54 protein-coding genes and 1 pseudogene (2 of these 55 only partly in view) are annotated in these 57,671 nt (G+C 34.0%); 17 read left to right on the top strand and 38 right to left on the bottom strand.

The features are described 5' to 3' along the window. Positions 1–1,647: the 3' portion of a DNA gyrase/topoisomerase IV subunit A gene (locus P8625_RS05885; RefSeq protein WP_279652550.1), read on the top strand. It extends 1,062 nt beyond the left edge of the window; only the last 1,647 of its 2,709 coding nucleotides appear in the window; its start codon lies beyond the left edge, outside the window; the stop codon is at positions 1,645–1,647. Beyond that, complete coding sequence (locus tag P8625_RS05880) at positions 1,647–2,507, top strand: mechanosensitive ion channel family protein (RefSeq protein WP_279652549.1); 861 nt, start codon at positions 1,647–1,649, stop codon at positions 2,505–2,507. Before P8625_RS05885 ends, P8625_RS05880 begins: the two co-directional genes overlap by 1 nt. Before the next feature lie 60 nt (positions 2,508–2,567). Here the strand turns inward: P8625_RS05880 and P8625_RS05875 are convergent, their stop codons facing one another. Further along, entirely contained in the window at positions 2,568–2,837 is a 270-nt protein-coding gene (locus P8625_RS05875; RefSeq protein WP_279652548.1) for a DUF6787 family protein, read from the bottom strand. Positions 2,838–3,591: 754 nt separating this feature from the next. On the opposite strand from P8625_RS05875, the gene P8625_RS05870 reads away from it, so the two are divergent. Continuing rightward, positions 3,592–3,813 carry a hypothetical protein gene (locus P8625_RS05870; protein WP_279652547.1) on the top strand — a complete coding sequence of 74 codons (222 nt, stop codon included), beginning with the start codon at positions 3,592–3,594 and terminating at the stop codon, positions 3,811–3,813. 17 nt (positions 3,814–3,830) lie between these two features. On the opposite strand, the gene P8625_RS05865 is transcribed toward P8625_RS05870, so the two are convergent. Both P8625_RS05865 and P8625_RS05860 read right to left on the bottom strand, forming a co-directional pair. After that, a complete protein-coding gene (locus P8625_RS05865) occupies positions 3,831–4,571 on the bottom strand; it encodes a helix-turn-helix domain-containing protein (RefSeq protein WP_279652546.1) in 741 nt (246 codons plus the stop codon). A 50-nt stretch (positions 4,572–4,621) separates the two neighbouring features. Further along, positions 4,622–5,392 carry a hypothetical protein gene (locus P8625_RS05860; RefSeq protein WP_279652545.1) on the bottom strand — a complete coding sequence of 257 codons (771 nt, stop codon included), beginning with the start codon at positions 5,390–5,392 and terminating at the stop codon, positions 4,622–4,624. A gap of 423 nt (positions 5,393–5,815) precedes the next feature. Here P8625_RS05860 and P8625_RS05855 point away from each other — a divergent pair, with 423 nt between their 5' ends. Next, a complete protein-coding gene (locus P8625_RS05855) occupies positions 5,816–6,250 on the top strand; it encodes a hypothetical protein (protein ID WP_279652544.1) in 435 nt (144 codons plus the stop codon). Between the two features lie 77 nt (positions 6,251–6,327). On the opposite strand, the gene P8625_RS05850 is transcribed toward P8625_RS05855, so the two are convergent. The 6 genes from P8625_RS05850 to P8625_RS05825 form a co-directional block, all read right to left on the bottom strand. Beyond that, positions 6,328–8,556 (bottom strand): M1 family metallopeptidase, encoded by a 2,229-nt coding sequence (locus P8625_RS05850; RefSeq protein WP_279652543.1) that lies wholly within the window; start codon positions 8,554–8,556, stop codon positions 6,328–6,330. Positions 8,557–8,628: 72 nt separating this feature from the next. Next, positions 8,629–9,120 carry a DUF6702 family protein gene (locus tag P8625_RS05845; RefSeq protein WP_279652542.1) on the bottom strand — a complete coding sequence of 164 codons (492 nt, stop codon included), beginning with the start codon at positions 9,118–9,120 and terminating at the stop codon, positions 8,629–8,631. Between the two features lie 33 nt (positions 9,121–9,153). After that, positions 9,154–9,948, bottom strand: coding sequence for a hypothetical protein (locus P8625_RS05840; protein ID WP_279652541.1), 795 nt, complete (start codon positions 9,946–9,948; stop codon positions 9,154–9,156). 84 nt (positions 9,949–10,032) lie between these two features. Next, positions 10,033–10,809: a carboxypeptidase-like regulatory domain-containing protein gene (locus P8625_RS05835; protein WP_279652540.1), complete on the bottom strand. Its 777-nt coding sequence runs from the start codon at positions 10,807–10,809 to the stop codon at positions 10,033–10,035. Then, positions 10,806–11,630 carry a carboxypeptidase-like regulatory domain-containing protein gene (locus P8625_RS05830; protein ID WP_279652539.1) on the bottom strand — a complete coding sequence of 275 codons (825 nt, stop codon included), beginning with the start codon at positions 11,628–11,630 and terminating at the stop codon, positions 10,806–10,808. Before P8625_RS05830 ends, P8625_RS05835 begins: the two co-directional genes overlap by 4 nt. After that, the gene (locus tag P8625_RS05825) at positions 11,627–12,448 is read right to left on the bottom strand and encodes a carboxypeptidase-like regulatory domain-containing protein (protein ID WP_279652538.1); all 822 of its coding nucleotides are present in this window, start codon (positions 12,446–12,448) and stop codon (positions 11,627–11,629) included. Before P8625_RS05825 ends, P8625_RS05830 begins: the two co-directional genes overlap by 4 nt. Positions 12,449–12,890: 442 nt before the next feature. Here P8625_RS05825 and pepE point away from each other — a divergent pair, with 442 nt between their 5' ends. Both pepE and P8625_RS05815 read left to right on the top strand, forming a co-directional pair. After that, positions 12,891–13,598: a dipeptidase PepE gene (gene pepE, locus P8625_RS05820; protein ID WP_279652537.1), complete on the top strand. Its 708-nt coding sequence runs from the start codon at positions 12,891–12,893 to the stop codon at positions 13,596–13,598. A gap of 687 nt (positions 13,599–14,285) precedes the next feature. Then, complete coding sequence (locus P8625_RS05815; RefSeq protein ID WP_279652536.1) at positions 14,286–14,990, top strand: HU family DNA-binding protein; 705 nt, start codon at positions 14,286–14,288, stop codon at positions 14,988–14,990. A 499-nt stretch (positions 14,991–15,489) separates the two neighbouring features. Here the strand turns inward: P8625_RS05815 and P8625_RS05810 are convergent, their stop codons facing one another. From P8625_RS05810 to P8625_RS05760, 10 genes are all read right to left on the bottom strand, one after another. Then, positions 15,490–15,765 carry a hypothetical protein gene (locus P8625_RS05810; protein ID WP_279652535.1) on the bottom strand — a complete coding sequence of 92 codons (276 nt, stop codon included), beginning with the start codon at positions 15,763–15,765 and terminating at the stop codon, positions 15,490–15,492. A gap of 65 nt (positions 15,766–15,830) precedes the next feature. Beyond that, positions 15,831–16,316 carry a hypothetical protein gene (locus P8625_RS05805; protein WP_279652534.1) on the bottom strand — a complete coding sequence of 162 codons (486 nt, stop codon included), beginning with the start codon at positions 16,314–16,316 and terminating at the stop codon, positions 15,831–15,833. Continuing rightward, a complete protein-coding gene (locus tag P8625_RS05800; protein ID WP_279652533.1) occupies positions 16,309–17,727 on the bottom strand; it encodes a restriction endonuclease subunit S in 1,419 nt (472 codons plus the stop codon). Before P8625_RS05800 ends, P8625_RS05805 begins: the two co-directional genes overlap by 8 nt. A 32-nt stretch (positions 17,728–17,759) precedes the next feature. Next, positions 17,760–19,712, bottom strand: a complete 1,953-nt coding sequence (locus P8625_RS05795; protein WP_279652532.1) for an N-6 DNA methylase — start codon at positions 19,710–19,712, stop codon at positions 17,760–17,762. A gap of 471 nt (positions 19,713–20,183) precedes the next feature. Beyond that, positions 20,184–21,068: a bifunctional methylenetetrahydrofolate dehydrogenase/methenyltetrahydrofolate cyclohydrolase FolD gene (folD, locus tag P8625_RS05790; RefSeq protein WP_279652531.1), complete on the bottom strand. Its 885-nt coding sequence runs from the start codon at positions 21,066–21,068 to the stop codon at positions 20,184–20,186. Positions 21,069–21,538: 470 nt separating this feature from the next. Continuing rightward, the gene (gene ffh, locus P8625_RS05780) at positions 21,539–22,867 is read right to left on the bottom strand and encodes a signal recognition particle protein (protein WP_279652530.1); all 1,329 of its coding nucleotides are present in this window, start codon (positions 22,865–22,867) and stop codon (positions 21,539–21,541) included. Between the two features lie 75 nt (positions 22,868–22,942). Next, on the bottom strand, positions 22,943–23,431 hold the full coding sequence (locus tag P8625_RS05775) for a hypothetical protein (RefSeq protein WP_279652529.1): 489 nt from the start codon (positions 23,429–23,431) through the stop codon (positions 22,943–22,945). Beyond that, positions 23,421–23,975, bottom strand: coding sequence for a DUF1572 family protein (locus P8625_RS05770; protein ID WP_279652528.1), 555 nt, complete (start codon positions 23,973–23,975; stop codon positions 23,421–23,423). The genes P8625_RS05775 and P8625_RS05770 overlap by 11 nt, the downstream gene beginning before the upstream one ends. 45 nt (positions 23,976–24,020) lie before the next feature. After that, entirely contained in the window at positions 24,021–24,443 is a 423-nt protein-coding gene (gene msrB / locus P8625_RS05765) for a peptide-methionine (R)-S-oxide reductase MsrB (protein ID WP_407704773.1), read from the bottom strand. Positions 24,444–24,484: 41 nt separating this feature from the next. Further along, positions 24,485–25,357, bottom strand: coding sequence for an alpha/beta hydrolase (locus P8625_RS05760; protein WP_279652526.1), 873 nt, complete (start codon positions 25,355–25,357; stop codon positions 24,485–24,487). Between the two features lie 135 nt (positions 25,358–25,492). On the opposite strand from P8625_RS05760, the gene P8625_RS05755 reads away from it, so the two are divergent. Beyond that, entirely contained in the window at positions 25,493–26,305 is an 813-nt protein-coding gene (locus P8625_RS05755; RefSeq protein WP_279652525.1) for a M48 family metallopeptidase, read from the top strand. A 67-nt stretch (positions 26,306–26,372) separates the two neighbouring features. Next, on the top strand, positions 26,373–27,668 hold the full coding sequence (locus tag P8625_RS05750) for an MFS transporter (protein WP_279652916.1): 1,296 nt from the start codon (positions 26,373–26,375) through the stop codon (positions 27,666–27,668). Here the strand turns inward: P8625_RS05750 and P8625_RS05745 are convergent, their stop codons facing one another. The 7 genes from P8625_RS05745 to thrA form a co-directional block, all read right to left on the bottom strand. After that, positions 27,669–29,291: an RluA family pseudouridine synthase gene (locus tag P8625_RS05745; protein ID WP_279652524.1), complete on the bottom strand. Its 1,623-nt coding sequence runs from the start codon at positions 29,289–29,291 to the stop codon at positions 27,669–27,671. A 75-nt stretch (positions 29,292–29,366) separates the two neighbouring features. Then, on the bottom strand, positions 29,367–31,139 hold the full coding sequence (locus P8625_RS05740; protein WP_279652523.1) for an AMP-dependent synthetase/ligase: 1,773 nt from the start codon (positions 31,137–31,139) through the stop codon (positions 29,367–29,369). 72 nt (positions 31,140–31,211) lie between these two features. Further along, complete coding sequence (locus tag P8625_RS05735) at positions 31,212–32,984, bottom strand: AMP-dependent synthetase/ligase (protein ID WP_279652522.1); 1,773 nt, start codon at positions 32,982–32,984, stop codon at positions 31,212–31,214. A 93-nt stretch (positions 32,985–33,077) separates the two neighbouring features. Beyond that, the gene (thrC, locus tag P8625_RS05730; RefSeq protein ID WP_279652521.1) at positions 33,078–34,358 is read right to left on the bottom strand and encodes a threonine synthase; all 1,281 of its coding nucleotides are present in this window, start codon (positions 34,356–34,358) and stop codon (positions 33,078–33,080) included. Between the two features lie 10 nt (positions 34,359–34,368). After that, a complete protein-coding gene (locus P8625_RS05725) occupies positions 34,369–35,298 on the bottom strand; it encodes a homoserine kinase (RefSeq protein WP_279652520.1) in 930 nt (309 codons plus the stop codon). Next, a complete protein-coding gene (locus tag P8625_RS05720) occupies positions 35,295–35,429 on the bottom strand; it encodes a hypothetical protein (protein WP_279652519.1) in 135 nt (44 codons plus the stop codon). Before P8625_RS05720 ends, P8625_RS05725 begins: the two co-directional genes overlap by 4 nt. Positions 35,430–35,472: 43 nt before the next feature. After that, positions 35,473–37,914 (bottom strand): bifunctional aspartate kinase/homoserine dehydrogenase I, encoded by a 2,442-nt coding sequence (thrA, locus tag P8625_RS05715; protein ID WP_279652518.1) that lies wholly within the window; start codon positions 37,912–37,914, stop codon positions 35,473–35,475. A gap of 482 nt (positions 37,915–38,396) precedes the next feature. Here thrA and P8625_RS05710 point away from each other — a divergent pair, with 482 nt between their 5' ends. The 5 genes from P8625_RS05710 to P8625_RS05690 all read left to right on the top strand — a co-directional run bounded on the left by P8625_RS05710 (position 38,397) and on the right by P8625_RS05690 (position 43,616). Continuing rightward, positions 38,397–39,059 (top strand): hypothetical protein, encoded by a 663-nt coding sequence (locus P8625_RS05710; protein ID WP_279652517.1) that lies wholly within the window; start codon positions 38,397–38,399, stop codon positions 39,057–39,059. Positions 39,060–39,217: 158 nt separating this feature from the next. Further along, positions 39,218–40,075 (top strand): tetratricopeptide repeat protein, encoded by an 858-nt coding sequence (locus P8625_RS05705; RefSeq protein WP_279652516.1) that lies wholly within the window; start codon positions 39,218–39,220, stop codon positions 40,073–40,075. Between the two features lie 150 nt (positions 40,076–40,225). Further along, entirely contained in the window at positions 40,226–41,377 is a 1,152-nt protein-coding gene (locus P8625_RS05700) for an HNH endonuclease (protein WP_279652515.1), read from the top strand. 455 nt (positions 41,378–41,832) lie between these two features. Beyond that, positions 41,833–42,306, top strand: coding sequence for a DUF6155 family protein (locus P8625_RS05695; protein ID WP_279652514.1), 474 nt, complete (start codon positions 41,833–41,835; stop codon positions 42,304–42,306). A gap of 134 nt (positions 42,307–42,440) precedes the next feature. Further along, on the top strand, positions 42,441–43,616 hold the full coding sequence (locus tag P8625_RS05690) for a DmpA family aminopeptidase (RefSeq protein ID WP_279652513.1): 1,176 nt from the start codon (positions 42,441–42,443) through the stop codon (positions 43,614–43,616). 125 nt (positions 43,617–43,741) lie between these two features. On the opposite strand, the gene P8625_RS05685 is transcribed toward P8625_RS05690, so the two are convergent. Next, on the bottom strand, positions 43,742–44,374 hold the full coding sequence (locus tag P8625_RS05685) for a 7-carboxy-7-deazaguanine synthase QueE (protein ID WP_279652512.1): 633 nt from the start codon (positions 44,372–44,374) through the stop codon (positions 43,742–43,744). Positions 44,375–44,460: 86 nt separating this feature from the next. On the opposite strand from P8625_RS05685, the pseudogene P8625_RS05680 reads away from it, so the two are divergent. The 3 genes and pseudogenes from P8625_RS05680 to P8625_RS05670 all read left to right on the top strand — a co-directional run bounded on the left by P8625_RS05680 (position 44,461) and on the right by P8625_RS05670 (position 47,098). Next, positions 44,461–45,974, top strand: a pseudogene (locus P8625_RS05680) (helicase HerA-like domain-containing protein). A gap of 41 nt (positions 45,975–46,015) precedes the next feature. Then, positions 46,016–46,576 carry a hypothetical protein gene (locus tag P8625_RS05675; protein WP_279652511.1) on the top strand — a complete coding sequence of 187 codons (561 nt, stop codon included), beginning with the start codon at positions 46,016–46,018 and terminating at the stop codon, positions 46,574–46,576. A 147-nt stretch (positions 46,577–46,723) separates the two neighbouring features. Next, positions 46,724–47,098 (top strand): cupin domain-containing protein, encoded by a 375-nt coding sequence (locus P8625_RS05670; RefSeq protein WP_279652510.1) that lies wholly within the window; start codon positions 46,724–46,726, stop codon positions 47,096–47,098. On the opposite strand, the gene P8625_RS05665 is transcribed toward P8625_RS05670, so the two are convergent. From P8625_RS05665 to P8625_RS05640, 6 genes are all read right to left on the bottom strand, one after another. Continuing rightward, on the bottom strand, positions 47,095–47,901 hold the full coding sequence (locus P8625_RS05665) for a hypothetical protein (RefSeq protein WP_279652509.1): 807 nt from the start codon (positions 47,899–47,901) through the stop codon (positions 47,095–47,097). The two genes, P8625_RS05670 and P8625_RS05665, sit on opposite strands and share 4 nt — an antisense overlap. A gap of 865 nt (positions 47,902–48,766) precedes the next feature. Then, positions 48,767–49,408, bottom strand: coding sequence for a response regulator transcription factor (locus P8625_RS05660; RefSeq protein WP_279652508.1), 642 nt, complete (start codon positions 49,406–49,408; stop codon positions 48,767–48,769). Between the two features lie 67 nt (positions 49,409–49,475). Further along, on the bottom strand, positions 49,476–51,110 hold the full coding sequence (locus P8625_RS05655) for a tetratricopeptide repeat-containing sensor histidine kinase (RefSeq protein WP_279652507.1): 1,635 nt from the start codon (positions 51,108–51,110) through the stop codon (positions 49,476–49,478). 68 nt (positions 51,111–51,178) lie between these two features. Continuing rightward, the gene (locus P8625_RS05650; protein WP_279652506.1) at positions 51,179–51,826 is read right to left on the bottom strand and encodes a hypothetical protein; all 648 of its coding nucleotides are present in this window, start codon (positions 51,824–51,826) and stop codon (positions 51,179–51,181) included. Positions 51,827–51,931: 105 nt separating this feature from the next. Then, the gene (locus P8625_RS05645) at positions 51,932–52,609 is read right to left on the bottom strand and encodes a ZIP family metal transporter (RefSeq protein ID WP_279652505.1); all 678 of its coding nucleotides are present in this window, start codon (positions 52,607–52,609) and stop codon (positions 51,932–51,934) included. Continuing rightward, entirely contained in the window at positions 52,606–53,331 is a 726-nt protein-coding gene (locus P8625_RS05640; protein ID WP_279652504.1) for a class I SAM-dependent methyltransferase, read from the bottom strand. The genes P8625_RS05645 and P8625_RS05640 overlap by 4 nt, the downstream gene beginning before the upstream one ends. A gap of 112 nt (positions 53,332–53,443) precedes the next feature. Here P8625_RS05640 and P8625_RS05635 point away from each other — a divergent pair, with 112 nt between their 5' ends. Continuing rightward, positions 53,444–54,613 (top strand): THUMP domain-containing class I SAM-dependent RNA methyltransferase, encoded by a 1,170-nt coding sequence (locus P8625_RS05635; RefSeq protein WP_279652503.1) that lies wholly within the window; start codon positions 53,444–53,446, stop codon positions 54,611–54,613. Between the two features lie 63 nt (positions 54,614–54,676). Here P8625_RS05635 and P8625_RS05630 read toward each other — a convergent pair whose 3' ends face one another. From P8625_RS05630 to P8625_RS05610, 5 genes are all read right to left on the bottom strand, one after another. After that, a complete protein-coding gene (locus tag P8625_RS05630) occupies positions 54,677–55,450 on the bottom strand; it encodes a pentapeptide repeat-containing protein (RefSeq protein WP_279652502.1) in 774 nt (257 codons plus the stop codon). Positions 55,451–55,569: 119 nt separating this feature from the next. Continuing rightward, positions 55,570–55,842 carry an HU family DNA-binding protein gene (locus P8625_RS05625; RefSeq protein WP_099216100.1) on the bottom strand — a complete coding sequence of 91 codons (273 nt, stop codon included), beginning with the start codon at positions 55,840–55,842 and terminating at the stop codon, positions 55,570–55,572. 184 nt (positions 55,843–56,026) lie between these two features. After that, positions 56,027–56,971 (bottom strand): methionyl-tRNA formyltransferase, encoded by a 945-nt coding sequence (fmt, locus tag P8625_RS05620; protein ID WP_279652501.1) that lies wholly within the window; start codon positions 56,969–56,971, stop codon positions 56,027–56,029. Next, the gene (locus tag P8625_RS05615) at positions 56,972–57,253 is read right to left on the bottom strand and encodes a RecQ family zinc-binding domain-containing protein (protein ID WP_279652915.1); all 282 of its coding nucleotides are present in this window, start codon (positions 57,251–57,253) and stop codon (positions 56,972–56,974) included. Beyond that, positions 57,250–57,671 carry the final stretch of a RecQ family ATP-dependent DNA helicase gene (locus tag P8625_RS05610; protein WP_279652500.1) on the bottom strand. 1,186 nt of this gene lie beyond the right edge of the window, so only the last 422 of its 1,608 coding nucleotides appear in the window; its start codon lies beyond the right edge, outside the window — the gene reads right to left on this strand; the stop codon is at positions 57,250–57,252. The genes P8625_RS05615 and P8625_RS05610 overlap by 4 nt, the downstream gene beginning before the upstream one ends.

The following is a 57,671-nucleotide window of genomic DNA, read 5'->3' as shown; positions in this document are numbered from 1 at the left end:
ATTCAATTACACGAATTAGAAGAACAATGGCATTTTGCTTCTTTAGAACGTATTTTTATTGAAAACAGAATTTACCGCGACATTGAAGAAGTAGAAACTTGGGAAGGAGTCATTGAAGCTATTGATAAAGGATTAAAACCCTATACAAAACATTTAAAAAGAGAGGTAACCGAAGAAGATATCGTTCGCTTAACAGAAATAAGAATTAAGAAAATTTCAAAGTTCGATATTGATAAAGCAAAACAATTTATTGAAAGTTTAGAAGAAAAAATAACAGAGGTTAAAAACCATTTAGACAATCTAATTGATTTTGCCATAGACTATTTTAAAGAACTAAAAGCAAAATACGGAAAAGGAAAAGAACGCAAAACAGAAATCCGCATTTTTGATGATATCGTTGCGACCAAAGTAGTCATGCGAAACTCAAAACTGTACGTAAATAGAGAAGAAGGATTTATAGGAACCTCGCTACGAAAAGACGAGTATGTTACCGATTGTGCCGATATCGACGATATTATTGTGTTTAGAGACAACGGCACCATGATGGTCACCAAAGTAGACGCTAAAACCTTTGTAGGAAAAGGGATTATTCATGTCGCAGTCTTCAAGAAAAAAGACAAGCGTACCGTGTATAACATGATTTATCGTGATGGAGCAAAAGGCGCTACGTACATGAAGCGATTTAACGTAACGTCGGTAACAAGAGATAAGGAATACAATTTAGGAAACGATAATCCAAAATCGAAGGTGCTCTATTTTACCGCCAATTCTAATGGAGAAGCTGAGGTAGTCACTATTTTATTGCGAGCAGTAGGCAGTGTTAAAAAACTAAAGTGGGATATAGATTTTGCCGATTTAGCGGTAAAAGGTCGCGGAGTTCGAGGTAATTTAGTAACCAAGTACTCGGTTAAAAAAGTAGAGTTTAAAGAAGCGGGAGTATCGACACTAAAACCAAGAAAAATTTGGTTTGACGATACCGTACAGCGTTTGAACGTAGACGGTAGAGGAGAGTTGTTAGGAGAGTTCAAAGCAGAAGATAAAATTTTAATAGCTACACAATCAGGAAAAATCAAAGCCGTATCACCAGATTTAGCGATGCACTTTGAAAATGATATGATTGTGCTAGAAAAGTGGAAACCCAATAAACCGATTTCTGCAATTTATTTCGACGGAATTAAAGAACGTTATTTTGTAAAGCGATTTTTAGTGGAAACCCCAGATAAAGAGGAACTATTTATATCTGAAGATGAAAAATCAAAATTAGAAATTATAGCTACAGATTATCGTCCAGTAGCGGAGGTTATTTTTTCTAAAAGAAGTTTAGAGAACATAGAGGTAAATTTTGAAGACTTTATCGCAATTAAAGGAATTAAAGCACAAGGAAACCAATTAACAACCGAAAAGATAAGAACCGTTAATTTGTTAGAATCGCTACCCTATGATGAACCCGAAGAAGCTAAAGTTGAAGATATTGAAGTTAATGATGAAGAGGAAATAAAAGAAGAAGTATTGCCTTTGGAAGTAGAAGAAACAAAACCTAAAGAGTTTGTGGAGTCTAAAGAAGATAAGGCAAAAAAAGCTTTAGAAAAAGCACTTCGAAAGAAGAAAAAAGACATAGATGACGAAAGTCAAACAGCATTATTTTAATGAGTGAGCTATCAACATATCGTTTTAACCTCGATACCTTTTTCGGTATTTTAGGATATATTTTAGTAGTTATATTGGTAGCTTGGGTTGTGTCAAGAATTGTAAGAGCGGTAGTTTGGCAACTAATTAAACATAAAAAAGAAGATCGTTTTGGCAGAACGAGTATTCAATTTTTTCGCAATTCAGTAACCTTTATAGTCGGACTTTTAAGCATCATTTATATAATTATGACCGTGCCTGCTTTTCGAAGTAAAGCTACTTTTATTTTTTCAGGAGCAGGTATTATAGCAGCAATTATAGGTTTTGCTGCCCAAGCTGCCCTATCGAATTTAATTGCAGGGGCATTTATTGTTATATTTAAACCCTTTAGAGTAGGAGATTATATAAAGTTAGACGACACCCGTGTAGGAATTGTAGAAGATATTACGTTAAGACATACAGTAATAAACAATTTTGAAAACAAACGTTTAATCATCCCAAATTCTGTTATTAGTACCGATTCTGTATTAAATCATACCATTGAAGATTCTCATGTGTTGAGTTTTAATAATTTTAAAATTGGGTTACAGGCAAATATTGATTTAGTACGAAAAATTATACAAGAAGAAGCTGTAAAATTACCATCAGTTATAGACAATCGTACACCAGACCAAGTTATAAGAGATATACATCAGATAGATGTTCGTGTTATTGATGTATATCCAGAGTATATTCACATTCGTGCTTATGTGTGGCTAAATGAACCTTTTCAGGAATTTAAGATTAAATGTGCTTTAAAAGAAGCCGTGCACAAGCGCTTTTTAGAAGAAGGAATTTCATTACCAATACCGATTCACAAAATAATTACAATGACTTCCTAAGAATTAGAAAATAAGAATATTAATTTTCTTTTTTAAATAGAAAGCCTAACCCCAAGCGACTTAAGAATTTTTTTCAAACTCCCAGAAGAATTTGAATTGCCCAAAAAGCCATCCAACAATAGGTAAGGTAGCCTGATAAATAGGAAAAATAAGCAAGATTCTTAAAGGGTAATATACCCATGGGTTCATGGTCTCTGCAGACAAGCCTAATAGATTGGTAACAGGTTTTGCAACCCAAGCAGCAAATGAGCCATTGATAGCAAAGACAATTAGAATAGCGACCAAAGCCCAATTATTTTCTATTCCCCAACGTTGTTTTAATTTTTCCATAATTAATAATATGGCAGCAAAAGTAACTAAAAGAAAAAAGGCAAACAAATGTTTACCTCCTAAGATATTTAATAGAAAAGTATTGTAGCCGTCTACAAAACAAAAAAGGGCTTCTTTTTTTGTTCTCTATCAGATTTTTTTATTGAAGTTTTTTTATAATGTGTTCGTTTTCAAATTATAAAGTTTGTTTACAAGAAACGTTTTTACATTAAAAAAGCTCAGAGAAACTATGTGTGAATACAACTTTTGTGTATTAAACGTGAGGGATAAAAATTACTTTAACGTGAGTATTCGATGCAAAATATCAAATTAAGTTCCTTCAAAATCAAAAGCATGTCATGTCGATTGAATGAAATATGAGTGATGATACATCTCAATAACATGAGTTACTTGTCTGCATGAGATTCCTTCCTCTGGTCGGAATGACATTTTTAAATAGGCTTTAGAGATAAAATCTTAAAATCAACATAATGATATCCCGAACTCATGTTATTTTAAGTTTTCCTTACGCTTTTCAGGTTCTGCGTTTAAGAATTAATTGTCTCAAATATTAGAAAAATAGAGATGCTAAAGAAACATATTCAGTAACTATTTAAGAAAAGAGCAGGTACTATTTAAAAAAAATAGCAGGTTAAAAAAAGGGTTAATTATTTGTTTATCAATGTTTTGATGTTGTTATAAGGTGGCTAATGTCGTAAAATTAAACCCTGTAGGTAAAAAAATTAACTTTACTAAAAACTAAAACTAAAAACTTATGAAGCGTTTATCAATTCAATCGTTAGTGAAATACGAATTAACATCAGAAGAAAAATCTAAAGTTTTTGCAGGTGATCCAATAGAATTGCCATCGGACTTTAGTTCGAACGGTTATGGAGATCCTGATACAGATGGGGAAGAGGAATGTTTTAAGCTGCCTCCTGGTGGTACAAGAGATGAATGTTATGAGAAAAATAACAAGAAGAGTCTAGGATTATAAGTCAAAGAACCAATTTGCTACAACTCCGTATCAATTTTTTCAATAAATTGATACGGAGTTATTCCTGTATATTTCTTAAATATTCGTGTAAACGATTTTGCATTTTTATATCCAGCTATTTCTCCTATGGCTTGTGTTGTATATGACCTAACTTTCTTATCGCTACTAAGTAGTTCAATAATGTAATTAATTCTTAACTCGTTCGTATAATCATTAAAACTCATTTTTTTATGTTCTTTAATGATTTTTGATAAGTAAGTGGTATTCGTTCCAATTTTTTTGGCTGCATTGTATAAATTGAACTCTTCTTTTAAGAAGTATTTTTTTTCTTCTAGCTTTAAGAGTCCCTCAATAATCTGTTGATGATGTTTGTCTTTTATTTTAAAGTTATTAGATAAAGAGAATGATTTTTCGTTTAAGTCTTCTTTTTTTGAAATTTTAGCCAATAACTCATTTAGTTTTTCATTTGCTTTCTTTTTTTCTTTAGCGTTTTTTATTACCAAGAAGCTAATAAACAGTAAAATGGCAACCAAACTACTAAAAATAGTAGTGTAGTAAGAATCTTTGTTGGCAATATATTCTTTCAACTCTTTCAATTCTTTTATTTTTTCATCAAGATCAACTTTATAGGCTCCTTTAATTTGTTGCTCATTCCTTGAAGTTATTTTGTGGTAGTCGGTAATAAATGTGTTTAAATAATAGTTAGCAGAATCCTTTTTATTTTGTTTGGAGTATATCTTAGAAAGGTAGTTGTGCATGCTCATATAGTTATAATCTAAAACAGTATCCTTTTTAATGCTTAAAGCAGTTAAAAAGTTTTTTTAGCCTTTTCTATATCGTTTAGCATATAATAATTATACCCATTATTATAATACCCTTTGTATAAGTATGATTGAGACTTGCTTTTTCGAAATAATTCTAAACTCTTTTCAAGAAAAAAACTAGCTTTGATGAGCTGCCTCTTTAAGCTATAAATTGTTCCTATACCATAATATACTTTACCAAGATAGTAGTCATTGAAGTTAAAATCTTTACTTCTTAAAATAGTATTGTAATAATGTAAAGAAGAGTCGGCGGCATATTTGTTTTTTAAAGTATCATTTTTATATAAAGTAGCATAAATGGCGGCAACATTAGACATTTTTTTGTATTTACTACTATAATATTTTTCAGCAAGCTTATTCTTATTTTTTTCTATTAGCTCAAGTGTTTGTTTTCCCTTATCTAAGGCTTTGTCAAACTCTTCCATATCCTGATAAATAAGGGCTATATTCCCTTTTATCTTAATAATTCGTTCTATATCATTGGCTAGTAAAGCAAAATCTTCGGCGATAACATAATTTTGCAGCGCAGGCTCAATTAACTCTCTTCTTTTATTAGAGTTACCTAATAGTATGTGTATGTCAAAAAGAATGGGATAGTTTTCACGTGTTTTTGGAATTTTAGAGAGGTATTTATGAATGCTATCATTGTAAAAAGAAACATCAACTGCTTGTTTTTCTCTTGTTTTTAAATATTCTATTGCTGCATAAGCAAAAGTTTTATAAGAAGCATTGTTCGTTTGTCGTAGCTTACTCATGTAATAAAGAGAGCTATCAACCCCAATCTCTCTATATTGGTAAAACTTTTTTTAAAATTTTCTAATTCACTTTTACTGTATGGGTAAGGTATTTGAGAAAAGCATTGAGTAGAATAAAAAATCAATACAAATAAAAACGATAGTTTTTTGAACATGCTTTTTTAGGTTAGAAAATTAATATGACTGCAAAATAAAAAATATTTAGTGAGTACAATTCATAAAAGCTAAGTAACTTGGGTGAATAGTTTATTCATTTTTACATAGATACATGCGTTATAGTACTATTTAGAAATGATATGTTTTTTGCAAATCAAATATGTATTATAAAATAAATTAATTGATAAAAATACGATATAAAAGTAAAATACGTTTTGGTTTTAGTTATATTTAGACATTAAAAACAATATAAAAACCTTAGATTTTATGAAAAAACTTCTCCTTTTAGCAGTTATTTTATCCTCATTAGCCTCTTATTCACAAATTGAATTTATCGAAACTACTAAAACAGAAATAGTAGGAAAAATAGAATATGTTTATTTAGAGAAAATAGGGGATAAGGCCTATAATTTTTATTATAAAAATATTAATGATCCCATACACGAGTATGTTCATTTTTCATTTAAAAACTTAGATAATGATGTAGAAAAATTGCATCAAATAATTATGCGTGGATTTGAAGAAAATCCTAGAGATCCATACAAAATCAAAGCCAATGGCGAGGTTGTTTGGTTAAAATATTCTAAAGAAGAAGGGGTCGTATTGCTACAAATTCAACAGTATGTAAGTAGAGATCCAGATATTATGACGGTTTCTAAGTTACTTACGTATGAAGACGTTAACAAATTATTTAAAAAATAAAATACGTTAACTTAAAAAAAGTAAAAAGCAGCTTATAAAATTTTATAAGCTGCTTTTTTATGGTTGCATATTATATCTTAGTTTTTAGCTTTGTTTTTAAAAGCATCAAACTTATTTGTTGTTTGTTTTGGCCAGCTGTTATTGGAAGTATCAATATCAGCAGTTTCTAAATCAGGATCTACAACAATACTTTTAATTTCTTGCGATGAAGTAAATACACGAGATACCTCATGCTCATTTTTTCTCCATATTTGAGCGGGGAAAGTTTCACGTTTTTTGCTACCATCGGCATACGTTAATTCTACAATAATAGGCATTACCAAACCGCCTGGTTTTTCAAACTCAACTTGGTATATATAATTAGGAATATCTTTTAAGTTCGCTTTTTCCTCGGCAGATAAGCTGTTAATATATGTTTTAACAGCAGAGTTATCAGCATCATCTTTGTTGGTTGTTAAATACACTAGCTTACCCATACGAGTAAAGTAGTGTGGATATTGTTCTTGTAACTTTTTTGTTTCTTCGTTAGGTTTATTGGTTACGTATAAAGGTTTTACGTCTTTAATGCCAATATCAGTATAATCGGTTGTGTAAAACCAACCTCTCCAAAACCAATCTAAATCCATACCAGATGCATCTTCCATAGTTCTAAAGAAATCAGCAGGAGTAGGGTGTTTGAACATCCATCTTTTAGAATAGGTTCTAAAAGCGTAATCAAATAATTCTGGTCCCATAATTGTTTGGCGTAACATATATAAACCAGCAGCCGGCTTTGTATAGGCGTTAGGACCAAAATTATGTACATAATCACCTTGAGACATGATTGGACTTAATTTATCTTGGTCTAAGCTCATATAACGAACGATGTCTTTCGGTAAGTTACGGGTATTAAAATTTGGATCGTAATCTAGTTCGGCTAAAATTTCTACAAAAGAATTTAAACCTTCGTCCATCCAAGTCCACTGACGTTCGTCAGAGTTTACAATCATAGGAAAAAAGTTGTGTCCTACCTCATGGGTAATCACGCCAATCATTCCATTTTTTACTCTATCAGAATAAGTTCCGTCAGGATTTGGTCGTCCGAAATTAAAACAAATCATTGGGTATTCCATTCCTTGACGCTTCGCATGTACCGATATAGCTTTGGAATAAGGATAATCGAAGGTCATTTTCGAATACTCTTCTAAAGTATTGGCAACCACACGAGTTGAGTGTTCTTCCCATAAGGGGTTTCCTTCTTTAGGATATAACGATATAGCCATTACGGTTTTACCATTAATGTTTACTGCCATAGCATCCCAAATATATTTTCTTGATGAAGCGAAAGCAAAGTCACGAACATTTTTAGCTTTAAAATGCCATGTTTTCGTTTTAGTTGTTCCTTCCTTTTCATTTTCTTCAGCTTCTTTTTGAGATACAATAAATACAGGATTGTTAAACGATTTTCTAGCCAATTCAAAACGCTGACGTTGTTCTTTCGTTAACACTTCTTTTTCGTTTTGTAATTCGCCAGTAGCTTCTAAAATATGATCGGCAGGAACGTTAATTTTTACATCATAATCACCAAATTCTAATGCCCATTCACTGCGACCCCAAAATTGCATATTTTGCCAACCTTCTACATTGTTATACACACATAATCTTGGAAAAAACTGAGCAATCACATAGTTTTTATTTCCGTCAGGAAATAATTCAAAACCTGAGCGCCCTCCATCTTCAACATGATTGTTAATTAAATAATTCCATTTAATTTTAAATTTAAAAACTTCGCCTGGAGCCAGTGGCTTGGGTAAGTTAATTCGCATCATGGTACGGTTAATGGTATGAGATAAGTCTCTACCATCTGCATATTTTACAGCTTCAATATTAAAACCAAACTTTTTCGGTTTTCCCATATTTTCTTTTACAAAACCACTTGGGGTTTGAAAATCAGTTGCTCCTTTCGACTCTACTAAGGGAGTTTTAGAATCTGGAGCGCGCATATTTTGGTCTAACTGTAACCACAAGTACTCTAAGTGGTCTTTCGAGTTGTTATGGTAGGTAATATCTTCATCTCCATACAGTTTATTGGTAGCTTCATCTAAGTGTAGGTTCATTACATAATCTACCTTTTGTTGTGTATATGCATGACCCGGTGCTCCTGATGCAGTACGTTGATCGTTAGGAGTGGCTAACAAATCTTTTAATTGTCGGAATTTGTTTTGATCGGTATGGCCTTGTTGGCGTTCTTTTTTGGGTGCTTCTTGCGCAAACATAGAAGCTGATATGAAGAGTGCCGAAAATAGTAACGTAGAATATCTTCTCATGTAGATGCTTATTAATTTTTAAATAAATAAGGCGAAAGTTAACGAAATCTTGCTACTATAAAATAAGCTTTATTAAAATTTTAACAAACCTTTATCATTATCACTTGATAAAAACAAACTTTTACGCTGCTTTTTAACTGTTGCTTTGATAAGGTTTTGTTGTTCAGGAAAGTGTTTGACTAAAATATCGTTTGTTATTTTTATTGATTTGGGTGATGAAACACCCTCTATTTCTAAATAAAAATACACAATGTTACCGTCGTATTCTTTACCAATGAATTTATAAACCTTTTCTTCATCGTTTATATTTACTTTGAAGTGCTTTTTTAGATAGGTATAAAAATAGTCATTAATAGTTGCGAGTTCATTTTTTGTTGCAATTCGTAAGTCGGTATGATACTCTTTATTAATTGCAGTTTCAATATCATCCATAAATACATTCATAATCATTTGCACGCTTTGTGTATCTTCGATATATTCTATCTCCGTTAAGGCGATATAATATTTATGTAGTGTAAACGATAGTAAGGGAAATAGAAATAAAAAAATGAAAAATTTCTTCATGGTTGGTTCAACATCAATTAGTGCGCCAAAGTACTATTTTTCAATGATTCTAAGATATTCTTCGTGTTCTTTCCTTAAGATTTGAATCACTTTCATGACTTCACGGTTCTGATACAACTTTTCAATACCAAGTGGATTGCAGTATTCGAGAAAGTGGTAGTATTTATCTACTGGAATTTTTAATTCAGAAAAAAAGAAATCTTCGCCCAATTCATTCAATAGTTTGGTGGGCATATTTTCTTTAAAAGCTAATTCTTTACGTAGCTTCCATAGTTCAGCCGATTCTTTAAAGGGAATAACATTGGTGGTTCCCATTCCTTCAAACTCTTTGGTAGGGTCAGCTCTTACCACAATAGGTTTTACGTGTTTGTTAATATGGTCGTCTGCAGTATAAGTAGTGTAATTTACATTAGAAAAATCGGTTGTACTCGTTGCAATTTCTGCTTTTTTATCTCGTTTTATTTTTTTTAAATCCATAGAAAGCTCACCAAAAAGTTGATTCTTTATCAATTGGATTTCATCTAGCAAGTAATCTTGTTTCTTGAGCGTAGTTATTTTTCTGTAGGTATTAAAATCTTTTTTAGTTAGTTTTAAGTATATAGTTTCATGACCTATACTACTATATCTAATAGAATCTGTGGGTTTAGCAAAAAGCCTATATTCTCCTTTTTCATTAGCAAATGTGGCTTGTTGTGTTGAAAAATTAACGATATGAGCATTTTCTAAAACACCATCTTCATCATAAACAATTCCAAAAAGTGTTTTTCGTTCTTCTTGTGAATATATAATTTGAGATAACAAAAATAAAAGGAGGAGCGCTTTTTTCATGTGTATAGGTTGTTTTGCTTACTTCTAAAGGTACAAAATATTCTTAACAAACAGCCATAGAAAAAATTAATAGATGTATTAGATTTAATGATAATTTTTAGGGTTTAGTTTTTTGAACACAATAGATTTCTTTTGCAAGAATTCAATCATGCTCATTTCATCATTTAGGTAAAAAGAGTTGAAATCGTCTGCTCCTTCAGCAAAATAAATAAATCGTTCAATATCTTCTTGTAATATGCTCAGTTCGTTTGAAATGTATAAGCGGTAGTTAGTACGTATGTTTTGTACTCTTTTTTCAGTGTCTTCAATCGCTTTGAGTTTTTTCAGTTTTTTTAATCTACCAGACATCCAATTTAACAGCGGGTCTAGCGGAATTCCTGCAGAACTTGTCATCGCTGTATGCAATCTTCTTTCGGCTGGAGTAAGTATTCTAGAGCCCGCAAAAGGTAAATTCAACGTTTCGGCATTGATTTCTTTTTCAGATTTTATATGTTTTGAATCTAAAGCAATAAAACCTGTTAAATCATGCTTTTTTAGCTCCACCTCTTCCAATTCAATAGGTACTTTTTTTAGTTTGATATGGTTTTCTTGTATTCCGAAGTGATGTATGGCTACCACAATTTTTTTAGTTTCATACCCCACAAACGAAATCTTTAATGTATCGTTGGGTATTGCTAAAATTCTAAACTTACCATGATCGTTTGTAAAAGTACCTTGCTTCGTAGTTAGATTGATCACATGCGCATTTGCAACGGCACCCATTTCATCTTGTAAGGTAGCATAGAAGAATTTTCGATGTTTTTGAGATACAGCGGTTAAAGAAAGCGTACTACAAATGATAAGGAATAATGTTTTTTTCATTCTTTTTCGTTCTTTATTTTTAAGTAGCTTTTACTTTCTTCTTGTAAAATAGCAATTACTTTTAAAACTTTTCCTTCCTTATAAAGTTTTTCGATTCCTAAAGGATTGCAATACGTTAAGAAATGAAGATATTTTTCTTTGGGAATTTTAAGCTCTTTAAAGAAGAAGTGTTCTCCAAATTCAGAGAGCAACATTTTATGAAAAGTCTCTTTACTTTTTAGTTTTTTTCGTGTATCCCGTTGTTTCTTTGAACTTTTTCCTTTTGAAAGAGAAATGACCAGTCCAAGAGAAACACCCTGTATTAATTGGGTGGGGTCAGTTTCTACATTGGGGGGCTTCACATGTTTATCGATATAATCTAACTTTTTAATGATGGGAGTACTGTAATCAATTCCCATAATAATATCCATTAATTTTTTTATGGGTTTATGGGTTAAGTCTTCAGGAGTTTTTTTTGAATCTAAAGCAATAAAACCTGTTAAATCATGCTTTTTTAGCTCTACCTCTTCCAATTCAATAGGCACTTTTTTTAATTGAATAGTATTTTCTTGTATTCCGAAGTGATGTATGCCTATCATAAACTTCTTGGTTTCATATCCCACAAACGAAATTTGCAAAGTATCGTTAGGTTTTGCCAACACTTTAAACTTACCATAATCGTTTGTAAAAGTACCTTGCTTCGTAGTTAGATTGATCACATGCGCATTTGCAACGGCACCCATTTCATCTTGTAAGGTAGCATAGAAGAATTTTCGATGTTTTTGAGATAAAGCGGTTAAAGAAAGCGTACTACAAATGATAAAGAAGACTGTTCTTTTCATCTTTCTTCGTTCTTTATTTTTAAGTAGCTTTTACTTTCTTCTTTTAAAATAGCAATTACTTTTAAAACTTTTCCTTCCTTATAAAGTTTTTCGATTCCTAAAGGATTGCAGTACGCTAAAAAATGAAGATATTTTTCTTCGGGAATTTTAAGCTCTTTAAAAAAGAAGTGTTCTCCAAATTCAGAGAGCAACATTTTAGGAAAAGTTTCTTTATAATTAATATCTTTTCGTAATGCTTTTAGGTTTGCTGAGTATTTATCAAGGCCAGTACTAAAACCTGAACCAACACCAGCAAATTTGCTAATGGGGTCAATTTCTAGTAGCATATTCGGAGCTTTGGCTCTATCCATTTCGTCAATGGGTAAAATAATTGATTTCTTAAAATCAATCATAGAAAAATCTAGAGCGCTTTTCGACTTGTCAGCTGCAATATCTTTGGGTGTCTGTTTGGTGTCTACAGCAATAAAACCTATTAAATGATGCTTTTTTATAGCTACTTCATCCAATTCGATAGGTACTTTTTTTAATTGAATAGTATTTTCTTGTATTCCGAAGTGATGTATGGCTACCACAATTTTTTTGGTTTCATACCCCACAAACGAAATTTGCAAAGTATCGTTAGGTTTTGCCAACACTTTAAACTTACCAAAATCGTTTGTAAAAGTACCTTGCTTCGTAGTTAGATTAATAACGTGGGCATTTGCAACAGCACCCATTTCATCTTGTATGGTAGCATAGAAGAATTTTCGGTTTTCCTGAGCTGTGACGTGCGAAGCAATCAAAAAGAGTAGTAAAGTAATGGGTAGTTGTGGTGTCATGCAAATGTTTTTAAAATGCGCTTAAATAATTGTAAAAAAGAAGTGTAAAACTTCTTGTCTTACAAATAAAACACCAATGTGTCTTAAAAATGTTTTAACACTTTGGTAAATTTGTGTTAATTTGAAGTATGAAAGCCTTCACAGAAGATGCTTTTATAATGTGAGTTCAAGATAAAACATCTGCTAGAGTTAGATAAAAATCAGTAGTACGTCCTGTCGAAGGAGTGAAGTATGAGAAATGATACACCTCAATAATAAGCCTTACTTATGTACATGAGATGTAGCTCTGCTGAACCGCAGCGGTTTCTAACTTTGTTCGCAACGATGTTTTTAAATTAGTTTTAGGCTACAAACCTTAAAGTTTAAAACTACAGTATCTCAAACCCACGTTTTACAGTACATAATACGAACAAACAATCAAGAGGCAACAAATTTTAAATACATGAAAAAACTACTCATAGCAAGCACATCCACCGTTCATGGTAGCGAATACTTAGTCTATATTTTACCAACCTTAGCTGATTTTTTTAAAGAAGCGGGTACCATCTTATTTATTCCGTATGCACGACCAAGCGGAAAAACCTATGATGAGTATACTGCCATAGCTCGTGAAGCTTTTGCAACCATCGATAAAAAAGTGATTGGAATTCATGAGTATAAGAATCCGAAAGAAGCCATTGCGCAAGCTGAAGCTATTTTTACAGGAGGCGGAAATACCTTTGAATTGGTGCATCAGTTGTATAAAAACGAGATCCTTTCAGCTTTAACAACAGCAGTAGAAAGCGGAACGCCGTATATGGGTACCAGTGCAGGAAGTAATATTTGTGGGGTAACCATGATGAATACCAACGATATGCCTATCGTATATCCGCCGAGTTTTACAACCTTAGGGTTTATTCCGTTTAATATCAATGCGCATTATTTAGATCCGAATCCAGACTCTACCCACATGGGCGAAACCCGAGAAACACGTATTAAAGAATACCATGTGTTTAATGAAACTCCCGTATTAGGGCTGCGTGAAGGTAGTTGGCTTGAAGTGAATGGAGCTTCCATTGTGTTACGAGGCAACCACACCGCACGCTTATTTCAACAAAACAAAGATGCGGTAGAATTGGCAACAAATACAGAGATTAGCGAGTATTTTTAGGGTAAGAGGAGTACTGTTCTAACATTAGTTAAGGTAAACTATAAAACCTTATTATCTCAATACGATGAGTAATTCATGTTATTGAGATGTCTCATTACTCATACTTCGTTCTATCGACATGACAATATTTTGATTTTTAGTAAATTAAATTTGATGTTGTATCTCGAACTCACGTTAATTTAGGTACGAGGATAATTATTTTGGGTGGAGGCAGGTTAACACTAGATTTTTTGTCTTGTTTTATCCTGAGCGTAGCCGAAGGGTTAACATCAATAGAAAAAGAAAATAGCTTAGAAAAGAGTGTTCTATGTGAAATCTAAGTTGTTAAGAAAAATGTCAATGGTAAACAATGGGTCTAAATGCGAAATAAGAAGCCATAAATCGTATAACACCAAACTCACCACTAAAAACTCATCACTAAAAACTCATAATAACAAACGTTAAAATATTCTCAAAAAACGCGAAGCAGTTAAAAAAAACAGTATTTTAGTCTCGCTATAAGAAAAAGGAAGGTAAAAAGTAAATTGCTACTACGCTATTATTTCTCAATACTGCATTCATATCCTTTTTTTTAAAATTAGCATCAGTTTGCTTATACAGGGCTCACAGCGTTGTATCTCTTTATGTTTGAATAGGGGCTACCAGTAAACGTTATTGAAAAAGTAATTTAATTTAAAAATTGATATTATGAAGTATTATTTAACAGAAAACATGTTAACAGAAGAAAGCAATTATTCGGCACGCATATTAACCGAGCGTACGATTAATCAGGAAGAATTGATTGAGAAAATGCTACGAAAACGAAACTTAGTGAGTAAAACCGATATTGTAGCAGTATTGAATTCGTTTTATGAAGAGATTATAGAATCTATAGAAGAGGGTGATAACATCAACTTGCCTATCGTAAACATAAGCTATTCTATTACAGGAGTTTTTCAAACTGAAGAAGATAGTCTTAATCCTGATATTCACAAGCTACACGTAAATTTAAACAGCGGAAAATTAATTAATGAGATTAAAGAAGATATTCCGTTACAAAAAATAACAGCGCCTATTACCAGTACTGTAATTAACAACTGTAAAGATATTACAAGCCAAACAACCAATACGACTATTACTTCTAACGGATTGTTTGAGCTAAACGGACTTCGATTAAAGATAGAAGGCGACAAAGAAGAAATAGGCTTGTATTTTGTTGCAGCAGACGGTACCGAAACCAAGGTGCAATACTTAGCTCAGAATGGTTATAAAAAACTGATAGGGCAGGCGCCTAGCTTAGCAGCAGGTGCTTATAAAATTAGAATTAAAACACAGGCAACGTATACAGCAGGGGTGTATTTAAAAGAAGTACGTATCTCAGAATCATCATTTACAGTTACCGCTGTTTCGTAAGGTATGCTAAGTGCCTAAATAAAAGCTCATAGGGTAGTATCTATGAGCTTTTTTTATGGAGTGTCGACCCGAGTAGGCTCGGGTTGTCGTTATGATTAGGCTTGGAGTGTCGACCCGACTAGGCTCGGGTCGTTGACCCGATTAGGCTCGGGTTGCTGACCCGATTAGGCTCGGGTCGTTAACCCGATTCATTTTTGGGTGTTGCCAATAGTTAAAATGTATAAATTTAGTAATACCGTTAATCGTTGGGGCTTAGAAATTGTGAAAGGATGAAAAAATAGTTAAGATTTTGAAAGAAAGAAGTCTTGAGAATAAGCTGATAGGCAAAAAACAGAGCTTACTATTGAAGAGGTAGAGAAGTTGCGTGTTAGGAGAGGGAAGTAGTGTTTGCTGTTATCGAAAGGTTGTCAACAACAAGCCATTCATCATGCGAAAAGCTTGTTGTTTTTTAGTTATAAAACAGAAAGTGAACTTTAAATGCGCTTTGATTTCTGTTCGTTTACCTTATTTTATCTAAAATCATTTTCAATATTAGGTAAGCTTCTTTATATACGTTTTGAGCTCCTTTATTCGGTACCAATTCTCCGTGAAATAATACATTTCTTAATTGATACAAAATCTCGATTAATGCTTTAACAACATAGATTGCATAACAACTGTTTGTTGTGTCTCTTCTCAAAACATAAGAATCACATTGGTAATAATTAATTGGTGTTTCGTTTTTGTTTGTTTCAAGTAATGTTTCAACTTGTATTGGTTTAAGTTCTTGAAACATTATTCTAATTTGTTCCTTTTTTGTGTGGCTTAAACTCTGATAATCGGGAAATGATTGTAAATGAGTTATGTCGTATTCAGTATGTGTATAAACAAATATATTAGAGTTATCTGATTTTTCTTTACGATTATCTTCATTTCAGAAACCTGACCAAGAAATTGTCCGTCTGTGCGTTTCAAATAATACTTATCTCTACCAAATTCTCTATTATCTATTAAATCAATACTATTTTTTTCCTTTAGAGCATCTTCAAACCAAATTCTTCCATCTCGACCATCAATTTGGTTTTGTTGCAATTGATAGTATAAAGCCGATAAGTTACTTTTAAACTCTTGACCTAGTTGTGAATTAGATTCCATTAATGAGTTAATGCCTCTTCTAACTGTATTATTTTGAGATTTTATTGCAGATATTTTCTGTCTGTCAGAAGTTAAAGTTGAAAAAGTATCATTATACCAAGCATTAAAAGGAATCCAAGCTTTAATGAAATGACCTATATAATCAATATCAGATTGTTCAATCCACATTCTTATATTTTCTGTACTAGCCATTTGAATTAGATTGATTGTTAATATATGCTATTGCAACCTCTTCATTTTCCTCAATGGCAATTTCAACTGCTTTTTTAGCTACTTCTAATAAATACTCACTTTGTTTTTTTAGAGCAAAACTTTCTTCGATTAAGTTGGCAATTTGTTGTTGTTTATCAAAATCAATTATTGGAACTACAACATTTTCAATTTCTCCAACTCTCCAATGTAAAATGATAGAACCTCCAGCATCTCTTTCCGCTTGCATTTGTACAACTTTTGAATTTAAAGCCAGCGTTAAATATTCAGGCAATATTCTTTTTTCGTCTTTTATGTTTAAATGCAAAATTGCTCCAGAAGTAATTCCGTTATAATTTTGTCTCAAATGATAAGCAATACCAACGCTACCATCTTTTGAAAATAAAATTGTTCCTTTTTTAGGTTTTAAATCACTTATTTTATCTCGATTTTCTTTAATAAATGAATCTGAAATAAACTTTTGAGGTTCTGACAAGCCATTTTTTGATAAATCGGCAACTCTCATAAACGGTAAACCCGATTCTGCATAATTTTTAGAACCTGGCTCTATAGACTTGTTAATATCTACTAGGTTTTGTAAAGTGTCATAAGATTTGTCTTTAACCTTATTGACTACTTGTTCATATTTTAATTGATAATATTCTGCATCCAATCTGCCACTTGTAGCAAAACTGTCTTTAAAACTTTTTACGTTTACTGGTTCTTTACTTGGTGTGAAGTCTTTTAAACCTATTTCTTGTAGTAATAGATTTTCAGCTTGGGAATAACATTGTTTAGAATTTTGCAAATTCTCAAAAGAATTGTACGTTAAATTCTCTATAAATTTATTTAAGACTTCGCTAAATCTAGGTATTCGTAATTGTCTAAATTTCGCAGGACTAAAGTTAACTTGATTACTTGCCATTGAGTATTTTTCAATTTCAATTCTCCCATATTTTGAATTTAGAAATGAAACAAGTGTACTAGAATTAATCATTTCATTTTTAGGTCGAATTTTAAAAAGATACGATGCATAAGCATATTCATAATCCTTTGGAACTAATGCACTTTTGCCTACATATCTAAAATTACCATTTGTACGACAAATCAAAACATCATTTTTCAATAGTTTTAATGATTGAAAAGTTTTTTCATCAATAATATCACAATACTTTGACGGTTTTGAAATGAATGAACTATCAAACTCATTTAAGCGAAGAATTGGATATCCGTCATTTTCTTCATTCAATTCTTTTGAAGTACCATATTGAACTAAATCAATAATCTCTTCCCCTGAAAATGGATTGATTAAATCAAATGATTTTGCTGTATAAAATTCTGATTCTAATCTGACAAGTTCAGTAGAATTTATTTTATCAAACATCACTTCCTTAATTTCAAGCCCTTCTAACAACTCATTATATCTAGTTTCGTTAAAAGGGCTATTTACTTTCCCACAAAAGACAGTTTTTCTTTTTTAGCAAATTCTAAAAAGGCTTCTGCAATTCCGTCTTGTGTTAAATTGTCGTGGTTAAATAAATCGTGTTTTACAATTAAGTGTCCGTGAGTGTCTAATAAAAACTCGTCTAAATTTTCTGGTGTTTCGTTGTAATGGTCTATGGGTTCAGCAACCCTATCATCATCTGCATCTTTGTGTACCGTTTTTGCATTCGGATAATCTTTTTTCTTTACAAAAATCTTTTCGCCACTATTGTCTTTGCTAGGTTCTTGTTGTGTAGCAAAGAAGATTGGGTAATCTTCTTTTTTAGGGCACAATGTATCGTCCCATTTTTGCACAAATAATACAGAGGTTTTAGTACCCGTATGCGGTTTAAATACGTTACCGTGTAAACCAACAACTGCTAAAATTCTACATTTTTCGGCAATATAATCGCGTATAGCTTTATCACTACTATTGTTAAATCTACCTTGTGGTAACACCACAGCCATTCTACCGCCTGGTTTCAAGAAGTCTAAATTACGCTCAATGAATAAAATATCTCTTCCAACTTTGGTTTGGTATTTTCCGTTTGGTTTTTTACCGAGTTCGTATTTTGCTAAAATTCTACTTTCTTTAATATCACCTGCAAAAGGTGGGTTTGCCATTAAAACATCAAAGTCAAAATCTCTATTGCTGTTTTTGGTAGTTCTTAACTTTCTTAGTTTTTTCCAACCTTCGTAATAGGTATCTTGCCATTGCTCGTCTTCGGTTTTTTCATCCCAACGTTCGTAATCTAAGGTGTTTAAGTGTAAAACGTTTGTTTGTCCATCACCCGCAATTAGGTTTAAGGTACGAGCCACACGAACTGCTTTTTCGTCAAAGTCGATAGCAAAAACATTATTTTGTACATAGTCTGTACATTCTACTGGTTTTTCTTCTGCTGTAAACAAATGGCTTTTTGGTATTCCTTTTTCTTTTAAAATTTGCTCCCACACATGGAATATAGAGTGTACAGGGAAACCACAACTACCAGCTGCTGTATCCATAACAGTTTCATGTACTTGTGGGTTCATCATTTTTACACACATATCAATTACATAACGTGGTGTAAAATATTGTCCTTTTTCACCTTTACTACTTTTACCAATTAAATATTCAAAAGCTTCATCTACTACATCTAGGTTTGAATTGAAGAGTTTTACGTCTTGTAAAGAAGAAACACATACTGATAGGTGAGAAGGTGTAAGCATTATTTTGCTTTCCTGTGTAAAAACGCCTTCCCATTTGTTTTTAGCATTCTCAAAAATTTCCTGTACTTTTTCTTTTAGTTCGGTTTCAGTATCTCCGTAATTTCTAAAACGTAAATGACGAGATTTGTTTCTGCCACTTTCCATTTCGTCATACAGCTTGGTAAAAATAAGTTTAAACAATTCTTCAAAAACATCTACACCAGCGTTAGCCAAAACCTCATCTTCCATTTCCAAAATCAAATCTTTCAATGATTTTTTCTCGGTAACTAGTTTGTCTTTCTTTACCAAATCATCTATCGTCCAACGCTCGGTTAAAATGTCTGATAATTTCTCGGTTGCGGTTGGAATAGCAGATAAATCTTCAAAATAATTTGGGTCTTTTCTATGGTAAAACGAAATTGAATCTCCATTACTCCAAACCCCAATTGGTGCTCCAGTTGCGTTACAATAAGATTTTAGTTGTTCTTTTCCGTCCTTAAGTTTGGGTTTCTTTAATTCAACCATTATGTAGATTGAACGCGTATCTTGTTTGTCGAAAATAACAATGTCTGCACGTTTTTTTTCACGCCCAAAACTTACAGCATATTCTATCTCCATTCTATCAAAAGAATATCCATATTGCTCGTTTAAAACCATTAAATACAATTGTCTTACTACTTCTTCTGGTTTTAATTGAATGTCTTTTTCTTCTAACCAAGCAAGTAACATAAGGCACTTCTTTTCCACGGACTTCTTTTAAAAAAATAGTTTTTTCTAAAGTTTCAATTTGGTCTGTTGTGAACTGGGTTAGCTTATAATTACTGTCTCTTAATATTTCGGTTAGTTTCATTTATTTGATAATATCTTTGTATTTTATTAATTATTCTTTTGCTTTTACACTTAAGGTTTTTACAATCTTGTATAAGTATTCTAAACTTAACTATTTTTATTTTGAATGTAAGAGTGTGTTCTATTATAACTCTTTATCAGTGGTTTAGTTTTAATTAATCTACTTCTTTTTCAACCGATATACGTTGTAAATGCGACTTTTTTAAAACTAGCTAATATAACAAAAAACAACAATTAAATAGATGGGTAAAAGGCTCGTAATAGAGTATAAACAGAACATATAAATTATTCAGAACAAAAAAACTGCCCCTAAGAGCAGCCTTTTATATAGTATATGTTACGTGTATTGTATTAACACCCTTCTTCTCTACGCTCACAAGCCAATAAGGTGTTTTTTAAGAGCATGGCAATGGTCATAGGCCCCACACCGCCCGGTACAGGGGTAATGTGCGATGCCTTTGCGGCTACCTCGTTAAAAGCAACGTCTCCTACCAATCGAAAACCGTTTTTTCTAGAAGCATCGGCAACTCTGGTAATTCCTACATCAATAACCACTACGTCGTCTTTTACCATATCGGCTTTTAAAAACTCAGGAATACCAATGGCAGCAACGATAATATCGGCTTTTTTGGTAACCTCTTGTAGGTTTTTGGTTCTGCTATGGGTTAAGGTAACGGTGGCATTTCCTACCTTTCTTTTTTGTGATAGTAAAATGCTCATCGGACTTCCTACAATATGGCTACGACCAATAATCACTACATTTTTGCCCGAAGTTTCAACCTTATAGCGTTCTAACAATTCTAAAATACCAAAAGGAGTGGCAGAGATAAATGTAGGCAAGTTCAACGTCATTTTTCCCACATTCATCGGGTGAAAACCATCGACGTCTTTATCGGGATCAACTGCCATGAGTACCTTTTGTTCGTCAATATGGTCGGGTAGGGGTAATTGTACGATAAATCCGTCTATATCATTATCAACATTCAAGATGGCAATTTCATTTAACAATTCTTCTTCGGTAGTGTCTTCTGGAAGGCGAATTAAGGTAGATTCAAACCCTACACGTTCGCAGGCTTTTACTTTGGCATTTACATAAGTTAAACTGGCACCGTCGCTACCCACAATAACAGCTGCCAAATGTGGTACCTTTTTATCGTTTGCTTTCAATGCTGCTACTTCTAAAGCAATTTCTTCTTTAATATCTGCTGATGTTTTTTTGCCGTCTAGTAAAATCATAATCGTGTCAAATTTTCAGTATACAGAGTACAGTACACAGTCGTCCTCATTGCACAGTACACAGTATTTGGTGTTGTAATTGTTTGTAATATTCCAAATCTATCAGGATTGTTCATCATGTACTTGATTAATTTCCCAACGTATTCGCTTTTGTATTCTAGTCTTTTTTCTTTTCAAAATCAATATAGTTGCATGCTAAAGCAAATGTTAACCAAAATGGTGTTTCAGCGTTTTTATCTGCGTCAGAGAGTTTACTTTTAAAATGGTTTGGGTATTGTCTCTTTCTGAAAGCCTCTGCGATTGGCAAACATACTGAACCTGCTTGAGTGAAAAATTTCCATGGCGAACTCAACTTCTTTTTTTATGCCCATACAGTTCTCAAACTCATAAATACAACTTACTGAATACTGTTTACTTTATCGGTGTAAACAAAACAAAAAAAGACAGGCAAAACACCCATCTTTTCTATATTATCTCATGCCTTTCATCATTTGCATCATTTTTCTTCCGCCACCGCCTTGCATCATCTTCATCATTTTGCTCATTTGGTCGAATTGCTTCATTAATTGGTTGACTTCTTGCACCGAAGTCCCCGAACCTTTGGCGATTCGTTTTTTACGACTTGCATTAATCACAGCAGGTGTTGTTCTTTCTTCAGGAGTCATCGAATGTATAATGGCTTCAATACCTTTAAAAGCATCGTCGTCAATATCTACATCTTTTAAAGCCTTACCAGCTCCTGGAATCATTCCTACCAAGTCTTTCATGCTCCCCATCTTTTTGATTTGATTGATTTGATTCAAGAAATCATCAAAACCAAACTGATTTTTGGCAATCTTCTTTTGTAGTTTTCTAGCCTCTTCTTCGTCGTATTGCTCTTGGGCACGCTCTACTAACGAAATCACGTCTCCCATTCCTAAAATACGATCTGCCATACGGTCTGGATGGAATACATCGATGGCATCCATTTTCTCACCCGTACCAATAAATTTGATAGGCTTGTCTACTACCGATTTAATCGATAATGCAGCACCCCCTCGTGTATCACCATCTAATTTGGTTAACACGACTCCGTCAAAATTCAAGATATCGTTAAAAGCCTTGGCAGTATTCACCGCATCTTGTCCTGTCATAGAGTCTACCACAAACAAGGTTTCTTGCGGATTCACAGCTTTGTGAATGTTGGCAATTTCGGTCATCATTTCTTCATCCACCGCCAAACGACCTGCGGTATCGATAATCACCACATTTTTACCGTTTGCTTTGGCATGCTTAATCGCATTTTGAGAAATTTCTACAGGGTTTTGATTGCCTTCTTCGGCATATACCTCAACCCCAATTTGTTCTCCAACAACACGCAACTGGTTGATTGCCGCAGGACGGTATACATCACATCCTACCAACAATACTTGTTTTGTTTTCTTGGTTTTAAGGTAGTTCGCCAGTTTACCAGAAAAAGTGGTTTTACCCGACCCTTGTAAACCCGACATTAAAATTACAGTTGGAGAACCGCCTAGGTTAATACCTACTGTATCTCCGCCCATTAATTCGGTTAATTCATCTTTAACCAATTTTACCATTAGCTGCCCAGGGTTTAACGTCGTTAATACGTCTTGTCCTAAAGCCTTCTCTTTAACAGATTTGGTAAACTCTTTTGCAATTTTAAAGTTAACATCGGCATCTAGCAAAGCTCTGCGGACTTCTTTCAAGGTTTCCGCAACGTTAACTTCAGTAATTTTTCCGTGTCCTTTCAGCGTATGTAACGCCTTATCTAACTTTTCGCTTAAATTATTAAACATGTATCGGCTTCATTTTTTAGAAGCACAAATTTAGGTATTAGTTGTTAGTTTTTAGCAATTTGTTCGTAGATTTTTTTAGCGAGAAGGTATAAATTTATATGATTTATTGTTGATATGAACATCCACCGTATCTTTCTTTAGTTTTTTAATAGATTTTTTATGCTTTAAATTCAACTGAAAAAAGAATAGATTGGTAGTGTCTTTTTTTAGGTTTTTTTGCCTATATATTTCTGGGGAATAGTAACTGTTAGTAGTTTTTGTACTGGGAATTTCTCCAAAGTTTTTAGAGGTTAAAGAAATGGTATACCCGTTTTTATTGATGGTTGAATCGGATAAAAATTCAATTTCTCCATACAAAAGATTAGTATATGATGTGGTATAGAAATGAATGTAGTGAACATTTATTTTTATGGAATCGTTTTGATACACAACTATATTGTTTTGGTCGTTGTGATTGACTAATTTATACGGATACGATTTTGCTGCCGGACAAGCATATAATAGGGTAGAGAGAAGTAAAATGAATGCTAATTTATAGAGCCGTATGATATGATTATAAATCATCTGTAAAATGGTTGCGTTTTTTTTCTTTGGAAAACTTTTCTGCATTGTATTGATTAGAAGCATTTTTAGGGATGGATAAAGATGTCCATTTTTCATTTTGAAGCATTTTTCCTAAGAAAACCAACTGACCGATATGGTAAGCGTAATGGCATAACTGTCTGTTGATAGCCTCTGTAACGGTATGTCCATGATTTCTAATGTACACGATTTTTTCTAAATCGGCTTCCGTAAGCGTGTCAATTGTAGCAAACAAACGGCTCCACCCTTGTTCCCAATACGCAACAACTTCTTCTTTGGTAGTAAAAGAATTGACAAATTCATCATCACGATTGCGCCAGTCTTTCTCGCCATCTTCAGAGAGGAAGTTCGTCCATCTAGAAAGCATATTTCCAGCAATGTGTTTGGTAATAATGGCAATAGAATTACTTTCCTCACCCGCTTGCCAAAAAAACTGTTCTTCATTCAGTTGCTTAAAGGTGTTGTCTCCTAAAGACTTATAGTATTTGAATTGTTTTTGTGCACTGGTTAGGTAAGAATTAATCATAAAGTGTGATTTTAAAAAGGCTTCAAGCTACAAAATTTACATCCATTATTTTTTAGGAATAAAGTCTAAAGCAACTCCGTTAATGCAATGGCGTTTGCCTGTAGTTTCTTGAGGGCCATCATCAAACGAATGCCCTAGATGTCCGCCACACGTAGCACATTTCAATTCGGTACGCGCATATCCGAGTTTATAATCGGTGTCTTGTGCTACATTACCCTCAATAGCCCTATCAAAAGAAGGCCAACCGCTGCCTGAATCGTATTTGTGTTGCGATTGGTATAACGGAGTTTTGCAAGCAGCACAAACATACACTCCCTTCTCTTTGTTGTAGTTTAAAGGACTTGAATTCGGACGTTCGGTACCCGCTTCTCTTAACACAAAATATTGCATAGGTGTTAGTAGCTCTTTCCACTCACTGTCGGTTTTGTTAATGGTATGTTTTTTCTTGCTTTGAGCGCAAGCAGACATACTTAATACGATGATTGAAATGAATAAAAAGGTAAATCTTCTCATGATTCTTGAATTATAAAGTCTACAATTTTGGAGGCTACTTTTGCATTGCGAAGAATTTTGGTATGTCCTAATCCTTCTGTAATTAAAAGCTTTCCATTTACTAAGTTTTGACGTATAGCAAGAGCACAACTTACAGCCACATCACCATCAGATGAATCGTGTACCACTAGTGTAGGTATTGATATGCTTTTGGCTTTGTAACTCGAAGCATGGGTGTCAATATCTCGTTGCCATTGTTTATCAAACAAACGTTTCATTTTATAAGCGATACGAGGTTTTACGTGTAAGTTTTTAGTAAAATTTAAGATGACATCTGATAGGGTATCGGCAGCCCCCACAGTAACCAATTTATTTACAGCAAAACCTTCTGGAATCGCATTGTATAAGCATACCCCTCCAAACGAATGTCCGATAGCAGCTTCAAACGGTCCGAATTGCTTGTTGAGTTCAGCGATAGTGGCTAAGAATTCAAGTAGGTGGGTAGTTTTACCAGAAGATTCACCATGTGCAGGTCCGTCAAACGAAATAACCATGTACCCCTTTTCTAATAATTTATCAGCAATCAAATAATGTTGTGTACTTCTTCCTGCCCAACCGTGTACCCACAATACTTTTTTAGGAGCATATCCATAAGAAAGTACTTTAATGTCTCTGGAAATAGCGGGTATGTGTAGTGTTGTTTTTTGTGCGCTCTCTAGCAGTACCCTCTCTCTTTTAGGAATGGTAAAGTTTACAGGTGTGGTAAAAATTTTAGCACCAAATTTTGCCGCCCAATTCGTAGATATAATTTGTAAAGCTTGTGCCGTAAAAATAATAGGCTTGGGGATGTTAAGAGTGGGAGTTGCTATTTTAGAATGCGTGAAATTCATGAATTAATTTTTACCATAAAGATAGAATTTGTAATTTTAAACACATAATCTATTAGAAAATTTGTGACAAAAAGAATAAATTAGGTGTCTTAATAAATATAACCATAAACATAAAATCTTAAAAACTATTTGATAATGAAAAAAATAATGACCTTGGCTTTTTTAGCTGTTTTTTTGGTAGACTGTAGTACAGTGCCAATAACTGGAAGAAAACGATTAAATTTTGTAGATGATGCTCAAATTTTACCTGCTAGTTTTGCACAGTACAAGGGTTTTTTAGAAGAGAATAAATTATCTACCAATACCGCAAAAGTGAATCAAGTGAAACGTGTTGGTAAGAACATTTCTGCCGCTGTAGATCGCTTTATGAGAGCTAACGGAATGAAAGCTGAAGCCGATGCTTACAGATGGGAATTTAATTTAGTAGAAGACGAAACCGTAAACGCTTGGTGTTTGCCAGGAGGAAAAGTAGTTTTCTATACAGGAATTTTACCCATTTGTGCGAATGAAGACGGAATTGCTTCTGTGATGGGGCACGAGGTAGCACATGCTTTTGCAAAACACGGACAAGAGCGTATGTCTACAGGACAGCTACAACAATTAGGAGGCATGGCAGTAGCATTGGGTACTCAAAATAGCAAAAATGCCGAAATGTGGAACATGGCGTACGGTTTAGGAACTCAAGTAGGAGTTATGCTACCGTTTAGCAGACAACACGAAACAGAGGCAGATAAATTAGGGTTGGTTTTTATGATTATGGCAGGATATAGAGGAGAAGAAGCAGCAGAAGTATGGGTACGAATGAGCCAACGAAATGGCGCTGGAGGAGCACCACCAGAATTTATGAGTACACACCCGTCGAATCAAACACGTATTCAAACATTACGAAATTTTTTACCTGAAGCAAAAAGATTGGCAGCCAAATTCAACACGCCCGCGAGTAAATAAGATTGATAAATTATAGTATATTGCAAACCGTTCATGTTATATGAGCGGTTTTTTTATTGCAATTGATATGTACAAAATAGGAGACAAGAAGTTAATAAACGGATGGGCATTTTACGATTGGGCAAACTCAGTATATTCATTAGTGATTAGTACCGCAGTTTTTCCGTTGTATTACAGCGGCGTAACAGAAGGTAAAATTGTACGCTTTTTAGGAATGGATTGGGAGCATCCAGATAGTTTGTACAGCTACGCGTTGTCGTTTTCATTTTTAGTGGTGGCTTTCATCTCACCCATTTTATCGGGTATTGCCGATTATACTGGAAGTAAGAAAAAATTTATGAAGTTTTTCTGTACGCTAGGAGCAGTATCGGTAATGAGTTTGTATTTTTTTGATGGAATAGATACGATATGGGTAGGAATTGTATTTACTATTTTAGCAAGTATCGGTTTTTGGGCGAGTTTGGTGTTTTACAACGCTTATTTACCCGAAGTAGCGCATCCAGAACAACAAGATAGAGCGAGTGCTAAAGGTTTTGTATACGGATATATAGGCTCTGTTATTTTATTGTTATTGAACTTAGCTATGATTATGTTTCCTGAAACTTTAGGAATTAGTGCAGGAATGGCGTCTAGAATCTCTTTCGTGATGGTAGGTTTATGGTGGTTAGGCTTTGCGCAAATAACGTTTAAAACGTTGCCTGGTAACATCTATAATAAAAAACCTGAAAAAGACTATATATGGAGAGGTTATAAGGAGTTAAAAATTGTAGCGAAAGAAATAGTAAATTATCCAACCTTAAAACGCTTTCTAATTGCTTTTTTCTTTTTAAGTATTGGGGTACAAACCATCATTTTAATGGCAGCTCTTTTTGGTTCTTCAGAATTAAAGTTAGAATCAACGAATATGATAATTACGATCTTATTGGTACAAATAGTAGCTATTTTGGGAGCTTCTTTATTTTCTAGGTTTTCAGATAGGTATGGAAACTTTACAGCGCTAAAAGTAACTATCGGAATATGGATGTTGGTGTGCTTTTGTGCTTTTTTATTAGATAAGTCTCAAGAACATGTCGCCATTTATTTTTATGGGTTAGGAGGTTTGTTAGGACTGGTACAAGGAGCGATTCAAACCCTAACACGTTCTACCTATTCTAAATTGTTGCCAGAAACCGAAGACCATGCGACCTATTTTAGTTTTTATGATGTTACTGAAAAAATAGCCATTGTTTTAGGTACGGCTGTATACGGAGTTTTATATGCGAAAACCGGCTCTATGCAATGGAGTGTGTTGTGTTTGGCTATTTTCTTTTTAATCTCGTTTCTTATTTTAAACACCCTTAAAAAGACAAAATACGTTGCATAACTAAAAAGGTGCGGGGACAGTAAAACTGACTTGCTCTTTGGTAGTAGGATGTACAAACGTAATTTTTTCAGCGTGTAAATACAATCTATCTGCTTTTGTTCCATATAAATCATCGCCAAGAATGGGAGTATTGAGTCCCAAATGATGTGCAGCGTGTACACGTAATTGATGTGTGCGTCCGGTTATAGGATACAAGTGTACTTTCGTTGTATGCTCTAAAACTTCTATGATTTCCCAAGTAGTGCATGCTCTTTTTCCGTATTGATAACAAACAAGCTGTTTAGGTCGGTCGTTTAGGTCTACTCTAATTGGTAACTCAATTGTTCCTTTTTTATCTTTTAAAACACCGTCTAATACTGCTACATAGCGTTTTTGTATGGTTTTATGAATAAATTGTGCTTGTAAGCTTTTATACGTTTCTTCATTTTTAGCTACGAGTAGGATTCCAGAAGTAGCCATATCTAAACGATGCACTATCAACGGACCTGTAGCATGTGGATATAATTTTTGAATACGACTATACACCGAGTCTTTTATTTCCTTTCCTGGCACTGATAGTAAGTCATTAGGCTTATTAATAACCAACAACTCTGCATCTTCATAAATAATTGTAAGTGCTTTTTCTTTCTTTAGTAGCGTATTTAACGGATTCTCATCAACATGCAATCCTTGAAGCATATATGTTAAAATAGGTTTGCATTTGCCTGTACATGCAGGGTAGTAATTTTGATGTTTTCTGATGGAAGTTTGCAAAGGTTTACCCCACCAAAATTCTGCCATACAAATAGGTTTTAGTTGGTGTTTGTAGGCGTATTGCAAGAGTTTAGGAGCACAACAATCACCCGCACCCGCAGGAATATTTTGGGATGTATCATTAAAAATAGCGAAGAGATTTTGAGAGTTTCCTCGATAGTTAAGAAAAACATACTTCTTGAATATTTCTTGTTGAACCCACGCTGAAAGGTCTGCACGTTGCTGTTTTAACTCCTCGATTTGACCTTGTTGTATATCGTATGCTTTTTTTAAAGGAACTATTTTATCGTTTAAATACACTTCATATTCACGTAGATAAAACTCTTCATTGATATTAAGCTGATTGTTTTGTTGCCCTACCTTTTTTCTAAGCTTTCTGCGTTGTTTGATTTTTGATTGCTCGTCGGTTAAAAGCTTTTCGTGCAGTTGCTGTGTTTCTTGATAGGCTTTTTTTGCTTCGATAAAAGCAGAAGGACTTTCTAGATATCCTATTTTACGAGTTAATTCATTGAGTTGCTTTTCTGTTTTGAGGTAAAATCCGTTGGCATCTAAAACATCATATACAGGCGGAACAAAATGTTGATGCTGTGTGCTATCGTCTAATTTTCCTGAAAAAGCAGCCAAATACCCTAACTTTTTATTTGACTCTTGTACCACTAAGACTCCAAACATTTTTCCGAGGGCATTTGCTTCTTCAGGATTTTTAATTCCGAAGTTGTGAGAAAAATCGGTTTGGGTGGTTAAATACTGTTGCAATTCTTTAGCAGCTATTTTAGCGAGTGGATGTGGCGAATAGTTATAAGGATAATCAAACTTATTTGGTAATTTGATGGTAGAAATATCCGAAGAAAAAGAAATAATTTTAGTCATCTCAGAAAAGTAAATTCTTGGCAATCGCTCTACGATTAAAAAAGAAAAGTGTTGCTTTCACAACACTTTAAACGATTACTCTTTATAAATTTTATCGTATAAGTCTTTATACATTTCTTTAATAATGTTTCGTTTCATTTTCATGGTAGGGGTGAGCTGACCTCCGTCGATAGACCATTCATCTTCGGTTAATTCAAACTTTTTAATCGTTTCCCATTTACCAAATTTGGTGTTGGCATAGTCCACTTCTTCTTGAATACGCTTTATTACCTTGGGGTTGCTTACCAAGTCTTTATTGGTACCCACTTTAATGTGATGTCTTTGCGCCCATTCGCGAACAAATTCGAAATTCAACTGAATAAAAGCAGCCGCCATTTTTTGTCCTTCTCCAATGACCATTGCTTGCTCTATAAAACGAGACTGTTTTAACTCACCTTCTAATAAGGGTGGAATGATATATTTACCCCCTGAGGTTTTAAACATTTCTTTGGTACGTCCTGTAATTTTTAAGAAGCCGTCTTCACAAATTTCTCCTTTATCTCCCGTATGAAAATAACCGCCTTTTAACACTTCTGCTGTTTTTTCGGGGTCTTTGTAGTACCCTTGCATTACATTGGGTCCTTTTACTAAAATCTCTCCATTGTCGGCTATTTTTACCTCAACGCCATCAATTAATTTTCCTACAGTACCTACTCTAAACCCTCCATTACGCATATCGTTTACGGATACTACAGGAGAGGTTTCTGTAAGTCCATAACCCTCCATAACTGGCATACCCGCGGCGGTAAATACTCTTGTTAAACGAGGTTGCAAAGCAGCCGAACCAGAGACCATGAGTTTTAACTCTCCACCTAACGCAGCTTGCCATTTCGAGAAAATAAGTTTACGAGCAATGCTTAGCTTTTTTTCATACCACCATCCGTTCGCTCCATAGGGTTCGTATTGCAAGCCTAATTCGATCGCCCAAAAGAACAACTTTCTTTTAATTCCTGTCAAATCAGCTCCTTTGGCATATATTTTATCATATATTTTTTCATACAACCTCGGTACGGCGGTCATAACATTGGGTTTTACTTCTTGAGCATTTTCACTCAATTTTTCGATAGACTCGGCAAAATAAATAGAAATACCACAGTATTGATATAAATACAAAATCATACGTTCAAAAATGTGGCAAACAGGTAAGAAACTTAAGCCTGTATCTTGACCGTTTTCTAACGGAACACGTTTTTTACTGCTGAGTACGTTTGAAACTACATTTTTATGACTTAGCATAACTCCTTTCGGACGTCCTGTGGTTCCTGAAGTATAAATTAAGGTAGCTAAATCGTCAGCTTTAATAGCAGCTTTACGTGCTTCAACTTCATGCTGATTGCTTTCATCTTTTCCTAACTCTAAAACATCTTTCCAGCTTTTTTCTCCTTGAATATCATCAAACGTAAAAACCTCTTTCAGTTTTGTATTCTTTTTTATTTGATTTAGTTTTTCTAAAATCGTTTCATCAGAAGCAAAACAATAGGTAGCTTCAGAGTGGTTTAAAATATATTCGTAATCTTCTTTAGAAATAGTTGGATAGATAGGAACATTTTGAGCTCCTGTTTGTAATATTCCAATATCACAAACATTCCATTCGGTTCTATTGTTAGTTGAAATTACAGCGATTTTATCGTTAGGCTGTATTCCTAATCGCAACAAACCTCTACTTATGGCATTGGCTTGTTTAATATATTCACTGGTTGAAATAGATTGCCATTTACCGTCTTTTTTTGTGGTAAATGCTTTGTCTAAATTATAGTTTTCTTGTTGATAATACGGAAAGTCAAAAAGGCGAGTAATTTCAATCGACATATGTTCAAATTTTTGGGCTTTGCAAAGTATGAAAAATACCCCGATTGCACAAGTTGAAGTTTACTGATTGTTTTATTGAGGATTATATATTTTTTGATACAGATGGTCGTATTTTTCTAAAATGATTTTTCGTCTCATTTTCAAGGTCGGTGTTAAATGACCTGAATCGGTAGTCCATTCATCTGCAGTGATTTCAAAACGTTTTAGTTGTTCCCACTTTCCGAATTTCTGATTGCAACAATCGATTTCTTGTTGAATTCGTTTGAGGAGTTTTTCGTCTGTAGTGATATCCGTTATTGTGTGGTGGTGTCTTGTTGCCCATTCTTTAACAAACTCAGAAGCAACTTGAATGAAAGCTGCAGGCATTTTTTCTCCTTCACCAATCACCATTACTTGCTCTATAAAGCGCGACTTTTTTAACTCACTTTCTAAGATAGCAGGAGCAATGTATTTACCCCCTGAGGTTTTAAAAATTTCTTTTTTTCTATCCGTTATTTTTAAAAAGCCTTCATTATCTAGTTCTCCAATATCTCCTGTATGGAAATAACCGTGTATGATTGATTCGTTCGTTTTTTCTGAATCTTTATAGTAGCCTAGCATTACATTAGCCCCTTTGACTAAGATTTCTCCATCATCTGCTATTTTTACACTTACGTTTTCGATCACTTTTCCAACCGTTCCTATTTTAAAACCGTTGTTTCGCATATCGGTAACCGAGATAGCTGGAGAGGTTTCTGTAAGTCCGTAGCCTTCAAAAACGGGGATTCCTGCTGCCGTAAATATTCTAATAAGTCTGGCTTGTGTAGGAGCGCTTCCTGCTAACATGAACTCCAATTCATCTCCTAAGGCTTCTTTCCATTTAGAAAAAATAAGTTTACGTGCTATAGAAAGTTTGAATTCGTACCACCAGCCGTTTGCTTTATATGGTTTGTATTGTTCGCCTAATTGTATTGCCCAGAAGAACAATCGTTTCTTGAACCCAACTAGATTACTTCCTTTATCTATAATTTTATCAAAAACTTTTTCTAACAATCGTGGTACAACTGCCATAAAATGAGGCTGAATCTCCCGTAAATTATCTCCAACTTTATCAATACTTTCAGCAAAATGAATTTCGAAGCCCATATATTGACAGTAATAAGAGGCTGCACGCTCAAAAATATGACAAATAGGAAGGTAACTGATGACTCTTTTTTGATTGCCCTGTAAATTAAGTCTTTTTCCAACAGCAAATACATTGCTAACGATGTTATGATGAGAGAGCATGACTCCTTTCGGTGTACCAGTGGTGCCTGAGGTATATATAATGGTAGCTAAGTCAGATGGTTTTACCGCTTTTTTGAATGTATCAACTTTAGCTTGAAGCGTTTTTTCATTACCAAGACGTAAAAAAGAGTTCCATCCGTAGTCTGTAGTTAACTCTTCAAAAGTGAATGCTTTTTTAAGTTGTGTCTGTTTTTGAATTTTGATTACTTTCTGATAGAGTTCATCATCAGAAACAAAACAATACATACTGTCTGAATGCTGTAAGATATAGGCGTAGTCTTTTTCTGAAAAAGTAGGATATAAGGGTACGTTTACTGCACCAATTTGCATCACACCAATATCTAGCAAATGCCATTTGGGTTGATTTACAGAAGTAATCACAGCTATTTTATCTCCTGGCGTTACACCAAGGTGTAGTAAGGCCTTACTTATCGTATTGGCATCTTCAATGTATTGTTGAGTAGAAATACTTTTCCATTCATGAATTTCTTTGGAAACCAAACAATTTTGTTGTGGATAATTTTCGAGTTGATGATATGGGAAATCAAAAAGGCGGGTAACTTTGGGAGATATATGCATGTAACTACTTTTGAATACGCATAAATCTATGAAAAAAATAGGATACAATCGTTGTGACTATGGATGCTAGTTGTCACAACGATTGTATCGTAGTTAAGCATTTAAAAAGTCTTTTAATTCTTGATACGAATTGATTTGAATCGCTTCTTTTTGTTTGTCGATCACCGATACTATTTGTGGTGGAATTTCAACAGAGACATTTAAAACCTCTTCCACAACATCTAAAAACTTAACAGGATGTGCAGTTTCTAAGAAAATTCCGAATTCATTTTGCAAACCGTATTCTTTCAATCCTAAATAGCCAACAGCGCCATGCGGATCGGCAATATAAGTAGCATTGGTATAGATGTTTTTCATGGCTGTACGGGTTTCTTCATCAGAAAAAGAAAAAGAAGAAAAAGCTGCTTTTAAAAGCTTTATATCGTTATTGAATAATTCTTGAATTCTAATAAAATTACTCGGATTCCCCACGTCCATCGCATTCGAAATGGTTGCTTTAGAGGGTTTAGGGGTGTATTTTCCGCTTTGTAAAAACGCTGGCACAGTATCATTGATATTGGTGGAGGCGATAAAATGTTTAATAGGCAAGCCTAATTTTTGCGCCATAATTCCTGCACAGATATTTCCGAAATTTCCACTCGGTACAGAAAAAACGACTTCTTTATGTTGTTTATACACTTGTTTATAAGCAAAGAAAAAATAAAACATTTGCGGTAACCAACGTGCAATATTGATGGAGTTTGCAGAGGTTAAGGTACGCTGGATATCTGCATCTAAAAAAGCCGTTTTTACCATGTCTTGACAATCGTCAAAAACACCGTCGACTTCCAAAGCAGTAATATTTTGTCCTAAGGTTGTGAGTTGTTTTTCTTGAATATCACTTACTTTTCCGCTAGGGTAGAGGATGACTACATCAACCCCTTTAACCCCTAAAAAGCCATTGGCTACGGCACCTCCTGTATCTCCAGAAGTAGCTACCAACACGGTAACTTGTTGGTCTTTATCAAGATTGAAATATCCCAAGCAACGCGCCATAAAACGAGCTCCTACATCTTTAAAAGCCATGGTGGGCCCGTGAAATAATTCTAGTGTGCCAATGTTTTCTTCGATAGCTACCACAGGAAATTCAAAATTGATGGTTTCTTTGATGATTTCTTGTAAAACTTCCTTCGGAATTTCATCACCCACAAATTGTTTTATGGCTTGGTAAGCGATTTCTTCATTAGAATATTCACCAATGTTATCAATAAATTCTTTAGGTAATGGCGTAACGTTTTCTGGGAAATACAATCCTCTATCAGGAGCTAATCCGTTTACTACTGCTTCTTCAAAGCTTACATTGGGTGATTTATGATTGAGACTATAATAGTTCATAATTTCGTGTTTAGTGTTGTTCTAAAATTTTAATTCCTTCTGTATTGATGTTAGAAAGAATCATGTTAAAATCAATTTGTTTGTCTTGATAGGTTTCCTGAATGATTTTATAAACCTTTTCAGCAGTTTCATCGCCTTTACAGAGGGTGAAAATTGTTGGACCAGAACCTGAAATTCCAGCGCCTAATGCTCCTGCTTTCATCGCTTGTTGCTTTACTTCATCAAAATATGGAATTAGATGTTTGCGAGCAGGTTCTACAATAATATCGGTTAATGAATCGGCTATTAACTGATAATCACTGGTATGCAATCCGCTAATTAATCCGCCCACATTAGCCCATTGTGTAACCGCATCTTTTAACGGAACTTCTTTTGGCAATACGGCTCTGGCATCTTTGGTTTTTACTTCTACTTGGGGGTGAATAGCCACAACTCTCAAATCGGCAGGTACAGGGATTTTTACAATGCTTAAAGGTTCGTAACTGCGCACCAATGTGAATCCGCCATAAATAGCCGCAGAAACATTGTCGGCAATAGGACTTCCGCAAGTGGCTTCTTCTCCTAACATGGCAAACTGCGTTAATTCAAGAGGGGAGAAGACATTACCTAGTAGTTGATTTACGCCAAAAGCGGCACCGGCAGCACTGGCAGCACTACTTCCTAAACCACTTCCAGGCGTGTATCCTTTATGAATGGTAATGTCGATGCCAAAATTAACAGGATGCTTTTCTAACATAGCGAGTGCAACTACGCCCGCAGCATTTACTTTTGGGTCTGTTGGTAAATCTGCCCCTGTTATTTGGGTGATTTTTACACCTCTTGTATCGGTTTTGGTAAAAGTCATGGTATCACCAACAGTTTCGAGTGCCAATCCTAAAGCATCAAATCCGCAGGAAACATTGGCAACCGTTGCAGGTGAAAATAGTTGTATATAGTTCATTTTTTTACAATTAAAAACAAGTCGGTAGCACCGTGTTCTTGATATGGTTTGGTGTAACTTTCTAAAATTTTGAATTCTTGTGCTTCTGAAGCTTCAATCAAATACTTTGGTTCATCATAGTGTGTAAACATTGCGCTTTGTTTGTATATTGTTTTGATAGTGATGTTTTATACACTATTGATTTCCTATTCGTATTACATCGGCAAAAATACCAGAAGCAGTAACGTCTGCACCCGCACCAGCTCCTTTTATTTGTAGTGGATTTACAGGGTATCTATCTGTAAAAAACAATACGATATTGTCGCTTCCTTCTAAATTATAAAACGGATGGTCAAACGGAATGTGTTGTAAACCCACACTTGCTTTTCCGTCATTGAATTCAGCAACATATTTTAAACGACAATTGTTGTCAGCAGCTTCTTTGTATAGTTGTTGAAAATGATTTTCAAACTCAATTAAAGAAGTATAAAAATCAGCATTATTAGTGGTTTCTAAGCTCTTTTTGGGTAAAAAAGCATTATTTTCAATATTAGACAGTTCCAACTCATAGCCACTTTCACGGGCAAGAATTAATATTTTTCGTGCAACATCTACACCACTTAAATCAATTTTAGGGTCAGGTTCTGTGTATCCTTCTTCTTGTGCTTGTTGTACTACATCGTGAAATGAGGTACTTTCGTTAAAATTATTGAATACAAAGTTTAAAGACCCAGACAATACGGCTTGTATTTTATGTACTCGATCGCCAGAAGCAATTAAATTTTTAAGCGTATCAATAATAGGTAAACCAGCACCCACGTTGGTTTCAAACAAGAAAGGAGCACTGTATTTTCGTGAAATGTACTTTAATTTTTTGTAATTCTCTAATTCAGAAGCACAAGCTATTTTATTACAAGTAACCACCCCTATATTGTTGGTTAAATAGTGTTCGTATACTTCAGAAACTTTCTGATTTGCTGTGTTGTCAATAAAAACGGAATTACGTAGGTTTAAAGCTTTTGTTCTTTGGAAAAAATGCTCTAAAGAACTGGCTTCACCGTCTTGCAATTGTTCTTTCCACGATTTTAAACTGATGCCTTTTTCATCAAAAATCATTTGCTTAGAATTAGAAATTGCGACAACGCGTATATTTAGTTTTAAGTGTTCTTTTAAGTATTTTTTCTGTTGGTGTATTTGCGCTAAAAAGCGTTCTCCCACGTTTCCTACACCCGTAACAAATAAGTTTACTTGTTTTACTTTTTCTTCAAAAAATTGCTCATGTAGCGTGTTTAATGCTTTTTTGGCGTCTGAACTATTAATGACGGCTGAAATGTTTTTTTCTGAAGCACCTTGGGCAATGGCACGAATATTTACATTGTTTTTACCTAAAGAGCTAAACATTTGTCCGCTTAAACCTTGGTGATTTCTCATGTTATCGCCCACCAAAGCAATAATTGCTAGGCCTTGTTCTACACGAATAGGGTCTATTTTATGACGTTCTATTTCAAAAGCGAAAGCTTCGTTAATTTTTAAGGCTGCTTTTTCGGCATCTTCATCATAAATTCCTACACAAATAGAATGTTCAGAAGAGGCTTGTGTAATAAGTACGACATTGATATTGTGTGCAGATAGGGTTTCAAACAAACGTTTTGAAATGCCAGAAACACCAATCATACCACTTCCTTCTAGAGTAAGTAAGGTAATATTCTCGATATGAGAAATTCCTTTCACTGGCTTTCCGTTTTCAGTAATTTTAGAAATGACTGTCCCAGCATTTTCGGGTTCAAAAGTGTTTTTTATACGGATGGGAATTTCTTTGTGTAATACCGGTTGAATGGTAGGAGGATAGATGACCTTTGCCCCAAAATGCGACAATTCCATGGCTTCTTGATACGAAATATGTGAAACAGGAAATGCCTGTTTTACTAAGTGCGGATTTGCAGTATACATACCACTAACGTCGGTCCAGATTTGTAATTCATCGGCATTTACGGCGGCGGCATAAATAGCGGCAGAATAATCGGAACCTCCACGTCCTAAGGTCGTTGGTTCCCCTTCTTTGGTACGAGCAATAAAACCGGGTAAAATGGTTACTTGCTGTTGGTTATGGGTAAAAAAGGCATTGCAATTAGCATTTGTGAGCGCAAAATCTACCTGAGCTTTATCGAACGTATTGGAGGTGATAATTAATTCTCTACTGTCTTTGTACACTGCGTCTACTTCTTTATTGGCAATATTAGCAATGATGTACGAAGATAGCAACTCTCCAAACCCACTGATGGTAGCAAGTGCTTTTGGGGTAATTTCCTTTAATAAATAGCAGCCTTCTAACAAGGTTCTTAGTTGTTTAAAAAGAGAGTTTATATGATTTTTAACTTCTTCTTGCTGATTTTTAGAAACTAGCGTTTCAATTACTTCACTATGTAGTAATTCAACTTCTTTATAGCCATCGAGGTAATTGGCATTGTTCTGAGCAGCTTGTTCAGCGGCCTCGATGAGCTTATTGGTTGTTTTTCCGAAGGCAGAAACCACGACAATAAGTTGGTTTTTTGCGGCTTCATTGGCAATAATTTGTACTACTTTTTCGATGTTTTGGCTGTTTGCTACTGAGGAACCCCCGAATTTTAAAACGTTCATTTTAAAAAGAATAATAAGTTATAATAAGATTTTTAGTGCTTTTTATCTGTTTTCAAGTCTTTTGAAAAAATAAATATAAACGGAAATGATATGTAGAAAAATAACCCCTAAAGGGTTGTAATACGAATGATGGTAATGCCAACAAAAGAAGCTGTCATAGATACAGCTGGAATGGAAATGATATTTCTTTTATTGTTACGCATTGACGCAAATGTATATATTATTTTTAAAAAACAACCATAGTTCTTGTTTTTTTTCTAAGAAAACGATTGATATGTTGTATATATGTGTGTTTGCAATAAATTATTTCAGGTTAATAACTCTTATGACGGTTTGTTAAAAAACAGTATTTTTATTAAAAATATAAGTACTAAAAATTTATTTGAAGTATCTTTATACTTCTAAACAGTTGGTATAACAGTACGAAAAGTGTTTATATAAACAAGTTGGCAAACATTTAAGAAAAACTGCATCATAAGAAAATGAAGAACTATTTAATAATCGTTTCAATCATCTTTTTCTGTAATCTGAATTACGGACAAGTTGCAGTTATAAAAGATGTTGATGGATTTACTAACGTTCGAAAACTTCCTAAAATTGACTCTGAAGTCATTTATAAACTCAAAGATTCTGAAGTATTTAGTTATCAAGAAAACGAAACAGAATCGGATTGGATAACTGTCTATATTTCAAAAAACAAATATCAAATGGAATGCGGAGAAGATGATACTTTTAAGGGTTATATTCATAAAAGTCGTTTATGCCCAATTGAGGATTTGAATAAATACAACGGAACTGAATTTTTATTTGAGTATAAGTTAAACGAATTTAGTTTGGAAAATAAGATATCTGATTTTGACGGAAAGTGGCTGACTAAAATTAACGGACGCAGAATTTACGGAACTGACGGAAATATTCCTAAAACAGAAGTTGTCGGAATTGAAACCTCAATAAATGGAAAATCGATTGAGATTCCGAGTATTCTTTACGAGGATATTTTTGAATGTGACGATGTAATTGAAATCAATAAAAACAAGGATGATTATATTGTTCATCAATGGAATAGTGATGGTGCTGGTGCATATTTAATTGTTTGGGTTTTAGGAAACAAGAAATTAAAACAACGACTGATATTAATACCATAAAAAAAACGATTTGCCAACAATGGCTATAAGTAATTGCTTCTTCTCGCCTACTTCTGAAAATCTTCGAGGATTTTCAGTTTGGTTCGTACTTGCAAAGTTAAGTGCTAACCCACGCAACTACTCATAGCCTGGACGTTGTGCATAATTATGAAAAAACTATGAGAATAACAATTTTAGCTCTGATATTGATTTCAAATATTGGAATTTCACAAAATAATCTGACTGAATTAAAATTTGACACCAAGTATTTTAATGCAGTTGACAAATGGGTTGCTTTTCCCAAAAAAGACACAGATTCGACTTACGCTTATGGATTCATTTATTTGGATAATCAAGCAGGTTTTACCTTTAATTACGAAACTAAATTTCAAATAAAAGAGCAAAAGCTAATTAATATAAAAAGAGATTCAACTGTTGGATTTATGAAATATCGACTTGAACCAAATACAAGTTTAGTTTCTGTTTTGACCGAAAACCAAATTTCTGCTCTGAATTTAACTAAAGAACCTGAATGGTTATCGATTTACAAAGAAGGTTCCGACCAAGTGGATTATTTAAAACAAGAGGGTTATCATTACAACCACGTTGGTGCTTGTGAACAAGCTCTAAAACCTTTATTAAAGGCTTATGAAATTCAGCCTCATTTTGATGGACTTGAATTTGAGTTAGCTTATGCCTACAATCACTTAGGACAATTTGAAAAAGCCATACTGATTTTGAAAAAAGCAATTGAGAACAATCCTAAAAACTATTACTTTTTCAGAGAATTAGGCTATTCTTATTTAGGCTTAAATAAAGTAGAAGATGCCGAAAAAACATATCGAAAAGGAATTAAAAAATCTGACAACGACTTTGAGAAAAGTGAAATGTCAGTTAATATGGCTCAAGCCTATTTCAAACTAAAGAATAAAAAGAAATTTGATGAATGGGCTGAATTAACTAGAAAATACTCAACTAAAGACAAAAGATATTTACAATATATCGAACAATTTGAACAGAACTGGAATAAAAAATAACTATGCACAACAATGGCTATAAGTAATTGCTTGAGTACGGTAAGTGCCAATCGGAATATTCGGAGAATATTCCTCACTTTGGGCATTTTTGCTAACTTTCGTACTTTTAGCAACTACCCATAGCCGAGACGTTGTGGGTAATTTAAAAAAATGAAAAAGGAAAGAAAACAGAAACTATACGAAGAGCAGAACGGAAAATGCTTTTTCTGCGACAGAGAATTTCCAATAGAGGTTTTCACCTTTGATCATTTACTTCCTCGTTCACTTTCGGGAGATGATTCTGCTAACAATCTTGTTCTTAGTTGCGCGGAATGTAACGCAAGACGAGGAAATAAAATGCCGTTTCGTGAAATCGAATTAATCTACTTTCTCACGCAATTATTAGACAAGCATCCAGATTATCGAAATATTTCTCAAGAAGCTCTTCTTTCAAAAGATGTACGTTACAGAGCGGATATTATTGCAGAACATAAAGAAAACGGAAAGTGGAGAAAAGTGTTGATTGAACTTAAGTCTACTCCAACGTTTACATCACGAAGACTTGAAGAAGTGGTTCATCAACTTAACAATTACAAATCAGTTCTAAAAGAAGATGTGAAATTGGTTCTTTCCTTTCCGGGGATACTTTCTCAATCAGATAATGAATACTTAAAGAAGTCAAAAATTGAGGTTTGGGACAGAGATTTCATTACTCAGACATTTAAAAATGAAATCGAGCAAATAGAAGACAAACTTTTTCTAAAGCTATTCTCATTTTCAATTGTTAAATCCAAAGTTCATGACACACTAATTGCTGACCTTAAACTAATTCCTCCTGGACGAGCTGACTGGTCGAAATATCAAAAGCACGTTGAAAAAGTGCTCTCATATTTATTCAGTGACGTTTTATCTGACCCGATAACGGAATTATCAGATAAATACGGTATCAATAGAAGAGACTTCATTTTAAGGAATTACTGTGAAACAGGGTTTTGGAAATATCTGCGAGAAAAATACCAAGCTGACTTTATTGTAATAGATGCAAAGAATTACACAGGAAAAATAAAGAAAAACCAAATCCTACAATTGTCCAACTACCTAAAGACACATGGTACAGGACTATTTGCGATAATAATTTCACGAAACGGAGAAGAAGATAAAGGCTCATATTTTACACGAAGGGAAGTCTGGGCAACCGAACGTAAAATGATAATTATTCTTGATGATAATGATTTGGAAAAAATGGTTTTAGCTAAAGCTTCTTCAAATCAACCAGAAGAAATCATCATCCAAAAAATTGAAGGATTTAGATTAGAAATGTAAAAAAAACTACCCACAACAGCACCTAAGAAAAAATGGAGCGGACAGTGGTATCCGCAAGTTTCGTTCTTCGTAGCAACTTATCGTTTCGGTGGATAGGTTATCGATCCGAAATGCCCAACGTTTCTTAGCTGCAAAACGTTGTGGTTAATTATGCCCCGTCCTGAATAAAGCCTACATAATTTTAAAGATTAAGTGTAAAAACGACAAAGTAATCAGACGGTATTGAGAGCCCTTTCAACTGAAAATTGAATCTCAATAATATATTTATTAGTGTAGCTCAGGCAAAAAAGCAGCAAAAAGTGCCGTGAATCTATACAACCAAATAAGATAACCTGTATCTTTAGACTATAAAACACCGAATATGGTTTGTTTAACATCAGTGTAAAATGAATTTTTAATCTGTAGCCATATTTCAGGACTAGATAGTTAGAGAGACAATAATATTAGAGCTAATTATGGCACTAAAAGAAGTAAAAAAAGAGTTAAACCAAATGGATAAAGCTGAAATTATTAAACTGATTTCAGAGATGTATAAAAAAATTCCTGACGCAAAAAATTACTTAGACATTTTCGCAACGGGAGAGATAAAGCAACTGACAGAAAGATACAAAAGGGAAATTGAAAGGTATATATATCCAAGTGGGAGAAATATGGTTTTACGAGAAACCGAAGCGCGAAAAATAATTCGCTCAGTTCGTAAAATGAGAATAACAGAACTTAATGTAGAATTGGAATTGCACTATGTAAGTTGTTGTTTAGAAGTCATTGAAGATTTCGGGTATTGGGATGAGAACTATTATGTAACATTGGAAAAGATGTTTAGCAATGCGATGAATGGAATTTATGAATTAGGAATTGAAGAAAAATATAAAGAACGAATTGAAATATTATCTGATAAAGCACGTGAATACGGAATTGAACTTGAATAGTAACCAAATAAGATAACCTGTATCTTTAGACTATAAAACACCGAATATGATATATTTAGGGATCGTAAAATCTCCCAAAGTTTCGGGATTAGCCTGTCTCCATATTTTAGGACAATACATTAAAACCAATCAACATGAAAAGAATATCCATCGTTTTTATAGTAATACTCATTTGTTTTCAATCATACGGACAAAAACCAAGAGCACGAGATTTAGGTGTTCCTTTTGTTGGTGAGCCTGGAGAATTTAATGCAATTACAGATGTTAAAGGAGTTGAAGTAGGTTATAGCACTATTATTTCTGGAGAAGGAGAAAATATTATCGGGAAAGGACCTGTAAGAACGGGAGTTACTGCAATATTTCCGAGAGGAAAGCATAAAAAATTTAGTCCAGTTTATGCTAATTGGTATAGCCTTAATGGAAATGGGGAAATGACGGGCACCACTTGGGTTACCGAATCAGGATTTTTAGAAACACCGATTATGATAACGAATACCAATAGTGTTGGAGTTGTTAGAGATGCAGTATTGAAGTGGTATGTGGCTACGGATTGGTATCGCGGAGAAGACTGGTGGTATACGTATCCAGTAGTGGCGGAAACTTATGATGGTTTCCTCAATGATATCTATGGTTTTCACGTAAAAGAAGAAAATGTATTGGAGGCCATAAAAAATGCATCGACTGGAAAGATTGCTGAAGGCAATGTTGGTGGAGGAACTGGTATGATGTGCTTAGGTTTTAAAGGAGGAACAGGAACTTCTTCGAGAGTTTTTAAAATTAAGGACTCAACTTATACTGTCGGAGCAATTGTTCAATCCAATTTTGGAGCTAAAAGAAATTTATCAATTGCAGGTGTTCCCGTGGGAATTGAATTAAAAGACACCTTAAATTATAAGTTTAATGCGCCACCAAAATCAAGGAGACAAGAAGGTGATGGTTCCATTATAGTAATAATCGCTACAGATATCCCTCTTTTGCCTCATCAACTAAAAAGAATTGCTCAAAGAATTCCATTAGGAGTAGGAATTGTAGGTGGACGAGGAAGCAATGGCTCTGGAGATATCTTTTTAGCTTTCTCTACTGCAAATGAAAATGCATTTAATCGAGATGAAACTACTGCCGTTGAATCAATACCTAATGACCAACTAATGCCAGTATTTGAAGCAACAGTTCAAGTAGTTGAGGAAGCAATTATCAATGCAATGGTGGCAGCTGAAACTATGGAAGGAATTAACGGAAACAAAGCCTATGCTTTACCACACGACTTACTAATAAAAATCTTGAAAAAGTACAATCGACTGAATGAATAATGTGACTTCTCGATTCAATAATTTTACATGAAGATACAATAGACCTAAATGCGAAATAATAAACCATTAAATCGTATAAAATAAAAATTATCTATAAGATTAAATTTTACTCAATACACTTTTTGTTACGGTATATTCAAATATTTATGCGTTTGTAAGGAAATTTTCCATTTAGGATGTTGCATTACATACTCAATAATTAACGGAGTCATTTTTTCTTTCTTACTCCATTCAGGTTGTAAAAATAACATACAGTCCTTACCAACCTTAGCAGCCTGCTCTTCGGCAAACTGAAAATCACTTTTATTATGAATAATCATTTTCAGTTCATCCGCTTCTTCATAGGCACGTTCTAAAGGCAATTTTGTTTTTTTAGGCGATAAGCAAAACCAATCCCAAACCCCAGAAAAATCATAAGCTCCAGAAGTTTCAATATGTGTTTTTATTCCTTTTTCTTGCAGTTGATTTGTAATATAATCCAAGCTCCACATCAAAGGTTCACCACCAGTAATCACTACCGTTTTAGCATATTTTTCTGCATTATTAACAATAAGGTCGGTTTTTGTTGGTGGGTGCAGCTTCGCATCCCAACTTTCCTTTACATCACACCAATGGCACCCTACATCGCAACCACCAATACGAATAAAATAAGCAGCAGTACCCGTATGTGCTCCCTCTCCTTGAATCGTATAAAATTCTTCCATTAACGGAAGCATTTCTCCTCTATCAATTAACTCCTGTACTTCTTTTTTCAACATAAGGCTGCAAAGATAGGCAACATTCAAAATTAATGAATGATTTTTGTTACTTTTACGTGTTTTTATCACAAAAAAGGTCAAAAATAATGAGTAAAACTTCAGCGTTTTTCAACTATATCACAGAAGGCTATGCCACCAAAGGAGATTTTATTACCCTAGGAGCAGGAATGTTAGGAGAAGAAACAGTTACCAATGCCTTGGTAAAGATTCCCTTAAAAACCTTAAACCGTCACGGATTAATAGCAGGAGCAACAGGAACGGGTAAAACAAAAACCTTGCAGGTACTGGCAGAAAACATGTCTGAAAAAGGAATTCCTGTATTGTTAATGGATGTAAAAGGTGACTTGAGTGGATTGGCACAACCGAGTCCGGGGCATCCGAAGATTGACGAACGTCACGAAAAAATCGGAATCCCATTTGCACCAACAAAATTTCCTATAGAAATCTTATCCATTTCAGAACAAGACGGCGTGCGTTTGCGTGCTACTGTGTCTGAATTTGGTCCGGTATTGCTATCGCGTATTTTAGATTTAACCGAAACTCAATCAGGAATTGTGGCGATTATTTTTAAATATTGTGATGATAATAAGTTACCCTTACTAGATTTAAAAGACTTCAAGAAAATTCTTCAATATGTAACCAATGAAGGTAAAGAGGAGGTTCAAGAAGAATACGGACGCATTTCTACGGCTAGTACAGGAGCCATTCTTAGAAAAATTGTGGAAATAGAACAACAAGGAGGCGATTTATTTTTCGGAGAAAAATCATTTGAGGTGGACGATTTAACTCGTGTTGATGAAAACGGAAGAGGGGTTATTTCTGTATTGCGCTTAACAGATATTCAAGACCGACCCAAATTGTTTTCAACCTTTATGTTGCAGTTGTTAGCTGAGGTATACGAAACTTTTCCAGAGCAGGGAGATAGTGGTCGACCAGAGTTGGTGATTTTTATTGATGAGGCTCATTTAGTATTTGACGAAGCTTCAAAAGCACTATTAAGTCAGATAGAAAGTATCGTAAAACTCATCCGATCGAAAGGAATCGGTTTGTACTTTGTTACACAAAATCCGAAGGATGTTCCAGAAGATGTGTTAGCACAATTAGGAATGAAAATTCAACATGCCTTACGTGCTTTTACCGCAAAAGATAGAAAAGCCATTAAATTGGCTGCCGAAAATTATCCAGACTCTGAATATTACGATACCAAAGAAGTGTTAACACAATTAGGTATCGGAGAAGCTTTAGTTTCTGTATTAAACGAAAAAGGGATTCCCACGCCGTTAGCACGAACCATGTTACGTGCGCCCATGAGTAGAATGGACGTGTTAACAGAGAAAGAAATTAAACAAGTTTTAGACAATTCGAGGTTGATACCGAAATACAACGAAGCTATTGATAGAGAGAGCGCTTATGAAATGCTGAACGAGAAGATTGAAAAAATTAACGAAGAGAAAACCGAAGAAGCACGTAAAAAAGAAAAAACAGCAGAAGTTCTTCAACACGCAGTAGAAGCACACGTATGAACCCAATAGTAAAGGTATTAACTAGTGCCACTTTTATAAGAGCTGCTTTTGGAATTTTGAAAAAAGTAATGAGATAACAAATACAAGAAATAAACGTTTTAAATATAAAAGAAAACCAATGAGAACATTAATGAAACCTTTAGTTATTGCCATAATATCCGTACTATTTATCCAATGTGGTAAGAGTGAATTTGACGTAGCTAAAGGAAAAGTAGGAAAGCTAACGACCAAAACAACGGTGAACCAAATAGAAAACGTATTTAAGCAAGATTCAGTAGTAAAAGTATTAAGTGAAGGAGCTAAAGGAAACAACCTTTTTCAAGAAGATGATAAATACATGGTTTATGAAAAAGGAGGAAAGCATTTGCTAACCATTACTCCTAAAGAGCAGTTAGACTCTACTTCAACGATTAAAAGTATTGAAATTTTTGACGAGCGTTTTAAAACAGAATCAGGAATTAACATACAATCTACCTTTCAAGAAATTAATGCGAATATGAAAATTAACAAGGTAGAATCGTCATTTTCGTCGGCAACCTTGTTTATTGATGATTTGAACGCTACCATTACGATTGATAATGAAGATTTAGGTCTTAAAGACTTCAGCACTCAAAAAGTAACCGTAGAACAAATTCCAGATTTAGCCAAAATCAAATCATTTACCATTTGGTTTAACTAAAATATACGAAGCCGAAACGATTGTTTCGGCTTTTTTAATCGCAGGTCTATCGCTAAAGATTAAATTTTTATAAGCGTGCCTCGAAGTTCTAAATAATTTTATGAAATACCCAGTATGCTTGCATCGGGGTAGTTTAGTTAATTTTCTATGAAAACAAAATACACCATTCAAAAAAGTCCGTTTGTAGTACCCACTACTGACGGAAAATTAATTGAAGAGCATGTTGGCAATGCTACCGATGGAAACTCTAACATAAGTATAGCCCACATGATAGCACCCGCAGGGTGGAGTGAACCTTTTCAAACTCCTGAATTTGAAGAATACACCTACATTATCAAAGGAAAAAAGCAATTCAATATTGACGGTGACATTGTGGTCTTGGAAGCAGGACAATCGATTAAAATTGAGAAAAATGTTCGTGTTCAATATTCCAACCCATTTACCGAACCTTGTGAGTATTTAGCCATTTGCTTGCCTGCTTTTTCTATGGAATTGGTGCATCGGGAAGAAAAAGACTCTTAGTTTTTCTCTTTAGATTTTTTACCCTCTGAAATATTAAAACCGATATTAATACCTAACCCTAACCATGGTTTTTTATCGTGAATCCAGTTAGCATCTGAGTCTGAATTTGATAATAAATCCCAACCAACAAAAACTCCTGCATTTATTGCTGTATTAAATCTTAAAATGAGTCCTGTTGAGATGGAAAAAGCACTGGCGGTTCGCTCGTTATCTACACTGCTATTTTTAGAGTTGAGATTTATTTTGGCTAAACCAATACCAACATTCGGTTCTATAATCCATCGATCATCGATTTTTTTATTGATTCTATATTGTACACCTATGCTCATTCCTATATTTAGGTTTTGCTCAAAGTCAAAATTGTTAAATCTTAACTTGAAAGGAACAGAGTAAATACCAGCAGTAGCCCCTTTATACCAAGCATAGTATGGTGACGCCACTTTTATAAAATCTTCTTTCTTTATTTTATAATATTTTAAGGTATTAGCATCTTTATAATATATCATGTTAAAAGTGTTTGCCTCATTTTTTTGAGTTTCGTTTGGATTGGAAATTTTTCTCTTTCTATAATACTGAACAATTACAGAATCTCCTTTGTTCTCAAGTACATTCACTATACTTCCTGCTTCGTGAATTGTAGTTTGGTTATTGATGGGCTTACCATAAAAATTAGTTTCTTCATTGGTTTGAAAAGAGGAAGTAAAAATATAGTTACCTAAGACAACTTTTGCTTCTTCACTTTCTTGAGCGGATATAGAGATAGAAACTATAAACAATAGATATATTTTAAATAAATGTCTCATAATTTAAAAGTTTTTCGGTTATTGATTACTTCAAAATTAGGATGAAAAAGAAGGCAATAGCTTCCCTACGAATAGGTAATTTTATAAGGAATTCTTTTAATTAGCCTCAACACTATGAGATACGAGTATACCTGAGATTCAGCGGAGCTAAATCTTACATTCGTACATTAACTACTTACAATAATGTTTCTAACTCTAGGGGGTGAGATTCCTCTCTAGCTTTCTAATACTCGACAACTTAATTGCATGATGTTCATTGAGCGTAGTCGAAATGAGCGAAAGACGTAATTGCGAGTGGTAACGATGCCATCTTTATATGTATAGTTATAAATAAACAGATTACTTCAGTCGTTCCTTCTTTGTAATGACGGTAGCGAGGAGAGGTGATTCCGAAAATCGTCATTGCGATTGGTAACGAAGCAATCTTTATATGTATAGTTAGAAATAAACGGATTACTTCCGTCGTTCCTCCTTGGTAATGATGGTAGCGAGGAGTAGTGATTTCGAAAGTCGTTATTGCGAGTGTTAACTATGCCATCTTTATATGTATAGTTAGAAATAAACAGATTACTTCCGTCGTTTCTCCTTGGTAATGACGGTAGCAAGGAGTGATTATTGCGAAAATCGTCATTGCGAGTGGTAACGAAGCAATCTTTATATGTATAGTTAGAAATAAACAGATTACTTCCGTCGTTTTTCTTTAGTAATGACGGTAGCGAAGTGTGATAAATTTTATCATTGAGTATTTGTGACTCTAGATGATATCTATAACTTCTTTGTTTAAGATTCCTCTATAACGTTCGTAATAACAGTATCCAGTTGTTATTCAGCAAAACCAAGTGATGGCGAAGTGTGAGCGTACGCACTAAAAATCATATTTCTTTTCTACGGCATATTTCACCAGTTCATTACCGTTCGATAAATTCAATTTGCGAATCATGTTTTTTCGGTGGGTGTCTACCGTTGTTTTAGCAATAAATAAGGTGTCGGCAATTTCTTTAGAGGTATTTCCGTTGGCGATGAGTTGTAAGATTTCTTTTTCCCGATTCGATAAGATTACTTTTTCCGCCTTTCCTATAGTCACATTTTCATCTAGGTAATCATTCATAAAATTAAAAGCGACGTTAGGGTCGAAAAAAGTATCGCCATTGGCAACAGCTATAATGGCTTTCGATAGCATTTTAATACCAGAATTTTTTAACAAATAGCCAGAAGCGCCAGCATCTAACATTTGCTTAATTGCTTCGGGTTGGTCGAACATGGTTAAGGCCAAGACTTTTATATGCGGAAACTCCGATTTAATATGTTTCGTAGCTTGAATACCATCCATTTTAGGCATTCGAATATCGGTAATGACCAATTTGGGTTGTTTTAAACGGACGAGCTTTAGTAAGTCTTCTCCGTTATTTACGGTACCAATAATATTGATATCTTCATCATACTCAAAAAAAGAAGTAACGCCATCAATTAAAATTTGATGGTCTTCTGCCATGGCGATTGTTATCATAATACTACCAGTTTTATCAAAGATACTAAATGCGATAAGGAAATCTATACCTAACACTAGGTATTGTTTAGGTTATGGGAATATCCATAATGATGGTCGTTCCCTTCCCAAGGGTTGAGTCAATTTCTAAATTTCCGTTGAGGTGTGCAATTCTTTTTTCTATGGAACCGAGTCCTATACCATCTTCTAATCTTATTTCTTGTGGATCGAACCCATTTCCATTATCTTCTACAATGATATTTAAGTTGTGGTCGTACAAAGCAATATTGATAGTCGCTTCGGTAGCCTCAGCATGTTTGATGATATTGGTAACGAGTTCTTGAATAATTCGAAATACTGTAATTTCCATATTATTTTCTAGCCTTTTATCCAGTCCGAAGTCGTGCACATGAATGGTCATTTTATTGGCGTCCGAAATTTTTTCAGCCATCAGTTTCACAGCAGTTAGCAATCCTTTGTTGGCAAGCACACCTGCATTTTTAGCATGGGCTATATTTCGGACTTTCAAGTAAGTTTCGTCAATCAGTTTTTCGGTTTTTTCGTACAATTCTTCCTGATTAAAATGTTTCTTTTCTCGGTTGAGTTTTAAGTTTTCAAAGTGTAATTTTAACGTCGCTAATACACTCCCTATATTATCGTGCAAATCTTCGGCAATACGAATGCGTTCTTTTTCCTGACCGTCAATCATGGCATTAATGGTATTGATTTCTTGCTCTTTGAGTAAGGTCAGGTTTTTTTGTTGTTCCAATGCTTGTTGTTGCTCTGCCAACAAGCGTTTTTTACGAGCATTTTTTAGTGTTAATAAGCCGATAGTTCCCCCTAAAATTAAGAAAGCTAAGGTGCCGTAGAAAAGGTTACGGTTTTGTTTTATTTTTGATTCTATTTCAAGATTGTCTGCTCTTAATTTCTCATTATCGTATTTTTCTTTAATTCTTGAAATTTCAATATTTTGTTTACTATTATTTAAAAGTTCTTTTATGGAATCAAGTTTTATAAAGTAGTTATTAGCAAGTTTATATTGATTATTGGATTGATAGTTTAATGCCAAACGTTCATATAGCTTTTTTGATAAATTTTTGTTGTAACGTTTTGTGTTGGTGGTTTGTGCTTTTTTTAAGTATTCAATAGCTTTTTTGTATGACTTCTTTAGGTGAAAGTGTTCAGCTATATTCAAGTAAGCTGAAAATAGTTTATCATTAATCTTTAATTTTTCATATATTTCAATCGCTTTTCTATGATTGCCAAGATCAAGTATAGTGTCATATTCATTTTGTAATGCTCCTAAATTGGTATAAAAGTTAGCCTGAAATAACTCGTTTTTGATTAATTTTGATTGTTCTAATCCCTTTTTATAAAATTTATCAGCCTTTTTGAAATCTTTTTGGAAGTAATAGGAGGCAAAGTAAGCATTAGCAATAATTTGCTTGACTGTATCATTTGATTTAATAGCGTAATTATTATATTTGGTTAAGTATAGTAGTGGGTCTATGGGGTTATTTGATTGAGCATCAATCAAGGAGAAAATCTTTAAATTACACTCAGCTACACTATCTTTCATGTCTTTATTCTCATATATTTCAAGGGCTTTTATGAAATTTTTATACGCTAAATCTGCTTTGTTTTGATATGAGTAATTAATGCCCTCATTAAAAAAATAATTAGCAGATTCCTCTACTCTATTTTGAGAATAGATGTTAAACAAAAAAAGTGGGTTTGTACAAAAAAAAAGTATAAACCCTTTTAGTAAATATTTGTTAAACAATTTCATTTTTAAGGAAATGAAACAATAACTCCGCCACCAGTTTCTTTGGGCTTTTTTATTGTAGGATCAAACATATCTTCAAAAAGTGAATTTTCACAACCCCAAATGAAATTTAGATCTAGTAGCGCATCATGATGTCGATTAATATATTTTAAGGAGTCTTTTTTGAAATCAGGTATATAGTCGTTAAAAACGAAAACACTTAAAAAATCATTCTTCTTCAAATTAAGAGATGATTTAGTTTTAAAGTGTTTCAGCTTATGAGCAAATACTGTAGTATCAATTATATGTGTTCTTTCTGTAATTTCACAAATTCTATTTCTAGTACTATCCGATATAATCACAAGAATACCTTTGTGATTGCCATTACTTACATTATAAATATTGTGTAATCTATATTTGTCGCTAGCTACTGGAATTCTTAAAACAATTGAATCTTGTGTGTCTTTATCAAAGTAGCTGAAATCTTTGTCACCTTGTACTATTTCTAGTTGACGTTTGTATGTTTGTTTTTCTTTGGCATTTATTTTTCTAGGTTTTTTACCCTTTTTGTATACTGTTAAATTGGTAGAATCAATAGGCTTTTTTGAAGGATTACTATTACATGAGCAAAGTAATATAGATACTAAGGCAGTTAAAAAAATACTGTTCTTCATAATAAAGTTTTTTTAGTTAATACTCCTCCAAATTTCAGAAAAAGAAGCACTGGTATAGTTACCTACAACTAGGTATTTTAAACTACTTAAAGATAAGGAAACAAATTATAACGTAAAAATCGTTAGTAAAACCCCTAAAATAATAGCCACAAACTTTTGGTAGTTAAACTTGTGGTTTTCGGTGCTTTCAAAAAGAATAATCGTTGAAATATGTAAAAACACACCAATAATTACAGCAGTGATTTCGGTATGGTATTCTTCAATAATAGGAAGTTTATCTGAAGCCAACATTCCTAAAGGACTCATCAGCGCAAAGACCGTTACAAAGAGAAAAATTGTTTTTTTTGAATAGTTTGCGTGTAGCAAAAAGGTAGTTAAAACGATGGCAATGGGTATTTTATGAACGACAATCGCCCATAACAAATTGTCATCTGAATGATGTATAGGCAATCCTTCAGAAAACGCATGAATACACAAACTCACAAAAAGCAACCACGGAAACTTAGACGAGTCGGAATGCAAATGGATATGGCCGTGTTCAGCACCCTTAGAAAATGACTCCAATACCGATTGAATAATGATACCTACCAAAATTAAGATACCAATGAGTTTGGTATCCTCAGCATGTTGGTATACTTCGGGTAGTAAATGTAAAATAGTAACCGAAAGTAAATACGCACCACTAAATGCCAATAATAAACGAACGAAGTTGTGGCCGGGTTTTAACGTAAAAACGAATAAAATACCCACTAAAACCCCCATAATTAGCAATACATAACTCATTTGGCAACAATAATTAAACGGTCAGACAATGATGCATTAAATGCGTTTAGCTGATAATCGCCAAAGATTTCTGTTATTTTGAAACCAACACGATCAAAATACGATTGTAGCTTCTCTAAAGTTAAGAATTTTACGCGTTCGGTATAGGAGTGTGCTTTTCCATCAGCAAAAAAAGAAATGTGTTTTAAGATAAATCCGTCTTTAATTTCTTTTTGAATGTTGAATTCGATACCATCAATGGTTTTTACTTCTTCTTTTACGAGCGTATTTTTTACTTTTTCAACATTTAAAAAATCCAACACAAAAACACCATTTTCTTTGAGTCCGTTTTTAATATTTCTCAAAACGGCAATGTCTTCTTCATCATCTTCAAAATACCCAAAACTGGTAAATAAATTAAAAATGGCATCGTATCTACCTTCGATAGTTTTACGCATATCCCAAACCTCAAAATGAAGGGTGTCATTTTCAAATTGCTTGGCATACGCAATGCTGTTTTTGCTTAAATCACCCCCAACCACATCATAGCCCAACGAGTTTAAATACACCGAATGGCGTCCTTTTCCGCAGGGTAAATCGACAATGGTACTCGATTTCGGTAATTGTAAAAAAGAAGTAATATTTCGCATAAAAAATTGTGCATCGGCATCGTTTCTATGCTTGTATAATATATGATAGTATGGCGTATTAAACCATGAAGTAAACCAATCTGTTGTATTCATAAGGCTAAGGTCTGCAAAAATACACAAAACTTACGTTTTTTAGATTCAAAGTAGAAAAGATTCATAACAACCCAAAATTAACTGTACTTTTGCAGTGAAATTTTACAGTTACATGGAAAAAGATTTTAAAATGACTGCTATTACCATGGCAGGTTTAGAGGCAGTTTTAGCAGACGAATTGCGTCAACTAGGAGCGATGGACGTGAAGGAGGGGATTAGAAGCGTTGCTTTTAGAGGAGACAAAGGATTTATGTACAAAGCGAATATTGCCTTGCGTACTGCCATTCGTATTTTAAAACCGATTAAACGCAGTAAAATTTTTGATGAAGAAGATTTATACGAAGCTATTCAGCGTGTAAAATGGGAACGTTTTTTAGGGGTAGACGGTACGTTTGCCATTGGAGCAGTGGTAAACTCAAATAATTTTACCTCAAACTCACATTATATTAGTTTAAAGTCGAAGGATGCTATTGCTGATTATTTTATGCACAAATATAAAAAGCGTCCGAATGTAGATTTAAAATACCCAGATGTAAAAGTGCACATTCACATTCATAAGGAGTGGTTGACTATTTCGTTAGATTCTTCTGGCGAGTCGTTGCACAAACGCGGTTATCGTAGTGCTACGAATATCGCCCCGATTAATGAGGTCTTGGCAGCGGGGTTGGTTTTACTTTCAGGATATAAGGGGGAAGAAAACTTTATTGACCCAATGTGCGGTTCTGGAACGATTTTGATAGAAGCAGCGATGATTGCCAATCAGATTCCTGCTAATATCAATCGCAAACATTTTGCTTTTGAGAGCTGGAACGATTACGATGAAGATTTATACTTTATTATTCAAGATTCGCTGTTGAAAAAAATCCGAAGTTCACACTTTAAGATTATGGGATTTGATAAGGCACCATCTGCGGTAAGAAAAGCACAGCAAAATATTATCAATGCCAACTTAGAAGAGTTTATAGGGGTACATCACGTTAATTTCTTTAATTCTAAAAAAGAGGTGTTTGGAAAAACGACAATTTTATTCAATCCGCCTTACGGAGAGCGTTTGAATATTGATGTAGCAGAGTTTTATAGAAAAATAGGGGATACCTTAAAGAATAACTATCCGAACTCAACTGCTTGGTTAATTACTTCGGATATTCAAGCGTTAAAACACGTGGGTTTACGAACGTCGAAAAGAATTCCGTTGAAAAATGCCGATTTAGATTGTCGTTTCGTAAAATATGAGTTGTACGAGGGTAGTAAGAAAGCTAAGAAGAACCTAGTAGAAGACTAACAAAAAGCCGCCTAAAAGTAATTTTAGACGGTTTGTTTTATTGGTTTAAGTTTTCAATAGCGATTATCTTTTTAACAAGTACTTATTAAAACTTTTACCGTTTATTTTCGTGTATTTTGAGTCGATATCAAAAGCGACTTCCATTCCTGTAATATCGAATTCACCCGATACTTTGGTGTATTTGATGTTTAAGTCTTCTTCAAATTTTACATTTCTAAACGATACTCCGTCTTTAAATTCGGTGTATTTAAAAATAGCACTTTCATTAAAAACTGAGTTTTGAAAGCTTACAAAACGGTTAAATTTGGCATACTTAAACGTAGCAGGTTCTTCAAACAAGGTGTTTTTAAACGTGATGTCTCTGTCAAATTCAGCATATTTAAAGGTAGAGTCGCCTTTAAATTTTGAGGTTGAAAAATCAGTATTCCGTTCAAAATCAGAATACTTAAACATTGCTTTTTGCTCGAAAGTACACTCTGTAAACACCACAATATCTTCAAAATTAGCTATAAATGTATAACCACTTTTCTCATCGGGAATATAGGCTAGTACATCGTCGATAAAAACACAGTTTACAAAAGAAATTTTATCGGTAATTTGTTTTTCAATAGTATTGGATCCTCCATTATTCCACCAACCTTTTCTTTTAGGTAATTTGGGCAATGCCTCGTTCATAAAGGTAAAATCCAATACCCCTTCAATCGTAGCATTTGAAATTTCTACGGCTTTGCCGTTTTTAACGTCTCTCATAATATCTGCTGCGTTTACGGTTTTTTGTGCAACAGCAGCCGAAAAGCAGAAGAAAAGTGTGATAATAGTAACTATATTTTTCATCATAAATGGTTTTAATTTCTATATAACAGACATCAGTATTTCTTTTTTGTGACACAGGTGTATAAAAAAACGGTATTTAGTTGCCTAAATACCGTTTGTAAAAATATGTTTCGTGGAAAATATTAGTTTACTGAATTGCTTAAACCTGCACCTGCTTTAAATTTAACTACATTTTTAGCAGCGATTTTAATTTCTTTTCCAGTTTGAGGATTTCTACCAGTTCTAGCAGCTCTCTTAGAAACAGACCATGTTCCCCATCCTACTAAAGCAACCTTATCACCTTTCTTAAGAGTTTTAGTTACATTATCAGTTAAAGAGTCTAATGCAGCTTTAGCAGCAGCTTTTGAAATTCCTGCGTCAGCAGCCATTGCATCGATTAAATCTGATTTGTTCATAATTTGAATAGATTTTAAAATTAATTAATATTTTTTGCTTCAATAGCTCAACAAATATAGACGGAATGCGGGATTGTGCAAGATTTGACCTTAAAAAAAGATGCTTTTGTTAATAAATTACTTTGAATTGTTAATAACCACTTGTGTTTTTTACGAAAATCGCTTAAACCTTATAGATAAAGGGCTACAGCACTTTTGCTCCCGCTTCGAATTGATAACCATTAAGCAAGCTTTGCGCATCCATTAATTTTTTACCAGAAATTTTAATTTGATGAATATTTAGGTAACCATCAGTAACCGCTATTTTTAACTCTTTTTTAGAGCTTATAATACGACCGATTTCAAGATTGTGATTGGTAAACTCTTTACTTACCTTATACAGTTTAGCAGCAACCTCATGATTGCCATTTATTATAGTCGTCCAAGCGGCAGGGTATGGGTTTAGCCCACGTATGTGGTTGTAAATGTCATCTAGAGGTAAAGACCAATCTATTTTACAGTTATGCGGATATAATTTTGGTGCTGATTTTTCTTCTAATTCTGGTTGTTTCATGGTTGCAACATTACCTTGGGCAATCAAATCGATAGTTTCTGCTACCAAATCAGCACCCAAATACATGAGTTTGTCGTGCAATTCACCAACCGTTTCATCTTCTTTAATGGCAACTTCTTTTTGTAAAATAATTTCGCCAGTATCAATTTTATCATCAATAAAAAAGGTGGTAACTCCTGTTTTGGTTTCACCTTTGATAATTACCCAGTTAATAGGGGCGGCACCTCGATATTCTGGTAGTAGAGAGGCATGTAAGTTGAAAGTACCGTATTCGGGCATTGCCCAAACCGATTTGGGCAACATCCTAAACGCCACCACCACTTGTAAGTTAGCATTCCAATTTTGTAATTGCTCTTGAAAATCGTCGCTTTTTAAGTTTCTTGGTTGTAAAACAGGCAAATGTTGAGAAATTGCATATTTTTTTACAGCAGATTCATTCAGTTTACGACCTCTACCCGCAGGTTTGTCTGGTGCAGTGATAACTCCGACTACATTGTAATCATTCTCCACCAAATGCTGTAAAATAGTGGTAGCAAAATCGGGAGTTCCCATAAAAACGATGCGTAAATCTCTCATTTATTCTAAAAAGTATTTATTGTTTTTTGTCTGTATTTTTTCTTCAGCAAGAAGTTGACGCAAAAGTATTAAAATGTTTGCTTCTGTGTCATTTAATAACGAGCTTATTTCAGCAACTGTTAAACTTTTATGCTTCTGAATTAGTAGTAATATATCGTTTACTGATGACGTAAAAACTTGTTTTTTTTGTAAACAAACATCACACATTCTGCAGTTTTGAGATTGTGTTTCATTAAAATACGAAAGCAATTGGATGCTTCTACAAACGGAGTTGTTTTCTATGAAATGAAGTAAATCAGTATTTTTTTCTTTTTTTGTTGAATGTATTGTTTGATATTGGCAGCGATTCGATTGATGGTTTTGTCATCTTCTCTAGGTTGTAAAAAGAAGAGTTCCGCATTATTCGTAGCTTTGGTATACGCAATCAATTCTTTCTGAGCCAATTTTTCTAAAGTATCAATCACAAACCAAGAAGTCGTGCCTAGCTTCTTGGCAATATAAAACTCATCAATCTTTACAGGGGTTTCAAAAATACCACCATACATACGCAAAATTTGTTGAATAAAGTTTTTAACGGTAGTATTTTTAGTTGCATGTGCTATCACTTTCGTACTTGAAGCTAAAAACTGAATGGTAGATTTTTGCTGGAAGTTATGGTTGAGTTCTATAATTCCGTTATTGTTGAGTATTTGAAGTGTCG

It is taken from the genome of Tenacibaculum tangerinum (assembly GCF_029853675.1).
In the GTDB taxonomy this organism is placed as follows: domain Bacteria; phylum Bacteroidota; class Bacteroidia; order Flavobacteriales; family Flavobacteriaceae; genus Polaribacter; species Polaribacter tangerinum_A.
This window is presented reverse-complemented; position numbering and strand designations above follow the sequence as displayed.

Bases quoted from the DNA above. Each gene is read 5' to 3' on its own strand.
- P8625_RS05880 (WP_279652549.1), top strand. From the start codon at position 1,647: ATGAGTGAGCTATCAACATATCGTTTTAACCTCGATACCTTTTTCGGT.
- P8625_RS05875 (WP_279652548.1), bottom strand. From the start codon at position 2,837: ATGGAAAAATTAAAACAACGTTGGGGAATAGAAAATAATTGGGCTTTG.
- P8625_RS05870 (WP_279652547.1), top strand. From the start codon at position 3,592: ATGAAGCGTTTATCAATTCAATCGTTAGTGAAATACGAATTAACATCA.
- P8625_RS05865 (WP_279652546.1), bottom strand. From the start codon at position 4,571: ATGCACAACTACCTTTCTAAGATATACTCCAAACAAAATAAAAAGGAT.
- P8625_RS05860 (WP_279652545.1), bottom strand. From the start codon at position 5,392: ATGAGTAAGCTACGACAAACGAACAATGCTTCTTATAAAACTTTTGCT.
- P8625_RS05855 (WP_279652544.1), top strand. From the start codon at position 5,816: ATGAAAAAACTTCTCCTTTTAGCAGTTATTTTATCCTCATTAGCCTCT.
- P8625_RS05850 (WP_279652543.1), bottom strand. From the start codon at position 8,556: ATGAGAAGATATTCTACGTTACTATTTTCGGCACTCTTCATATCAGCT.
- P8625_RS05845 (WP_279652542.1), bottom strand. From the start codon at position 9,120: ATGAAGAAATTTTTCATTTTTTTATTTCTATTTCCCTTACTATCGTTT.
- P8625_RS05840 (WP_279652541.1), bottom strand. From the start codon at position 9,948: ATGAAAAAAGCGCTCCTCCTTTTATTTTTGTTATCTCAAATTATATAT.
- P8625_RS05835 (WP_279652540.1), bottom strand. From the start codon at position 10,809: ATGAAAAAAACATTATTCCTTATCATTTGTAGTACGCTTTCTTTAACC.
- P8625_RS05830 (WP_279652539.1), bottom strand. From the start codon at position 11,630: ATGAAAAGAACAGTCTTCTTTATCATTTGTAGTACGCTTTCTTTAACC.
- P8625_RS05825 (WP_279652538.1), bottom strand. From the start codon at position 12,448: ATGACACCACAACTACCCATTACTTTACTACTCTTTTTGATTGCTTCG.
- pepE (WP_279652537.1), top strand. From the start codon at position 12,891: ATGAAAAAACTACTCATAGCAAGCACATCCACCGTTCATGGTAGCGAA.
- P8625_RS05815 (WP_279652536.1), top strand. From the start codon at position 14,286: ATGAAGTATTATTTAACAGAAAACATGTTAACAGAAGAAAGCAATTAT.
- P8625_RS05810 (WP_279652535.1), bottom strand. From the start codon at position 15,765: ATGTTTCAAGAACTTAAACCAATACAAGTTGAAACATTACTTGAAACA.
- P8625_RS05805 (WP_279652534.1), bottom strand. From the start codon at position 16,316: ATGGCTAGTACAGAAAATATAAGAATGTGGATTGAACAATCTGATATT.
- P8625_RS05795 (WP_279652532.1), bottom strand. From the start codon at position 19,712: ATGTTACTTGCTTGGTTAGAAGAAAAAGACATTCAATTAAAACCAGAA.
- folD (WP_279652531.1), bottom strand. From the start codon at position 21,068: ATGATTTTACTAGACGGCAAAAAAACATCAGCAGATATTAAAGAAGAA.
- ffh (WP_279652530.1), bottom strand. From the start codon at position 22,867: ATGTTTAATAATTTAAGCGAAAAGTTAGATAAGGCGTTACATACGCTG.
- P8625_RS05775 (WP_279652529.1), bottom strand. From the start codon at position 23,431: ATGATTTATAATCATATCATACGGCTCTATAAATTAGCATTCATTTTA.
- P8625_RS05770 (WP_279652528.1), bottom strand. From the start codon at position 23,975: ATGATTAATTCTTACCTAACCAGTGCACAAAAACAATTCAAATACTAT.
- msrB (WP_407704773.1), bottom strand. From the start codon at position 24,443: ATGTCTGCTTGCGCTCAAAGCAAGAAAAAACATACCATTAACAAAACC.
- P8625_RS05760 (WP_279652526.1), bottom strand. From the start codon at position 25,357: ATGAATTTCACGCATTCTAAAATAGCAACTCCCACTCTTAACATCCCC.
- P8625_RS05755 (WP_279652525.1), top strand. From the start codon at position 25,493: ATGAAAAAAATAATGACCTTGGCTTTTTTAGCTGTTTTTTTGGTAGAC.
- P8625_RS05750 (WP_279652916.1), top strand. From the start codon at position 26,373: ATGTACAAAATAGGAGACAAGAAGTTAATAAACGGATGGGCATTTTAC.
- P8625_RS05745 (WP_279652524.1), bottom strand. From the start codon at position 29,291: ATGACTAAAATTATTTCTTTTTCTTCGGATATTTCTACCATCAAATTA.
- P8625_RS05740 (WP_279652523.1), bottom strand. From the start codon at position 31,139: ATGTCGATTGAAATTACTCGCCTTTTTGACTTTCCGTATTATCAACAA.
- P8625_RS05735 (WP_279652522.1), bottom strand. From the start codon at position 32,984: ATGCATATATCTCCCAAAGTTACCCGCCTTTTTGATTTCCCATATCAT.
- thrC (WP_279652521.1), bottom strand. From the start codon at position 34,358: ATGAACTATTATAGTCTCAATCATAAATCACCCAATGTAAGCTTTGAA.
- P8625_RS05725 (WP_279652520.1), bottom strand. From the start codon at position 35,298: ATGAACTATATACAACTATTTTCACCTGCAACGGTTGCCAATGTTTCC.
- P8625_RS05720 (WP_279652519.1), bottom strand. From the start codon at position 35,429: ATGTTTACACACTATGATGAACCAAAGTATTTGATTGAAGCTTCAGAA.
- thrA (WP_279652518.1), bottom strand. From the start codon at position 37,914: ATGAACGTTTTAAAATTCGGGGGTTCCTCAGTAGCAAACAGCCAAAAC.
- P8625_RS05710 (WP_279652517.1), top strand. From the start codon at position 38,397: ATGAAGAACTATTTAATAATCGTTTCAATCATCTTTTTCTGTAATCTG.
- P8625_RS05705 (WP_279652516.1), top strand. From the start codon at position 39,218: ATGAGAATAACAATTTTAGCTCTGATATTGATTTCAAATATTGGAATT.
- P8625_RS05700 (WP_279652515.1), top strand. From the start codon at position 40,226: ATGAAAAAGGAAAGAAAACAGAAACTATACGAAGAGCAGAACGGAAAA.
- P8625_RS05695 (WP_279652514.1), top strand. From the start codon at position 41,833: ATGGCACTAAAAGAAGTAAAAAAAGAGTTAAACCAAATGGATAAAGCT.
- P8625_RS05690 (WP_279652513.1), top strand. From the start codon at position 42,441: ATGAAAAGAATATCCATCGTTTTTATAGTAATACTCATTTGTTTTCAA.
- P8625_RS05685 (WP_279652512.1), bottom strand. From the start codon at position 44,374: ATGTTGAAAAAAGAAGTACAGGAGTTAATTGATAGAGGAGAAATGCTT.
- P8625_RS05675 (WP_279652511.1), top strand. From the start codon at position 46,016: ATGAGAACATTAATGAAACCTTTAGTTATTGCCATAATATCCGTACTA.
- P8625_RS05670 (WP_279652510.1), top strand. From the start codon at position 46,724: ATGAAAACAAAATACACCATTCAAAAAAGTCCGTTTGTAGTACCCACT.
- P8625_RS05665 (WP_279652509.1), bottom strand. From the start codon at position 47,901: ATGAGACATTTATTTAAAATATATCTATTGTTTATAGTTTCTATCTCT.
- P8625_RS05660 (WP_279652508.1), bottom strand. From the start codon at position 49,408: ATGATAACAATCGCCATGGCAGAAGACCATCAAATTTTAATTGATGGC.
- P8625_RS05650 (WP_279652506.1), bottom strand. From the start codon at position 51,826: ATGAAGAACAGTATTTTTTTAACTGCCTTAGTATCTATATTACTTTGC.
- P8625_RS05645 (WP_279652505.1), bottom strand. From the start codon at position 52,609: ATGAGTTATGTATTGCTAATTATGGGGGTTTTAGTGGGTATTTTATTC.
- P8625_RS05640 (WP_279652504.1), bottom strand. From the start codon at position 53,331: ATGAATACAACAGATTGGTTTACTTCATGGTTTAATACGCCATACTAT.
- P8625_RS05635 (WP_279652503.1), top strand. From the start codon at position 53,444: ATGGAAAAAGATTTTAAAATGACTGCTATTACCATGGCAGGTTTAGAG.
- P8625_RS05630 (WP_279652502.1), bottom strand. From the start codon at position 55,450: ATGATGAAAAATATAGTTACTATTATCACACTTTTCTTCTGCTTTTCG.
- P8625_RS05625 (WP_099216100.1), bottom strand. From the start codon at position 55,842: ATGAACAAATCAGATTTAATCGATGCAATGGCTGCTGACGCAGGAATT.
- fmt (WP_279652501.1), bottom strand. From the start codon at position 56,971: ATGAGAGATTTACGCATCGTTTTTATGGGAACTCCCGATTTTGCTACC.